Below are 55,919 nucleotides of genomic sequence, written 5' to 3'. Positions count from 1 at the left end.
AATGCAATTTATAAAAATATTTAATCAAATGAACTTGTTTCTTAACACAGCACCTTGATACAAGAAAAGTAACCGCAGCGGCGGCCGCAAAAGAAAATCAAGAATTCCTAAACTCGCTTCGCTCAAACAGTAGGAATTCGTTGTTCATCAATCATAAAAAAGCGGTAGGAAAATTAATTTCGACCGCTTTTTTGATTTAAAAAATTCCGGATGATTTATATTTTTCTTTCTATGATTTTGTTTAAAATCTCAAGATAAAATGTTGTTTAGGTTGATTTTTTCTGAAAAAAACTAAACCAATAAAGAATAAATCTATCGTTATCATTACGCTTGGATGTGCTTTAATATATTGCCAAGCTTCCTGCATTTCTTCCGACCAATGAATATCATCGAATATAAATAATGATGATTCGCTTGCTCTGCTTAAGCACATTTCAAAATACTTCACGGTTGGCTCATAACGATGGTTGGCATCAAAAAAAGCGAAGTCAATTGTTTCAGTTTTGGCAATTTGTGTTGCCAATGTTTCATCTAAATTTCCTACAACAATTTCTATATTATTGGCAGATAATTCGTCAAAATTTTCCTGAGCAATTTTTGCCGTTGTCGGGCAACCTTCAAAGGTAATCACTGTAGCATTTTGCAAAGCCTTCGCTTCGTACAATGTGGTAACTCCGAGAGAAGTCCCTAAGTCAAAAATTACTTTAGGTTCAAAATGTTGAATAAGTCTGAAAAGTAATTTGCCAAATTTTGAAGGCTTTTCGGCACTTTTAGCAATTTGTTTGATTTGCCTTGAATTGGATGAATGAATCTTTGAACCCGCTCCGAAATCTGTAATTTCTATTACTTTATCGTTTTTCTTTAGTCTTTTTCGCAAAGCTTCGATGCTTTTGAAATGTGGAGATTGAAAGCTTTTTGTAAGAATAATTTTGGTATAAAGTTGAAAAACAAAAGGCGAATGAATTGCGTGTTCGTTTTTGGAAGCAAGTAAATATTGAAAATATCTTTTAATCAAAACGTGATTTTTATTTTGTGAATGAGCAACAATAGCAAAGTAAGAAAAAACAATAAGAAATATTGAACTGAATATTTCTTGTGCGTAAGCAATTTTTCGAAATTCCGCTGTTTGAGCGAAGCGAGTTTCGGAATTTCTTGATTTTCTTTTGTTACTTTTCTTGTATCAAGACAAGAAAAGTAAGGTCTTTGGAAAATGAAGTATTATATTTTTAAATGTAAATCAAACTCCTAAATATTCATTTAATTCATCCTAAAAGGAGCAACCATCGTAAAATCTGGAATAACAACATTGAAAAACTTACCATCAAAAATACGTTCCATCTGATAAGTACCCGCCATTTTTCCAAGCGAAGTATTCAAATTACAACCGCTAGTATATTCATAAGTTTGTCCGGGTTCTAATGTTGGTTGTTGACCAACAACGCCTTCGCCTTCAACTTCACGCACTAAACCATTAGCATCATGGATATACCAATGACGACGCAATAATTTTACCGTATAATCGCTTCCATTATGAATTTTGATATGATATGAAAAAACAAAATTTCCTTGAAATGGATTAGAATATTCAGGTTGAAAGTGGGTCAAAACGCTTACCTTTACACCATTTGTGATAGCTGAGACCATTTTTTTAATTAGTTTTTTTACAATATATTTTAGCGAAAATTACATTACATTGTCTGAAAAATCAACGTAATTGATAAATTTATTAAAACCCATTGAAGAATGAACGTAAAAATTGAAGATTCTTGGAAAGAAAGATTGAGTCCAGAATTTGAAAAACCTTATTTTAAAACCTTAGTTGACTTTGTTAAAAACGAATATACTGCTGGAACGGTATATCCACCCGGAAAACTAATTTTTAATGCTTTCGATAAATGTCCTTTTAACGAAACTAAAGTAGTAATTCTTGGGCAAGATCCTTATCATGGAGCTGGGCAAGCGATGGGACTTTCCTTTTCGGTAAATGATGGAATCCCTGCACCACCTTCGTTAATCAATATTTTTAAAGAAATTAAAGATGATTTAGGAATCCCGATTCCAAAATCTGGCAATTTAGAACGCTGGGCAAACCAAGGCGTATTATTATTGAACGCCACTTTAACAGTTAGAGCTTCTGAGGCTGGTTCACACCAGAAAAAAGGTTGGGAAGCCTTCACTGATGCTGTAATTAAATGTATTTCAGAAGAAAAAGAAGGAGTAGTTTTTATGCTTTGGGGAAAGTATGCTCAGGACAAAGGAGCGGTAATTAATGCCTCAAAACACTTAGTTTTGAAATCTAAACATCCTTCGCCAATGGCTGCTAATTCAGGCGGTTGGTTTGGAAATCATCATTTTTCAAAAGCCAACGAATATTTAGTAAGTAAAGGACTTTCAGGTATTCAATGGTAAAAAAACTCAAAATCTTCTATGAAAAAATTACTTTTAATTGTAGCCCTTTTAGTTAGTCAGTTTTGTTTCGGACAGAAGCGATTTGAAAATGAAATCAAAGCTTTTGAAAAAAGTGATTCGCTTTCAATGCCAGCACCAAAACAAATTTTGTTGGTTGGAAGCTCATCATTTCGATTATGGACTACTTATAAAGAAGATTTAGCAGGATATTCTGTCATTAACAGAGGTTTTGGTGGTTCTGTTATGAGCGATGCCAATGAGTATTTTGAAAGAATTGTCTCTAAATATCAACCCAAATACATTTTAGTGTATGAAGGAGACAACGATATTGCCTCAGGAAAAAGCCCTGAAACTGTACTAGAAGATTTTAAAATATTTGTCGGTAAAGTAAAGAAACAAACACCAAAAGCTACAGTGGCTTATATTGCTATTCGTCCAAGTATTGCAAGGGTGAAAATCGTAGAGCAACAAAGAAAGGCGAATCAATTAATTGAAGCGTATTGTAAATCAGAAAAAAAACTTCATTTCATTGATATTCAAAAGCATTTTTATTTACCCAATGGAGAATTGATGCAAGATATTTTTGTGGCGGATAAATTACATTTGAATCAAAAAGGGTATCAGATTTGGACAGCAGCCATCAGAAAATATTTGGTAAAACACGTGAAGTAAACCTATGAAAAAAATCTTTTCAGTACTTCTTATTTTATGTTATTCTTTCGCTTTCGCTCAGGAAACAACTATTTCGGGCAAAGTAGAAAATATTGGAAAGGGTGATACACTGATTTTGGTGTATGACCCTTTGCTATTAGGAGTAAACCCCTTGATTCAGAAACTGGTTTTGAACTCTGAAAATCAATTTCAATGTAAATTGAATGTACAGAGTCAAGCAATTGTTGAACTCAAATTCAAAGAGCAAAGCATATTACTCTTTGTTGCGAAAGGAAATCATATTTCCTTAGCATTTGATGCTAAAGATTTCGAGAAAAGCTTGAAAATAAAAGGTGAGAATGCTTTAGAAAATGATTTTTTAGTAAAGTTTTATCAGACATTTAAAGTAGATTTTACTTCATCATTGATGCTGAAAAAAGTAAATAGTATGTCTATTGATGTACTTGAAATGGATTTGTTTGAAGCTAAAAAAGCACAATCAGATTATTACAAGTCATTTCCAGAACAAAGTAAATTTTCGGAAGTATTTAAAAAGTACATAGAAAATCAAATTCGTTGGAATTATTGGTCATATATTTTAGCTTATCCGATTATCAGAGGAAACGCTAATCAAGCCCAAACACAAGTAATATCTCTTCCTAATTCTGTTTTAGAAACCTTGGACGAAAAAAAGATTCAGGACGAATCCGCTTTACTTTCTTCGTCGTACCGCAATTTTCTGATTCATTACATTACTTATTTCAATTCAAAAGCGCATGGCTTTGTGAAATATGCGGATGTCAATAAGGCAATGGAAGATAAACATCTTTTTGCCAGAGAACATTTGCCAACCAAGGTGTATCAGTATTATTTAGCTTATTTGTTGGATAGTCAGTGCCAGTTTTGTTTGCCTTCTGTGGTCAGAAATACTTTTTCGGCTTTAAGTGCCACGCCAAATTCAGAAGCATATACCAATTTGGTTAAAGCAAAATGTGGTGAGATAATGAGTAAAAACGATGAAGCCATTAAAGCGAAAGAAGAGGATGGTAAATGGTTTAAAGCGATTACGCCAGATGGCAAAGAATTATCCTTAGCAAGTTTGAAAGGCAAAGTCGTTTATCTTGATTTTTGGGCTTCTTGGTGTGGACCATGTCGAAAAGAGTTTCCATTTTCTAAGCTTTTACAAGAAAAATTAAGCGATAAACAAAGAAAAGAAGTCGTGTTTTTATACATTTCTATTGATGAAGAAGAGGAGAATTGGCGAAAAGGAATGAAAGATTTGCAAATAGAAAACCAGAGAAATGTTCATTCAAAAGGCGGTTGGGAATCTGGCGCAGCTAAATTCTTCAAGTTAGAGTCTATTCCAAGATATATGTTGATGGACAAAAAAGGAAATATCGTTGACAGCGATGCCAAACGCCCAAGCGACCCTAAAATTTTGTCGGATATTTTGAAACTAATTGGAGAGTAAATTGAATGCTTCTTCTCAATAGGATTGGGTTTAAACCCAATCCTATTGAGAAGAAAAATGTATTTCTAGCATATTTTAAAATTCACTAATTTAAAGGAGTGTTTAGAGGAATACATTTTATCATTTATATTTGTAGAATTATTTGCCCACATCTATATATAAAGCATATTTAGATTTTTACATTTGTCGGATAGCAATAGGTAGTACACATTTTAATAAGTTAGCAGTATCTCTAACACCTACTTCTTTATCAGGCTCTTCTAATTCATATCCTAATATAGTAATGGAGTTTTACACTCTTCCAAAAATTCTTTTTACTTTATTTAGGCTTATAGGTTTACATTAAATTGTTACAGATTGTAACAATTCAACCATTAATTAGTAGCGCAACGACACACCACTAGTAATCATATTAAATCATATATACTTAGAATGAAAAAGTTTTTTACCTTAATTTTATTGTTGTCAGTATTCTCTACTCATGCACAGCGTATTTACAATACTGTTTTCGAACAACTTCCTGAAGATTACCAGCTTTATCCTCGAAATGAAAAAAATGAATCTTATGTCTCCATCAATGGATATGTAGATGTTCCAGGTTGGCGTGCTTTTTCTGTAGAAATTTTTCGGGAGGATGTGAAAATAGGTTATCAAAAATCTGAAATTACCTATGTTGATGCTAAGGGTAAATTCAAATTCAATCCAATAACAATTAAAGCTGAACTAGCAGAATACAGTTTTAGAATATTTGCTATTAGTACAAAAGGCGATTCTGGTGAAGTTGTACATCGTAAACATGTAGTTTCTGGAGATGCCTATGTTATTGGCGGGCAGTCTAACGCTGTGGCTTTATTTAATGATGGTGTTCAGCCTTATTATAACAGATTTGCTCGTACCTATGGTGCAAGTTATCCTTATGAAGAAACTATTAATTGGCGAGTATCTGAGTATGGAAATTATAGAGTAGGACAAATGGGAGGTGGCCTTCAGAAAAGAATTATTGAAAAATATAAAATTCCAGTATGTGTCATTAACCGTGCAGTAGGAGGTATCAATTTAGGTGCTAGTTTAATTAGAAATCCTTATAATGTTGGAGATTTATCTAATGTTTATGGTCAAACTTACTACATGGTAAAAAATGCTGGTTTATTAAATGGCGGAGTAAAAGCTTTTATCTGGAGACAAGGTGAAAATGAATCTTCTGGAGGGTCTCTTTATTGGGGAGAACTGTTTAATAAATTATATAACTATTGGCATGAAGACTTTCCTGATATTCATAAATATTATATTTTTCAAGTAGGTTTAATTGCTTGGCCTGAAAAACACGCTGGAGCATTAAGAGACTACCAAAGACGTGCAAAAACCATTTATAACGATGTTGATAATATCACTGTAATTGGAAATAGGGGCTATGATGGAATTCATTATGATACTTCCGGGCATACACAAACAGTAAATGAACTGTTTAGAATGATTGACCGTGACCTCTATGGAGGAAAATATAATGAGAATGTAAATTCTCCTAATATACAAAGAGCCTACTTTTCAAAACCAGATAGAAAAGAACTCGTCCTTGAATTTGAACAAGACCAACAGATGGTTTGGGTAGAAGATACCGTTTTGATTGATAAACAAGGAAATGCAGTAAAACAGTATATGAAAAATATGTTTTACTTTAACGAGAATAGTGAAAATACACTTGTTACTTCTGGTAAAGCTGTTAATAATAAGATTATTCTAAGCTTAAATGCCCCTGCACCGAAAGACAAGTTCAATTATCTCCCATCTTTTCATGATGACCAAATCTTTCAACAATTTGGAGGACCATTCTTAACAAATAGAATTGGGATGAGAGCTTTTTCATTTGACCAAGTGGCAATTGAAGAATATACTCCGCCACTATTAACCCCAGAAATTACAATTAATCCGCTTGCTTTTAATCAACTTAAGATTTCTTGGAAGAGTGTTCCCAAAACGCAAAAATATATATTAGAAGCTAAGAGGGCAGATGAGGATACCTTTAACGAAATAGCGATCTTAGAGGCTGGACAAACAGAGTTTTTGCATACTCAATTATCACAAAATACAACCTATGAATATCGTTTGAAGGCTTTAGGTGATAAAACAGAATCTGAATATGGTTTACAGGTAGCTTTAACACCTGCAATTTTAGCAACAGAAAGTGATATTCAACGTGAGGTAGTTATATTCCCAAATCCAAGTGTGAATAAAGAAGCAGTTATCAGATTTCAAAAACCAATGACTGGGAAAATAAGCATTTTAACTATAAACGGTTCACTGCTTTATGAAGAAGATATTAAAAATGTGTATGAATTAAGTCTTCCTGTTCGTAATTATCCACAAGGTACTTATTTGATTAATATCAAAAATGAACAAAAAACAACCGTTAGAAAATTAATGATTGAAAACTAAAGCTAGATTAGGCAATCTTATTAGTGATAGGATTCATTCTTGATTTTGGTAAAACTCTTTGTAATAAAACCTCCTTGTTTATTTTGTGAATCATACGAAACACAAAAACAGGAGGTTTTATTATTTCAAGAGGAGTCTCCAAGATTCTCCGATACACTGTCTATATTCTCGTAGCGGAAGCTCTAATACTAATTGCGGGAGCCTATATTCTCGTAGCGGAAGCTCTAATACTAAATGCGGGAGCCTATATTCTCTGAGCGGAAGCTCTAATACTAAATGCGAGTGCCTATATTCTCTGAGCGGAAGCTCTAATACTAAATGCGGAAACCTATATTCTCTGAGCGGAAGCTCTAATACTAAATGCGGGAGCCTATATTCTCTGAGCGGAAGCTCTAATACTCTAAATGCGAGTGCCTATATTCTCGTAGCGGATGCTCTAATACTAAATGCGGAAGCCTATATTCTCCTAGCGGGTGCTCTAATACTCTTCTATAAGTTTGCTATCAGCGAAGCTGTAATTATCCGAATAATATTATATCTTTAAAATAAGTTGGAAAGAGAGTAAATACAATATAAAATCAGATTTTGTATGCTAAAGAAACATTCAATTCTCATTGGAATCATTATTTCAATATCATTGCTAGTAATTGCTACATTGTATTATCCGGGTGGCTCACAATTTGATAAAAATGCTATTGGCTATGACTGGAAAAATAATTTTATCAGTAATCTTTTCGGAGAGAAGGCGGTGAATGGTGCAGATAATCCATCTCGCTTTTGGGCTGTTGGAGGAATGATTTTTCTTGCTGCAAGTTTTGCCACTTTCTTCGTTGGATTCTCAAAGAGGATACCAGCAAAAGGTGCAGCAAATGTTATAAAATACTTTGGGGCTATCGGTATGATATTTACTTTTTTAATAGCTACTCCCTTACATGATACCATGATTACCATCGCAAGTACAATGTTTCTGCTAAGTTTATTTTACATTACTGTCTTTGTATTCAAAACAAGGCTACATGTCTTCAAATTCCTTTGCACTGTATTCCTTCTTGATTTTTATGGTACTTTATTCCTTTTTGGCTCTGGTTATTTTTGGGAGTTTTTACCGATAATGCAGAAAATTTTGTTCGCTAATACCATAATTTTAATTTTAGGCTTAGAGTATTTTACCAAAAAAGAAGATTTCCAACACATAAAATAGGGTAAATGAAATTACTAATGTAGAGGTGAACTGCTAACCAAGAAGGTTTTTGCTCAATAATTAACCATTTCGATTGTATTAGTAAACCGACAAGGTTTGATTAAACTGAAAATAACCCAAAATGTTTAGGTCATTACCACCATATAAGGCAATGTTTAGGGCATATTCTTTTGTTTCGTGTCCCACTAAAAAGTCGGAGCAATACCAAAAATCTTTCTCAACGTATTGACAAGTAAGAGGATTGAAACTTTCGGGAACAATCGTTTTGACATCAGAAAAGAATTTTAGATTCAGCGATTTACTTGAAATAGCACTAGCAGTAAGTTGCGTGATTTGATAAAGAATAACTGGATTGTCATAGTTAGAGGTTTCAGAGAAGGTAAAGAAGTTTATTTCTACCGATGTATTTTTTGATTTAAGAATGTTGATATTCTTGCCTGAAAATCCCTTAATAGCCTCATCCTTTTGTCCAGATTTTACAAAATAGCTATAGGAGTTTGGTATCTTTGTTGGATTTAAAGGGTCTTTGCTGGGGTTGAGGAAATCCCTAATCAACTGTTCTGTGAATACTATAATAGTAATATTTACGACCGAATTCATGATTTTATGATTTAAAGGAATGGATATACACTAAATAGATTCTCTCGATAATTCGCTGATTTATAGGAGGTAAGATGGAAAGGAGGAAATTGCTATTGAAACAGCATGTCGAAGCAATCAATTATTTTCATTCATCAATTGCTTCGACAGTGTTAAGAAATTACAGCTTATTTAGCAGTAATTGCAGGATCCCAAGAGAAGTATCCAAAAATACTTAAATCAGAATTATACACTGCAAAGCGTAATCCATAATTTTCAGTACCTTTTTTGTTTACTGTGTTTTGTGCAAACCAAAAGTTTTGAGTTGGATTCGGGCTTTGCAATACCAATGGATTGAAACTTGATGGAGCAACGGTTTCTACACCTGGGAATTGTTGCAATTCAAAATTAGGGTTTGAAAAAACATCGTCACCGCCATATTTAAACAGGTTATACAAAATGACAGGACTGTCATAGTTGTTGTATTCAGAAACTGCGTAAAAACGTACTACATCACCCTGAGTTGCAGTAAAGCTAAGGTCGCCTGTGCCTTGTCCACTAATATCAGTTCCATCTGCTACTACCATATATTGATAAGTATGGTCGATACCCGTAGGGTTGTTTTGGTCTGTACTTGGACTAGTGAATGTTTTCATTAATCGAGTTGTGTCAATAATGATATTGACATTAATAATTTTGTTCTTTGACATGGTTATAAAAGTTTTGAGATTGTTCCTACTCGTATGGCTTTTCAGAATGCGCCCTCATAGTAAATGCTTCTATAAGTAAGCCCGTTTATTAAAGTGGTAGCTGAACTCCACTCATCAGAAATTTTTGATATACAAAGTTGGCTCTAAACACAGCGCAGTAAAAGATGATAAATAGCCCTTTTTGCAATCAGTTATTTATATCTGATTTGCTAAAAAGTACAGGTATAAATACCTGTTTTTAAGATATGATTGGTTGTTTTTAGTAGTTTCTATCTATGCTTTAATTATTATTGTGTCGCATTAAACATGATACTATTTAGCAGGCCTGCGAAATAAGAGATTGTTGGATTAAACCTTTAATAACAAAAAATAACCATGAAAAGTATAAGCTTAAAAATCGCTACAATTTTGTGTGCAATAACTATGATTGCCTGCAATAACTCAAATGATAATGCCTTGACTGAAGGTCGCCCAGCACCTGTACCACTAGATTCTTTACTTGTACCAAAAAGTCAAGCGATGGTGAATATTGCCTATTTTGATTCTATCTGTAGCAAGAAATTATCAGAAATTCCCATTAAGGCATATACCATTAGGTCGCAAGAATTATTAGTGGCAATGGGTTTAGATTCATCATTACTCAATAAAGTCATTTATAATAATGTTCGTGTTTATATAGCTTACCAACCCAATGGTGAAAAAGAAGGAACTCCGGGCTATAAATTATATCTTGTACCTGTAGTTGGAGCCAATTTGGATGCTTACCCACCGATTGGCGGAAAAGATGTGATGCTTGATAAGAATGGGAAAGGAATTAAACCAGAGCTTTTAGGTAACTATGCAGATGGAGACCAATATGTATTAGATTTAAACACACCATGCCCCAATACTTGTGCCATTAACGGTGACCTTTTAACGAAGAAAAAGTTGTAATTAAGAATGAATATAGCCAAGATAATATTACTGTTATCGGATTTACCGGTACTGTTAACACTAGTATATACCATTGTTTGCTTTAAAAAGTTGAATAAAGCATTAGGAGTATTTGCATACTTTATATTCTTTTCAAGCTTTATACAATTGCTTTCTTTGGTGTTTTGGCTATATCGCATGAACAACTTGCCTTTACTTCATTTATACGTGCCAATTGGCTTTATACTTTTAGCATGGTTTTATATAACAATCTTAGGTGATTTTATTAATAAGAGAATAATATGGTTTACGACCATATTATTCTCTCTTTTTAGTATCATTAATTCACTAACACTCCAAAATGTTTATACTTTCAACTCTAATGCTTTAACGGTTGAATCTATTCTGATTATCATCCTCGCACTTTTCTCTTTTATGGTTTTCTTGAATGATATTGTTAAGCAAAATGCTTATAATGATATCATCAGTCTCAACTGGATAAACTCTGGATTATTTATTTATCACACTTCCAATTTGTTGATATTCTATTTTGGTGCTACTATTGTAAGTAAGTTTTCAGTGGACACCAATCTTTATACATGGATACTGCATGCTTTTTTCTCTATTATCATGTATTGTTGCTTTTTTATTAGCTTATGGAAACGGTCACGCAGTTGAGTATTGTTGAAACCATATTACCTATGACTGTTATTGTATTTATAATAGCGATAGGTGTTGTGCTTTTGAATCAGCATTTTCATAAAAATTTATTTGAACAAAAACTTAAGCAAGAATCCTTAAAAATACTTTATCGAAACGAATTACTCCGTTCTAGCATACTTATTCAAGAAGAAGAACGCAAAAGGATTGCTCAAGATTTACATGATGAGTTAGGTGCAGTACTTTCTATAATGCGTATGCACTTGATAGTATTAGAAAAACAAATTGCAAAGGATAATACCAATATGCTGACAGGCGTTGAAAACGTTCGTCAACTTTCAGAATCTGCTCTCAGTAGTATTCGGAGTATTAGTCACCAGTTAATGCCACCACAATTAGAGAAATTTGGATTAATAAAAACCTTAGAGTCGGTTACCAATCAAATCAATAAAACAGGTAAAATACAGATTCACTTGACTACCTCTTGCGACGATACACCTATTCTTACTTGGGCAATCAGTTTAGGCTATTACAGAATAATAATGGAATTAATTAACAACACCATTAAACATGCTAATGCTACAGCGATTGATTTAAATATATTATGTAATACTTTTGACATAAAATGTACATACAGCGATAACGGTTGCGGTATTAACACAGAAAATAGCTCTGCTGGCTTAGGCCTCAAAAGTATTGAAGGTAGAGTAACAGCCCTAAACGGAACACTAAAATGGGGCAATAACGAAAAAGAAAATGGTTTTTACGCCTTTATTGAAATACCAATTGACAATACAACCCTTAATAACCCATAACAATTATTTTATCAATTTTCAGGAAAAAACATTATCTAAACAAATGTTATTATGGAAGAAAAAATAAGAGTTGGGTTAGTGGAAGATCAAGTACTTTTTAGAGAGGGAATGAAAGGGATTCTCAATCATGCCAGCAACAATAAATTTGAAGTAGTCTTTGAATGTGGAGATGGCTACTCAGTAATTGATAGGTTAAAAGATAGTCAATCCATTCCAGATGTCATGTTGGTGGATATTTCCTTACCAGCCAGACCCGACAAAAAAGAATTTAGCGGTTTGGATGTCACCAATGTCCTGTTAACGACTTTCCCCAATGTACGAATTTTGATACTGTCTGTTCATGAAGATGAAAACTTTATAACAGACCTAATCGAACATGGAGCCCACGGCTATTTGGTAAAAGATAGCGACCCTCAAGAAGTATTCGATGCTATCCAATCGGTTTATAGCAAAGGCTCTTACATTAACGAACGCACTTTGAAGGCAATTCAGAGTAGAATGGGCAAAAAAGTAAAGAGCAAGAAAATGAATATTGCCATCACCAAAAGAGAAGAAGAAATTTTACAACTTGTCTGTCAGCAATACACTGCCGAAGAAATTGCAGAAAAACTTTATATCAGCGTAAAAACTGTAAATGGACATAGAAATAATTTACTTCAAAAAACAGGTTCTAGAAATGTTACTGGTTTAGTATTATATGCCATTAAAAACAGTATTTTCTCTTTGATTTGAGATAAATAGCAGGCTCTATCTTGCGACTCTGATGAAATTTCATTTACGGTTTTTGTCGGTTTTATACGGGAAATTGCGTGAAAAAGATGAAAAAACCTATCTCTGAGATAGGATGACCTATCTTTTTCACGCAAAAAACCGCAAAAAAGACAGATTGAGCTATCTCTGAGATAGCTCAATCCATCTCGAAGATAGCCTATTCTATCTTCGAGATGGATTGATGGTTCTTTTAGATAGATTGGGCTGTCAGAAAGATGAATTGGCTTAGCAGGAAAATTACTATTGGTTTCTGAGAGCTAATACTGGTCGTAGATTATACTCAATGTCGTAAATTGCAGAAAGCTTACGACCAGTGTTAGACTCCAATATCGACCAACTATTTACTATGTTATAAAGCCCCGTTTTTTACTCTTATCAATTTACCATTCAATTCATCAGAAAGTATATACAATTTACCCATAGGGCTTTGTACCACTTTCCTTATTCTTAATCGGTCGTTTACAAATAGTTCCTCTGTACTTTTTATCGTTTCGTTTTCAATAGTTAACCGCCATAAACTACCTTTTGATAATCCGCCAACTAATAAATTATGGTTCCAAGCAGCAAATTCTTGACCCACATAAAAGTGCAGACCTGTGGGTGCTACTGTTTGTAACCATGACCAAACTGGCTCTGTGTAAGTATTCCCGAGAATGGGTTTTGGTGCAAATTCTGCAAAACGATATTTACCTGTTGTTTTCATTGGCCAACCATAATTGCCCCCTGCTTTTAGTACATTTATTTCATCTCCTTGGTGTGTACCATGCTCGCTAAACCATATTTTGCTAGTGTTGATTTCAAGTGTTAAGCCTTGTGCTGCTCTTATACCTATAGCGTATAATCCAGGAGTTGCTTTATCTCCAAAATAAGGATTATCGTTTGGTATTGTTCCATCAGAATTTATTCGATAGATTTTCCCTCTTTTATCTTCAATATTTTGAGCGATTGGTATACTAGGTTCATCTTTTTCGGTAAATAGTCGTTCGCCAATGGTAAAATATAGTTTACCATCATTCCCAAAAAGCATCCCACCACCATAATGTACCCGCTCATGGGTATGAGGTTCTGCCACAAAAAGCACCTTAATTTGTTGTAATGATTGATTTTCGAGTACTGCCCTTATAATTTTGGTAGTTCTTCCTTTTGTTGCAGCTTTGGCTGCATAAGACAGGTAAATAAATTTATTTGTCTTAAAATCAGGGTCGAGCAACACTTCAAATTTGCCAGTGTTATCACCAAAACCACCAAGACTGTCTTCTAAGTCTGTAGGAAAACCCTTAATTTTGGTCTTTTCTTTATTTAATAAATTTACTTTTACCAAATCACCTTCTTTTTCTGAAATCAAAACTTCATCTTCTGATATAAAAACAATGCTCCAAGGTCGTTTAAGTCCTTCTAAAATAGTTTCTTTTTCTAACCGAATAGCATTTACATCAAAGATTTTATGGGGTGTTCGGGTAGATACTTTATCGGCAATAAACCACCCCTCATTAGTTTTCATGAGGTTGAAATAGTCGGTGAACAAATCTTTTGCAGTGCTGATTTCAATTTTTGCACTACCCATATTATTCGTGATATCTATACTAACTATACGAGTGCTTAGGTTTGCTGGTCTTGCATGAGGTTTGAATAAACCGATATATTGATTTTTTGTAAATTCGATAAATTTTCCATTATTATAATTTTTCAGATGACACGAAGCGTGCATTGCTTTACTCACTTTAGTGCTATCTCCTGTTGCCCACCCATCAAAATAATTTTGTATCGTACTTTCTATCAATTGCCTTTCGGTGGGGCTGTTTTGGGGAAATGCTGAAAAAAAACTGGCAGTTAAACATATAATTAAGACTACTTTTTCCATTTTCTAAAAGTGTTTTTTGATTATCAAAATGAAACCTTTTCATTTCGGTGCTCAAAAATGCAATAGACTTTTAAAATGATGGTATAATAATCTAAATTCAGTAGTACGGTTTTATAAATCTGGAGTATTTGACTGTTGATAAGCACTGGGAGTCATGCCTTTAATTTTTTTGAAAGTAGCGAAAAAAGTTGATTTAGCGTTAAATCCTACCTCATCGCCAATAGCATCTATCGTTAAATTTGTATTTTCTGATAATATCTTACAGGCTTCGTTGATTCGGTATTCATTCACAAAAAGAGTGAAATTCTTCTCAACATTATCATTTAAAAGTTGGGATAATTGATGACCCGAAAGATTGATTTCCTTGGCAAGGTCATTAATTTTTAGATTTGGATTTTTAAAGAGTTCCTTCTCCGTCATCACTTTTCTTAGGTTGTGTATTATTAGCTGAGCATCCTCATCATTTAGCTTTTTATCAGCATATTTTTGTGAAGAGAAAGACGATAGGTCGTTTGTTTTTTTGCGATAAAGTAATGTAAATACTACAAAATAAATGATAATTGAAAAATACACAGCCCCATTGATATAACTGCCTTTGGTAATGTTTAAAATTGCCCAAACGTAAGATATAAAAAGTATTATTACCGCTGCACAAATGGTCAGTATCCATTTTTCAAAAGGTTTTAAACTTTCTTTTCGAGTGATTTTTTTCAGAAGTGGGATTAATAAAAAGACAGAAAAAGCAATGTAAATGCCCCATTGTAGATATATAATAGGAATAATGTAGCGTCCCCATAACTTAGGAAAACTCTGATATGGGTAAATAAGTCCTACTACTACAATTATGAAAAACCAAGCCATTAGTTGCCAAAGCCAAGATTTTGGTAAATTTTTAATGTGGCTGATTTCTGATTTTATGAAGAAGTATAAAAACGGACCTATAAAAAAACAGGCAGTCAATCCAAACTGTAGATATATTTTAGGTAAACTGTAATCAAAGAAATATGCAACCGATTTTCCTATCCTGATGCTCAATACCATTAACAAAGCACCCAAAAAATAATTAGACAGATATTTTTTGGATGAAAAAAATATATAATAAATACCTATAATGAGTCCGTTAAATGCCCCCAAGGTACTAAAAAAGAATAAAACTTTATCACCAAAACTCATTGTACGTTTTTTGTTTTATAAGGCAAAAATTATCTTTCAGGGTGGTTGATTTGCTTTAATAAAAGCTAAAAGCAAAGAGGTATTTTAGACATTTTCCTTCTTAATTGCTAATTCCCAAGCTTTTCAAGAACTCTGCTCTGTAATTTCCGCCAATGGGTATTTCTGTTTTATCAATAAATACTCTGTTTCCTTCAACATGGCTTATTCTTGCTTTATTTATTACAAATGACCGATGAAGTCTCAGGAAATTTTGATTGGGCAATAATGCTAAAAAATCACTAAAAGTCATGACAGGGAAAATCGTCTGGTTTTCGGAAACAATGAGTACATTATTTCCCTTGGCTTCGGCATAGAGTAAAGTGCCAAAATCCACTTTGTGTATTTTCCCATCAGCTTTTATAAAAGTAAAATCTTCTACGTTTTCTTCAATCGGTTTTATAGAAGGTTGTTTTAATACAGCTAGTTTTTCTTTGACTTTATCAACAGCAATAATAAATCTATCTAAAGAAAAAGGTTTTAGCAAATAATCTATTGCCGAAAGGTCAAAGGCATCAAGGGCGAATTCCTTGTATGCCGTGGTAAATATGACACAGGGTGGATTTTTGAGTGTTTTTAAAAATGCTATTCCATCCAAAACAGGCATATTAATGTCCAAAAAAAGTAAATCAACAGATTGACTTTCTAATACTTTCTTGGCTACAAAAACATTTTCGCAACTTGCTAGGAGCTCAATTTCAGGCAAATGGGAACAGTATTTTTCTATAATTTGTCTGGCTATAGGCTCGTCATCTACAATGAGACAGGTTATTTTATTTTCCATTTATCCTGAGTTTTACTTCGTAATTAGTTGTCGTCTCATTAATTTCCAAATCATACTCGCTTTTATATATCAAATCCAACCTTTTTCTTACATTGTCTAGCCCAAAACCACTATGTTTTTGCTTGTCATTGTACATATTATTATGAGAGTTTACTACCGAAAATAATATTGAATTTCCCCAAGTTTTAAGGCTAATTTCTATATTTATCACATTATCTAGACTGTTTTTGGAGTGTTTAAAAGCATTCTCTACAAAAACAATCAACAACATAGGAGCTATTTTGAAAGATTTTTGAGGGTTGCTCTCTTCAAAATCTGTTTTCAAGTTTAGACGTTCGCCTAAACGTATTTTTTCAAAATCAATGTAGTTTTTTATATAGTTAATCTCTTCTGGTAGCGGCACCAAAATATCTTTGGCATCGTACACCGAATACCTCAATAAATCTGATAGTTTCAGCAACAAATTTGGTATTTTTTGATGGTCAGTTAATGACAAACCGTATAGATTATTTAAGGTATTAAACAAAAAATGTGGACTTAATTGAGACTGTAGAAGCTGTAATTCGGATTGACTATGCAAAACTGTTGTATTGGCTACGTCTAATTTGTGTTCAGTACGCATGCGTGTGAGCTTTATGAGCAGACCAATCAACATACTGATAACAAAATAGATAATCAATGCTATAGCGACAACTAAGAATTCTTGATGAGTGATAAGTGTGTCTATAATGGGCATTAAAGATACTATCAGGGCGAAAGTCAATCCAATCAGCACAATAAATACCAAATTACTGATATGTTTTCTTTGCCATAAACTCGCCAAAAAACGACCTACAAATACACCTATCAACAACAAAATAGTTGACATTAAGGCTATCTCGTCGTCATTATTCTTGAAAAAAATATCTGCAAATGCCATAAAGACGGTAAACAGAAGTATTGCAGCTATGATACACAGCCCTAAATAATTGCCGATTTTAACGGCTTCTTTTCCAAATATTTTTTCTACAAAGCTCATTTTGTTTTTTTCTACAAAATTGAATACCCTTATGTATAATTAAAATTATTGACTTCAAACTCCATTATTTGACTGACGAAATCGCATTTAAACCTGTTAAAACCTTTGTCAGTCCTTTTCCCATGTTTATCACTTCAAAATTGATTTCTGTCAGACTTGTTTTCTGGGCTATCACAGGAAAACAAACTTTGTCAAAAAAATAATTATGAAAAAACTATTTCTGTTACTAATCCTATCAGGTCAAATATTGGCCCAAAACAAAAGTATTATCGGGAGTGTCAAAGATACTCAAAATGAATCGGTGATTGGTGCCACAGTCAAACTTATGAACAGTATCGACTCAAGTTTTGTGAAAGGAGAAATTACTGATATAAACGGGAATTTCCTTTTACAAAATTTATCTAGCGGCAGTTATTTTTTAGAAATCACTTCAATAGGGTTTTTGAAATATACAAGTGTAAAAAGGACATTGGATGAACAACAGACCAAGGTGGAGCTGCCCGTTATTATCCTTTTGCCTGCCAAGAGTACCACCTTAAACGAGGTAGTAGTTAGTGCTAAAAAACAGCTAATTGAGCAGGAAATAGACAAAACGGTTGTAAATGTTGGAACGATGATATCGGCAGCGTCCAGTAATACTCTTGAAGTTTTGGAAAAAACGCCCGGTATATCAGTGGATGCTCAAGGAAATATTAATCTGTATGGGAAAAGTGGCGCAATGGTTTTAATCGATGGTCGCAGTACTTACATGAGCGGGACCGATTTGGTAGCTTATCTTAAATCTTTACCAGGTGGTTTATTAGAAAAACTTGAACTGATGGATAATCCACCTGCAAAATATGATGCCGCTGGGTCTTCTATCATCAATATTATTTTAAAGAAGAACAAAGCAAGAGGTTTAACGGGTAACCTATCTTCGGGTATGTCGATGGGGCAAAAACGGAGAGTCAATAATAGTGTAAACTTTAATCTTAATCGTCAGAAAATCAATTGGTTTTGGGGAATAGACCAGAGTTTAGACCATGACTATACAGAAGAAACTTCTCAAAGGACAATTTTTAATGATGAAAAAATAAGTATTGCCAATATTCAATCGAAAAACTATAGCAATTATAAATCTAATAGTTTGAATGGAAGATTTGGCGCTGATTTTACTTTGAATGAAAAAACTATTTTAGGCGTGCAGTTTTTTTTACAAAATAGACCCCGTTCAGATGATGCAAATTACATCAATACTACAGCTACTCAAGATTTCAAAGGTAATAATAGTGGTAAAATTGATTGGAACTCAAAGTCAGCCAATTTAAACTTTAACCATAAATTCAATAGTAAAGGACATGAGTTATCAGGAGATTTGAACATATTAAACTATCAGTCTGGAGGCTTACGAAGCTTTAATAGAGTAACTGAAAATGTGCTTTTTGACAATAAATTATCAAGTAATATTAATATCTATAACTTCAAAACAGACTATTCATTGCCATTGGGCAAAGGAGCTAACTTGGAAAGTGGAATAAAAGCGAGTTTTGTAAAAAACGATAACGATGCACTTTTTAGGGATGAGTTCTCCGCAATCATTTACAACCGAAGTAATCACTTTATATATCATGAAAATATAAATGCAGGATATGTAAATTTTAGAAAATCAATCAATAAGAAGTTGAGTTTACAAATGGGTTTGAGAGCAGAAAACACCAATATTTTGGGAGAATTATTAGCAAACGAAAGTGTTGCATATCAGCGATTTAATCAAAATTTCACCAATCTTTTTCCTAGTGTATTTTTAAGTTATAACTTAGACAGTTTAAAAAATCACAACCTTAGTTTTAATTTTACAAGAAGAGTAAACAGACCTAATTATCAACATTTTAACCCATTCCTAAATTATGTCGATGCCTACAATTATACTCAAGGTAATCCAGATTTACAGCCCTTTTATTTGAATTTGGTGCGTTTTAAGTATCAATATAAATCTATTTATACACTAGGTTTTGGCTACGATGGTGCGGATGGAATTCTTGGTGAAATTACTATCAGAGAAGGTGAAACATTTATCCGAAAACCATTTAATACGGGCATTGGCAACAGAATATTTATTAATCACAATTTAACACTACAACCTACTAAATGGCTAAGCTCAACATTGTATTTTCAAGTGGCTCGATTCGATATTAAAAGTAACATAAACGGAGAAACCAATCATACCGTATTCTTTACGGCAAGATTATCTACCAATCAACAAATTAGTTTTGGGAAGGGCTGGTCAAGTGAACTTTCTGCTCAGTACAAAACCGAAGAAAGAATTTATCCTACAACAGTGTTAGCTCGGGGATCTGTTTACTATTCGATGCAAAAAAAGATTTTGAAAGACAAAGGAGCGATAAAATTGAATATCAACGATATTTTTCATTCAGATACTTATCGAGAACGGGTAGAAAACTTTCAGAATATTTATCAAAATAGGGTTAATATAAACGATACTCAGCGAATTGGTTTAGCATTCAGTTATAGATTTGGCAATGAAAAATATGCCCGAAAACGCCGAAATAGAGACAATTCTGCAAGCGAAGAGACAGAGAGAGTGCAATAAGCTGAATAGCAAAAGACACAAGAACAAAATCTTTATTCTTGTGTCTTTTGTCTCTACTACAAATTCTCTTCTAAAACCGCCGTCTTAACATTATCGTCAGAATGCCTATCAATCAATTTATTAATTGGATCGATTCCAGCTTTTTTAGGTTTTTCTTTGACGATGATTTTGAAGGTATTGTCTTTCTTAGCTACTTTGTATTTTTGGATATAAAGCAATTTATCTTTACCATCTCTTTCTTCGCCGTACACGCCCACATCAATCCAATCGTTTAATGAAATTGGTTTCTCATTGCCAGAACTATCCGCACGGAATTTCTCTGAAATAGCTTTGATACTTACCTCATAAGTTTTGTTTGGCAATACTTTGTAGCTTACTTTGTCTGTTTTATTTTCAAACAAAGTAATGGTTTCAAACATATCCTTGATGATATATTTCAAAGAATCTGGCGTTTCTGCTTTGAAGTATTTCAACAAATCCTGACTGGTTGGATAGCGTTTGTATTTTCCATCCGAACTTGGATATTTCCAATCTGCCAAGAAATCGTGCAAGGCTTTATTTACTTTATCTTCGCCGATATAATCTTGCAAAGCAAACATTACTAATGAACCTTTGTTATAATGAATATAGCCCTGACTTTCTACCAATGCCAATGGTTGTTCTTTTTTACTTTCTCTGGCACGACCAGTCAAGTATTTATCCAATTCGTACTTCAAGAATTTTTGCATTAATTCGGGTTTAATAGCATGTTTCATCACCATCAAAGCAGAGTATTGTGCTTGTGTTTCCGAAAGCATGGCATTACCTTTTACTCTGGCTTCCGCTACTTGGTGTCCCCACCATTGATGTCCCAATTCATGAGCTGTTACATAAAATGGCATGTCCAAATCTTTCTCTGGGTCGTTGATTTTCTGGATAAACCCTATTCCTTCTGAAAATGGAACGGTATTGGCAAACGACTGCGCAAAAGAAGCATAGCGTGGAAATTCCATGATTCTCATTTGGCGATATTGATAAGGAGCGAAGTTTTTATCAAAATAATCAAATGACGATTTCATGGAGGAAATCATCTTTTCGAGGTTATACTCATGTCCTTTATTATAGTAAATTTCCAAGTTTACATTCTTCCATTTATCACGTTTAATTTCGTATTTAGCCGAAATAATTGAATAGAAATTGACCATCGGAACATCCATTTTATAATGGAAATACTTACGATTTTGCTCCTCCCAAGTTTTCTGTAAATAACCTGGGGCGATAGCCGTTTGGTCTTTACTGGTACCAATTACCATCTCAAAACGAATATAATCTGAATCATCCCCAAACAAACTTTGTGAAAGTCCGATTGGATTATTCTGTTCCATCATTCTTTCTTTTTCTGGCAATTTGTACTTTTTACGAGTGTCGTCATCACCAATTTCAAAGTCTTCGCTATAACCTAAAGAAGGGAAATAATTATTATTAAAGAACGTACCATTATATACAACATTGGTATTTGAACCACTAGCTACAAAACCTTTGGTTTCAAATTTAGTTTTGAAACTCATCTTCACAGAATCGCCAACGGCTAAAGGTTTACTTAATTGATAAATCGTAAATCCGAATTTATCATAAGCTTTTTTTACTTTAGCACCACCTTCAAATTTCAGGTACTCAAGCTTCATATTATGCAAAATGTCATTCTGAATAAGAATGTCATTTAATACCTTTTTCGTTTTATTCTTTAACCAAAAATAACCTTCGGCAGTAAAATCACGCTCTTCAGGATATACTTCTACTTTCAGGTTTACATCAACAATTCTGGGTTGAGGAGCATTATCAAATTGCTTCTTCAAGGTTTTTTCGTAATCTACTTGTAGCTTTTCTTGGTCTTCTTTGGTAGTGTATTTATTCAGTTTATTTGTGTTATAATACACATAAAAACCCGTAGAAATAAAAACAACCAAAGTGCTGATAGCTAAAGTAAGAATTGGTTTACTCAAACGAAGTTGCCCAATTTTTAGACGAGTTTTCATTAAAGATTCTGTTCCTCTTACGCTCAATAAAACAGATGTAATAAAGAGAATGCCTACAAAAGCCAGCCAGTAGAGTTTCATCCAAGAGAATGACGATACAAAATGTCCGTATTTGTTCATGTCAGAATAACCACCTAAACTACCACTATTGAATGAAAATAGCGGATGTTCGATACCAGCGCTACTCATGAACATATTAATAATAAAGAAAACGAACATCAATGCAAAACCAACTAATTTGTTGTTGGCAATGGTCTGTATGAAAAATGAGAGTAATGTAAACGCTACTAAAAAGATAAGTTCGTCGGTAAAAAGTGTTTCAAAATAGAGTGGTAATTCAAAGTTGAAATAGCCATGTGCTACTTGAACGCATACACCAAAGAAAATTAATCCTAATAACAAAGCGATATAAATAAAGATTAACCCAATGAATTTGGAGAGTAATCCAACCCAATCTGGGACTGGCAAAGCATCAATGATAAGATTAATATTAACTGTTCTTTCTCGCCAAATTAATTCGCCAGAGTAAAAAACTACGATGATTAAAAAGAACAAGTCGAATTCCGACAAAAAGCCTAAAACGTTGGCTGTGATAGGATAGGAGCTTGTTCCATACATTTCTCCGAAATAGAAAGAATTAATGGTTAAATCTGCAAAGCCTACAAAAACGATGGCAATAAATGGAATTTCTTTAACGACCATTTTGGCATAAAAAACAGATTGCTGCCAAAGCTGAGTAAGATTTGCGGAGAAATTAGTGAATTGATGAACGAGTGGAATTACTACATTTTCTGGTTTGATAGTAGGAGCTACTTCTTTCACAACTTTCTTTTTCTTGTTCTTGAACCATGACGAAGTAACCACATTGAAACTAAAAGCATAATATGTAATGGCTAAAATAACAAAGCCGACACCACACCAAAGTACACGATTCCAGAGCATCATGCCTTCAAGCGGAATCAATAAATTGTTTTTCTGTGCTGGCGTCCAGTACTGAGTATAGATTTGGAAGGTTCTGATTGCGAAAGGGTCAACTAATGATGCGAGGTCTTTATTCTCTAAATCTTGTGTAATTGTCCCCGTTATTTCATACAAAACAAATAAAATAATCCCTTGTGTGTAAATCAATAAAGGTTTTCTACTGAGTGTTCCAGCCGCAAAGTAAATAGTGGCTTGGATAAAAAGATTGGTAATGCCATAAAAGATAAATGGCTGAAAATAATGCCAAGCATCAAAAGTGTGCATTGTTTTTTCTTTCCAAGATGGATCCCAAGGGAGGAATTTACCAAGCGAAAATCCTAGCATAAAAGCTATCCAAATAGAAGAGTAAATCAATACCATGACAAAAAAAGAACCCCAGAAACGTCCCATCAAATAATCGAATTTCGACATGGTGGTGGTAAACATCAAGGATTCTGTTTTATGTTCAAAGTCTCGCAAAACGGCTACGCCCATCACTGCTGAACTAATGAAAGTTACGGCAAAAGTCATGATGATAGTCATGAAAGAAAGCGAGTACGGAGAATTAGCTTGTAACTGTCCACCACCCGAACCGCCGATGGTAACGTATTTTGAGGTTGCTGCCGCAAAACAAAGGATAAATAAAATCAGAAAATATAGATAAGTAGCTGCTCTGTTCTTTCGATAGCTAAATTCAAAACGTAAAATTTCTAAAAACATAGTCGTGTTGGTTTAGGCATTAGCGAAAATTTTTGCAAAATAAACATCTTCTAAATCGCCATTGACGGCAGAAAAAGTACCATCAGGATTGCTATCTGCCAACACATGAATGACTGGCGAACCACCGATGAGTTTATCAGAAATCAGTGTGAAGTTTTTCTTATAATCTTCTAATTCTGCTTTATGAATACGTTTTCGCCAGATTTTTCCTTCAATTTCTTGAATAGCATCAAAAGGATTGCCTTTGTAAAGTACTTGTCCTTTATTAAAAACCGCCATGTCTTGACACAACTCTTTTACGTCTTCCACGATATGGGTAGAAAGTATCACAATGGTATTTTCGCCTAATTCCGACAATAAATTCAAAAAACGATTGCGTTCAGCAGGGTCTAAGCCAGCAGTAGGTTCGTCAACAATAATTAACTTAGGACTTGCTAAAAGCGCTTGAGCAATACCAAAACGTTGTTTCATTCCACCAGAGTAACCCCCCAAATTCTTTTTGCGAGCATCCCAAAGATTGGTTTTTTGAAGAAGTGATTCTACCAATTCTTTACGTTCTTTGGCATTGGTGATTCCTTTCAAAACTGCCAAATGATTCAATAAAGTAACCGCATCAACTTTTGGATACACACCAAATTCCTGTGGTAAATAGCCAAGGGTTTTACGTACTTCTTCTTTTTGAGTAAGCACATTAATATCGCCTAAAGTAATTGAACCAGTATCAGCTTCTTGGAGTGTTGCGATGGTACGCATTAAGGAAGATTTCCCTGCACCGTTTGGTCCTAATAAACCAAACATTCCTTGATTGATAGTTAGATTGACGTTCTGAAGTGCTTGAACGCCATTGGAATAGGTTTTGTTCAGGTTTGTAATAGTAAGTTGCATAAAGTTTGGAGTTTGAATTTTATACAAATTACAATTTAACCTTTATTAATTGTTCTGTTTATGATGAATATGTTGATAATTAGATAAATGGCAAAAAAACAGGCAAAGCACAGAACATAAATTCTGAATGCTTTGCCTATTTAACTTATGTTTTATAAAACTATTTTGAGAACTAAACACCAATAACCAATTTCTAATCACTTCTTAGGTTGGAAAAAATACATTCCCAGAAAAAGGATAAAAGCGAAAGTACAAATCCAAAGTCCGCAAGCTTCACGAGCTAATTCTTGATTAATGGTTTTCATGGATAAGCCACCACCTTCTGAGAAAAAACCTTCCCAAGAAGTCATCTGTAACCAAGTATTTAGTCCTGCGACAAAAGACATAATGGCAACAACCACTAATAATTCTGGATTACTTTTTTCTTGATAGGCTTTTATTGAACAATATGCCGCTACCAAATAAATCGGAATCCAAAGTACTGGGTCTGGGTCATTGTATTGCCAACCCGCAAAAAGTAAGAAAATCATGGTAAAAACTATTCCGAGGTATTTCATTTTTATGAGTTGTGAGTTAAGAATTGTGAGTGATGAGTTTTTTGAGTTTCGAGTGATGAGTTTTAAATATCATTACTTAGTATAGGTGTCCTAAACCTACAAGTAATTAAAGCTCACTACTCAAAGCTTATAGCTGATTCATTTGCAAAAAGAATCTATCGCCAATTTAGCATCAGGATAACCCAAACGATTTGCCATTTTGAAGTTTAAACAACTATCGTCCGACTGTCCTCTTTTTTGTTGAACAATCCCCAAACCGTAATATGCTTTAGCAAATTTGTTATCTGCTTTCACTGCCGCCGTAAAATCGGCCAAAGATTTATCAAAGTCACCAAATTGAAAGTAAATATTGCCACGATTATACAAAGCATTTACTTCTTTTGGGTTTAATTGAATTGCTTTGTCGAAATCTACAATTGCTTCCTCAGATTTTTGCAAAGCCGCTAAAATAATTCCTCTTTTTACATACAATTCAGCTGTGTCTGGCTGGATTGTAATGGCTTTAGAACAATCTTGAAAAGCACCTTCCCAATCCGATTTTTCCATTTTTACCGAAGCCCTGTTGAAGTATGGTTGGTAATTGTTGGGGTCTAATTTAATGGCTTGTTCATAATCTAATAAAGCCGTTGTGAAATCTTTTAATTCAAAATTGGCTGCACCACGCATATTGAAAGCTTTGGCATTATTCGGGTCTTTATCGATGGCTTGATTCAAGTATTCGATGGCTTCTCTAGCTTTTCCTTGTTTCAATTGTTCTTTCGCTTTTTCTAAAAAAGCATCAGACGAACCCGTGCAATTCACTAAAAGAATGGAAAAAGAGGCTAAATAAAGCGAAAATGAAATTTTTTTTAAAATATTTTTGAATGTCATAATAGTATGTTAATTAACTGTAAATCAAAAGGTCATCGTGTAAATCAGTCAAAATAGACTTGATTTTATTAGAAAACTTTCCTCAAAGTTGCGGTGAAGGTTTTGAAAAAACAACAAAACCTGCCATCTTTGTGACGGCAAATTACCAGCTCCCTCCGAATCCCCCAGGTCTTGACCGAAGCAAGGGTAGGCAGGTTGTAGCGGTGAATTTGCCTTTTTTTGTTTTATGACCATTCCATTACTTCATCAAGCTTCAAAAAATTAACTTAAATTTATTTTTAGATTAATAGGAAAAATAACTGTTCTATACTGTTATAATTTTTTGAAAAAATGTCTGCTTTCTCAAATGCTTTTCCTAATTTTGTAAACAGTATTTACAAAGAATCAATATCAAGCTTTATTCCTTGAATTTACTTTCGTTTTTAATTAGCGTTTAACTAATATATTTCTCAAAAAACAAATCATCATGAAATTTTTTATTGACACAGCCAATCTCAAAGAAATCCAAGAAGCACAGGATTTAGGTGTATTAGACGGTGTAACAACCAATCCATCGTTAATGGCTAAAGAAGGTATTAGCGGTAAAAACAACGTTCTTAAACATTACAAAGCAATTTGTGATATCGTTGAGGGAGATGTTTCTGCGGAAGTAATTGCTACTGATTTTGAAGGAATGATTCGTGAAGGAGAAGAATTAGCAGAATTAGATGAGAAAATTGTTGTTAAAATTCCGATGATTAAAGACGGAGTAAAAGCATTGAAGTATTTCTCTGAAAAAGGAATTAAAACTAACTGTACCTTGATTTTCTCTGCTGGTCAAGCTTTATTGGCGGCTAAAGCTGGAGCTTCTTACGTTTCTCCATTCATTGGTCGTTTAGATGATATTTCATTCGACGGTATCCAATTAATTGAGCAAATTCGTACTATTTATGATAATTATGGTTTTGATACTGAAATCTTAGCAGCATCAGTACGTAACCCAATTCATATTATTAGATGTGCTGAAATCGGTGCAGACGTTATGACTGGTCCACTTTCAGCAATGTTGGCATTATTGAACCATCCTTTGACGGATAGCGGTTTGGCTAAATTCTTAGCTGACCACGCTAAAACGAATGCTTAGTTAGCTATCGGCTATCAGCTTTCGGATGTCAGTCTTCGGCTATCAGAATTGCAAATAACCAAAAAAGCTCTTCATACCTTGATGTTTGAAGAGCTTTTTTATTGACTTTCGGATGTCTGCTTTCGGTCTTCGGACTTGTGAGCAAAATCTTTAAAATCTTAAAATCTAAACCAGAGCTCCAAAAGCCCAAGAACGATAACAACATCTGAATTCTTTCCGAATGCCGAAATCCGACGACCGAAATCCAAAAGCAGAAATCCGATGACCGACATCAGAAAGCTCATTGCTCAAAGCTCACAGCTAAAATCTAATTAATCGGTACAAGTACCTTCACACTGATATTTCTTCCCATGTTATAAACACCTTGTCTGCCCGTTGTCTGGTTCACATCCAAATACTTCAATCTACTTTGGTGACTTTGATAAGTATTATCTAATAAATTATTGACGTTCAGATAAACTGAAAATAAAGCTTTCTTTTTCAAATTAGTAATCGTAGCACCAGTTCCAACATTGACCAATGAATAAGCGGGTGTTTTTGTTTCTGTATTATAAGCTAAAAGTGCATTGTTTTGTTGTTGATTATGTTCTAATTCCACAGAAAAATAAGTGTTTCTCACATGCTTCCCCAAAGTGTTTTTTGTCAGTTTAATATTACTCAACCATCTTGGCGGAGGCATAAATGGCAAGTACTTCGCAGAATCATTTTTCGCAGAAAGATTTACTCCATTTACAGAAGAATAACTTTGTGTAAAACTAAACCAACGTGCCGAAGCAGGATTATAAGTAACTACAGCCTCTAAGCCCAAAAGTCTGGCATTGCCTTGTTGATAACGAAAAACAGGTACGCCATTAATGATAGAATCTTTTCCTGAAATATTCTGTACACGTTCTGAAAAAGTATAATGATTAATACGATTACTGAATAAATTTACATCAATATAGAGCGAACTATTTTCAAAAGTAAGACCTAAATCATTTTGTAGCGATACTTCAGATTGTTGATTAATATTCCCGATTTCGTAACGGAAAGTACCTGCATGTTCGCCATTGGATGAAATTTCTGGTACTGATGGCGCTCTAAAACCTCTGGCAACGTTTGTTTTTACAGAAAGTAAATCATTGATTTTATAGACTGCTCCAAAACTTCCTGTAGCATTTTGAAATGTTTTGTTGAAACCAGCGAAACGTTCGCTAGTGTTGGCTGATGGTTGGGTTTGGAATTTTCCTTCGGAATCAATGTATAATTTATGAATATCTAATTGACGAATGTCAAATCTTAATCCGCCACTCATGATTAACTTATTGAATTTCTTTTTTGAAAATACAAATACACCATTATCAAATAAATTAAAATTTGGATACAAGGTTTCATTACCACGATTATTCATCGTTTGTGCCATTCCGTTTGTTCCGATTGTAACTTCAAAATTATTTTTTTCTGGAAAGTTAAATCTTGCATCATAATAAAGTGTTTGCAAATAGAAGTATAAATCGGCTTCAAAAGGTTTTAAAACATTGCCGTATTCTCTTCTGTGATTTTGTGAATAAGCTAAATTCAAGCTCAAAGAACTTTTTCCCAACATTAAAAAGTTGTTCCATGATACTTTATAGTTACTTAGAGATTGTGAATTGGAAGGATTAATTGAAGGATTTTTTAATTCTTCTTCCGATACTCTAACATTTTCACTTTTTCCATTTATTACTACTTGTTTTGAAAAATATCCTTCTGCATTTCTAGTGCCATCTATGATGTTAATATCTTGTCCAAATTTTGAAAAGTAAATTCTTGAAAAGCCCCATTTTTTGTTTAAACCAATCATTCCAGAATAGTTAAGTTCTTGAAATTTAGAACCATTTACTAAACCATCGAAAGCATTTTGATAATTGCCAGCATTTTTATTACTGAATCTACTTGTCCAAACAAAACCATTTTTATTACCACCCAGATTTGCCGAAAATCCGTGTAAGCCATTGTTCGTCTGATAATTGTACAATATACTTCCATTGATTTTATCTGATTCTGTCGGTGTCGGAGAAATTACAGAAATTACGCCTCCCAAACCATCTGAGCCATACATTAATGAACCCGCACCACGAATAATTTCATAACGTTCAATAGAAAACTCATCAATATGCAAACTATGTTCTTCGCCCCATTGATTATCTTCTTGGCGAACGCCATCATGAACAGTAATTACTCTATTGAAGCCCAAGCCACGAATAATCGGTTTTGAAAGTGTAGGTCCAGTCATGATTTGTGAAACGCCGGGCAATTTTACAATCGCATCTACTAAATTAGTTGAAGTACTCTGTAACCATTGTGCTCTTGAAAGTGCAGCGATTGGCACTGGACTTTCTTTCACTAACGTTTTGATGCCTGCGCCAGTTATTACTACTTCTTCTAAAGAAGTAGCAGAATTTTCCATTTCAAAATCTTGCTTTGTTGCGTTTTTTACGCTTACTTTTTTGGTGATAGTTTTCAAAGAAACATAACTTACTTGTAGGGTAAATTCACCTTTTGGTAAGTTTTTGATTTGATAAAAACCATTCACATCTGTACTTGTTCCAGTTCGTAGCTCAGGAATATAAACGTTCGCTCCGATAATCACTTCATTGGTTTCATTCAGCAATACCTTACCTGAAATGACATTTTGCCCAAAGGATTCAGTCAAACTAAAGCAACAAATGATGAAATAAAGTATTGGTTTGAAAAAGTTTCTCATTTTGTGATTCTAATTAATAGTTTAGATTAGTCTAAAAATTATTCAAATGTAAGACATAAAAATTAATTAGCTATCATAAAATATAAGTTTTTTTTATTTTTTCTGATGAATGATAAGATGAATGGCTTTGTAAATCAGATGATTAATGAATTTGGAACTGCCTCAAGAAGAAAGTTGGTAAACATCTTGTTTAGATTAATATTGTTAGTAAAGTATTCTAAAATATTTTTCAAGAAAATTTTCTGCAGGAATTTAAACGATAATCTACCGTGTTCTTTAGGGGAAATTAGCGGACTAAACACAAAAAGTATTTATTGTTATCATTTTGTCAGTATATTTGAAAAAATAACATATCAAGCAAAAAATGTTTACATCAGAACCCGTAGTTGTCATTCAGAGTGCATTTATATATCAAAACGAGCGAATTGTTTTAAACGACGTTAACTTTAGTATTAACAAAGGAGAATTTGTTTTTTTAATAGGAAGAACAGGAAGTGGCAAAAGTTCGTTACTAAAAACATTATATGCTGATCTTTGGCTTCAACAAGGAAAAGCTAAAGTGGCGGGGTTTACCATCGAAACAATGAAGGCTGCTGAACGCCCTTTTCTTCGTCGAAAAATTGGTGTCGTTTTTCAGGACTTTCAGTTGTTTATGGATAGAAATGTTCAAGAAAATCTGATGTGGGTTTTGGAAGCAACAGGTTGGACTGATAGTGCCAGAATGAAAGCTAGAGTTGCAGAAGTACTCATGCAAGTAGGTATGTCAACTTCTCGTGATAAAATGCCCCACCAACTTTCGGGTGGTGAACAACAAAGAGTAGTAATTGCCAGAGCCTTATTAAACGAACCTCAAATACTCTTTGCCGATGAACCAACTGGAAATCTTGACCCAGAAGTATCAGGACAAATTATTGAGCTTTTTCATGAAATCAACAAAGCTGGAACGGCAATTTTAATGGCTACGCATGATTTTGATATGATTCGTAAATTCCCTGCTCGTATTCTGAAATGTGAAAATGGACATGTGAAAGAACAACCTCAAGTGTAAATTATTTAGAAGTATTTTGTCGGAAAAATATCGCAATTAATAATTTTAAACCTATGAAAAAAGTATTAACATTGATAACGTTTCTTTATTTTACGAGTAATACTTTCGCTCAATTTTCTAAAAACTCAGAGCCTTTTGCACATACATTTTCAATCGTCGCTCGTGATACCAAAACTGGAGAAATGGCTGTTGGAGTACAAAGCCACTGGTTTAGTGTTGGAACGGCGGTTTCATGGGGACAAGCTGGCGTTGGAGTAGTTGCTACACAAAGTTTTGTGAATAAATCATTCGGGATAAGAGGTTTGGCATTAATGAAAAATGGTAAAACTGCTCAAGAAACAATGGATATTTTATTGTCGAATGATGGAGGAAAGGATGTTCGTCAAGTTGGTATAATCGACGCTAAAGGAAACGTTGCAGTACATACTGGTAAGAATTGTGTAGATTTTGCAGGACATATTAAAGGCACAAATTATTCAGTACAGAGTAATATGATGTTGAATAATAAAGTACCTGCAGCTATGGCTAAGGCTTTTGAAGACAACTGGAAATTACCTTTAGCAGAAAGAGTATTGAAAGCCTTGGAAGCTGGACAAGCCGTGGGAGGCGATATCAGAGGAAAACAATCGGCGGCTTTATTAGTTGTAAAAGGTACTTCAAGCAACAAACCTTGGGATGAAGACCATTTGGTAGATTTGCGAGTTGACGACCACCAAACACCTTTGGTTGAATTAGCTAGATTATTGAAAATTAAAAGAGCTTACGACCACATGGATGCTGGTGATTTAGCGACTGAAACCAACAATATGAAAAAAGCCACGGATGAGTACAATGCAGCTATGAAACTATTTCCAAATAATTTAGAAATGCAATATTGGACAGCCATTACAATGGCAAATAATAAAAGTATTATCAAAGCTTCGGAGATACTTCACAAGATTTATTTGAAAGAACCCAATTGGCGAGAAATGACAAAACGCTTGCCGAAAGCAGGATTATTAAAAGTTTCGGACTTGGATTTTAAAGAATTGACGAGATAATATTTAACTAAAATTAACAAAAAATACAGCAATAAAACGCTGTATTTTCCATTTTAAGTGAACAGTACTGAAATCAGTACTTGAAAACAATCCATTTTATTATGCAATATTCAATTCTGTGGGCTGACGATGAAATCGATTTGCTTAAGCCATATATTATGTTTTTGACCCAAAAAGGATACGATGTTACACCTGTAAATTCTGGTGCGGATGCTTTAGAGGAAGTAGAAAAAAAGAAATTTGATGTAGTTTTTTTGGATGAAAATATGCCCGGTATGACGGGGCTAGAAGTACTTCCTAAAATCAAACAATTGAAGCCTAATTTACCAGTTGTGATGATTACCAAATCGGAAGAAGAGGATATTATGGAGGAGGCAATCGGTTCAAAAATTGCTGATTATTTAATTAAGCCGTTGAATCCCAATCAGATACTTCTTTCTGTAAAGAAAATATTAGATAAGAAAAGATTAGAAGAAGAAAAAACAAATCTTTCATATCAGCAAGAGTTCCGTCAATTAGCGATGCGCTATCAAGATAAGATGGATCATGCAGAATGGGCCGATGTGTATAAAAAATTACTTTTCTGGGAATTGGAAATCGATAGAACTGAAAACAAGTCGATGGCAGAAGTAATGAATATGCAGAAGTCTGAAGCAAATGCTAACTTCTCAAGATTTATCACTGAAAATTATGAGAATTGGTTGAACGAACCAAAAGGGAATAATCCAGTTTTATCGCATCAATTGATGAGAAAAAAAGTATTTCCTTTACTCAGAGAAGATTCTCCGCTTTTCTTTGTTTTGATTGATAACTTGCGCTTTGACCAATGGAAAGTTTTAGAAGGTTTGATTCAAGATTATTTTTCAGTTGAAGAAGAATCAACTTATTATTCTATTTTACCAACTACCACAGCTTATGCTAGAAATTCAATTTTCTCAGGTTTGATGCCTTCTGAAATTGAAAAACAATATCCAAAACATTGGGTGCAGGATATTGGTGATAGCGAAGACGAAGAAGGATTTAACCAACATGAAGAGTTTTTCTTTCAAGAACAAATTCGTAAAAGTAGAATGCCTTTTCCTGTAAAATCTTCTTACCATAAAGTTATTCATAATAATCAAGGGAAAAGTTTGGTAGAGAATTTCTCGAAATTGTCACAAAATCATCTTAATGTGGTGGTGTATAACTTTGTGGATATGCTTTCTCATGCTAGAACAGACATGGCAATGATTAAAGAATTAGCGCCAGATGAATCAGGTTATAGAAGCTTAACGGCTAGTTGGTTTACACACTCGCCTTTGTTTGATTTACTGAAAAAGATTTCAGATAAAAAAGGAAGATTAATTATCACAACCGACCACGGAATGATTCGTGTACAGAATCCAGTGAAAATTGTAGGCGACCGTTCAGTGAATACCAATTTGCGTTACAAACAAGGAAGGAATTTAAATTGGGACGAGGAAAACCATTTATTGGTTTGTAGAAAACCAGAACGTTTTTTCTTACCTAAAGTAAACGTTTCGACTACTTATGTTTTCACGAAAGAAGATTACTTCTTTGCGTATCCAAACAATTACAATCATTATGTCAGCCATTATAGAAATACTTTTCAGCATGGTGGGATTTCGTTAGAAGAATGTATTATTCCATTTGTGTATTTAACGGCGAAATAATTTATAAATATTGAGTAATTCCTGCATTTAGAAATCACAAAAGCGGTCGAAAATTAGTTTTTCGACCGCTTTTGTGATTTTAAAATGCTGGGTAACTCATATTTTAATTAAAAGTTGAGGAAACTACAAATCTGCAACTTTCCAGCCTTGACGATATTCACGACCAACGAATTGGTTTGCGTCATCAAAATTGGTGATTTTCATATCGCCACCATTCCAGATTAATTTATTTCTTCCGTAGAAATCAAAATTACCTCTTTCATTCTTTTTGCGAAGCATATAACTACGAATTGCCAAATTACCCATTAAAACAGTTTCGGTAAGTGGACCAGAATAATCGAAAGATGAAGTCAAGCCTTTATGTGCTTTACTGTCATAACCAGCTTTACAAGCTTCTGTCCAACTAATTTGATGACCGTATTCAGGTAAAGATTTTACCTCGTTTGCTGGTGCTTTTGGCATTTCAATTCTTTCACCTGAATTCAAGTAAATTTTAGGGTCATTTCCATACATACCAATAGTCATGATGCCTTTGGTTCCCGTCAAAATAATCCCATTTGCTCCGCCATCGTTACTGATTGCTTCATTGGCTGGAATTAAATCTGGGTGCATTGGTCTGATTCCACCATCCATCCAAATCATTTTCATGGGTGATTTATTCTTTTTAGTAGCAGGGAATTTAATCTCGACGTGTGATGATGGCGGACAACCTTCAGGAATATATTCAGGCGTCCAATCTTTGATAAATACTGCACCAACACTACATTCTACTTCCGTTGGATAACCTAAACCTAAAATTCTAAAAGCAGAGTCAATTGTATGGCAACCAATATCACCCAAAGCACCAGTACCAAAATTCCACCAACCACGCCATTTGAATGGGTGATAAAGCGGATGATAATCTACCCATTGAGCTGGCCCAACCCAAGTATCCCAATCTTTAGGAGCCATCGACTCTACCAAAGGTGGTTTATCTGTAGGAACAGGAATTCCCTGAGGCCAAACTGGGCGATTTGTCCAGATATTTACGGTATGCACATTTCCGATTTTTCCTTCTTCAAACCATTTAATCGCAACGTTTTGTGCAGGGTTTGAAGAACCCTGATTTCCCATTTGAGTAACAACTTTGTATTTTCTAGCCGCATTTGTTAGCAATCTTGCTTCAGCGATATTATGTGTCAATGGTTTTTGCACATATACATGTTTTCCCATTTGCATACATTGCATAGCTGCATAAGCATGGAAATGGTCGGGAGTAGAAATCGTTACGGCATCAATGTCCGAACGCATTTCATCTAACATTACTCTGAAATCACGGTATTTTTTGGCATTGGGGAATTTGTCAAAAGCAGTTTTAGCTCTTGCGAAATCTACATCGCAGAGAGCAACTACATTAGAAGCTCCATTATTATAAGCATTGATAATATCTGAAGTCCCTTTACCACCAGCACCAATGGCTGCGATATTGAGCTTATCGCTTGGAGCAATAAAACCTTTTCCGAGTACATGGCGAGGTACAATAAAAAAACTACCCAAAGCCAATGAACTCGTTTTGAGGAAATCCCGTCTTGAGTTTTGTTGTTTAGAATCTGACATAATTAAATTGGATTTTGTTTGAGAATAATGCCACAAATTAGCTTTATTATCCCAAACAATTATCCTGATTTAACGATAAAATAGTATTATTTACTCAGTTTTAAATGGTAAGAAATAACAGGAAGCAAATAGGGGGTATTATCAAAATCAGAAAAGCCAGTAGGAAGTATAACACTCAAATCAAAAGCATGTTTTTGCCTATCAAAACGTAATCCCCCCGAAAGTAAAAAACCATCTTCTACGCTTAATCCATTTCCAACAGCGAAGAAATTTTCAGTAAAAAAAGTAAGATTTGAAGATACTTTCTTCATGTAGCCAACAGAAAGCCCGAAGCCACCATTTACACCTTCTGTAAAAAATATAGGACTTACATTGAAAAAGTTTTCCTTTTTACCGAAGCTAAAAGATGGAATAATGATAGAAGTGCTTCCAATGTTTCTTCCGCCAATGTGATTCCCTGTAACAGAGAAGTTAAATTTTTCTTTAGCTATGATATTTAGTTTTGCTTTTAGCGAATAAAATTGTGTCGGAACAATAGTCAAAAAGCCAAATCCTATACTAAATCTATCGCCCATAGCTGCGGCGAACTCACTATAATAGAATAAAGTGTTATGATATTCAATCGCTTCTTTTTCCATGGCAAAACCAGTCGGAGCAACAATCAGTCGATTTACAAAACGGTTAGGATAATAAGGTTTATCGCTTGTAGGTTTGTTTTTGTCGTATAATTCAACACTTAGAATTTGAGTAACATCAACGGTTACTAAACCCAAATTTTCGGTTTGAATTTTACTTTGAACAGTATTTTGTTCGATAATTCTGCCTAATAATTGTGTGCCATCTTTCAAACGAATGATGTAAATGTTAGTCTTGTTTTTTGTGGAATCAGCTTTGTAATAATCTTGTGCACTTACAGTAAAACAGGCTGAAAGAAGGATCAATAAGAGTAAAAGTTTTTTCATCGTCGGTTGTAGTTAAATAGAAGAGATTTGAATTTTAAGCGTACTAACTATGAAATATCTTGTAGTAAACTTGGAAAGAAAACGTATTTTCCTCGATAACGTTTATCTACAGCATCATTCAAATCGTCTAAATAATCATTTTCAAAAACTTCGAACCCTTCGATACTGTCGAAAAAATATTGGAATGAATAAGTAACGCCACCGTTATCAATTTCCGTTAATAGCTTCAAAATTTTAAAGCTTTTCGGAAAACCAGTCATCATTACATTTGGAACGTGCGTATTTCGCATCCAATCCAAAAAATCCTCTTCTGAATTGACATCGATATTATATGTGATATTGTGAAATAACATAAAGTTGAATAATTGTGAATGAGTAATTTAGTGAGTTGTGGTTTTGTCCTTTTAGGATAATTATATCAAATAATTCACTCATAAAAGCTTATATCTTGAAATCCTGTAGTCCTCAAATCTTGACTCTAAAATCTTTCTTCTTGTGTCCTCAAATCCTAAAGTCTTCAAGTCCTAAAAAGGACTTATCTAATCGTCGATAATTTCAATTTAGTCCCCCAAAGTGCTAAGAAAATGACCGAAATAAAATAAATAACATTTCTGGAATCAATCAAACCTCTTCCAAGTGCATCATATTGATAATCTAAACCAAATTGAGCAAAAACATAGGCAAAGTCACCCAAGAAAGACAATTGTGCTAATTGCCCGATTCCATAGTAAAGAATCAAACAAATGGTAAATGCTAAAATAAAAGCTGTTACTTGGTTGTCTGTCAAAGAAGAAGTAAATATACCAATTGCTGCAAAAACACAAGCCAAAAAGAAAAGTCCTAAATATGAACTCAGTACTGCGGCAGAATCAATATTTCCTTGCGGATTTCCTAGTTGATAAACCGAATAATAATATAAAGTAGTGGGTAAAAGTGCTAGAAAAACCAGATAACAACTTGCAAAGTATTTTCCTAAAATGATTTGCCAAGTTGAAAGTGGTTTGGTGAAAAGTAATTCAATCGTACCAAATTTTACTTCTTCTGCAAAAGCCCGCATCGTAGTAGCAGGAATCAAAAACAAGAAAATAAAAGGAGCAATCTGAAAGAATGAAGATAAATCGGCAAAGCCATAATCAAGAATATTATCTTTAAAAAACCATACGAACAATCCTGTTGCGGTAAAAAAAACACCGATAACGATATAACCAACAATTGAACTTAGGAAAGTATTTACTTCTTTTTTGAAGATTTGATACATGGTAATTTTAAATTTGATAATGTATTGTACGCTCTGCTATCAATAACTCTACAGCTTAGGAAAGATTATTCAAAAATTGATTTTTCTTTTTTAAGAATGGCAGAAATCACCAAAGAAACGATTAAACCACCTATAAATCCAACTATAACATTAATAATAAATAAAAAACTAGGGTCAGTTAAATAAGCAATCATTTTTTCATTCAGTTCCATCTGTGCATCCGTAGCACCTTGTTCCTCCATTCTTTGTCTCATTACATTGGCTTGTTTTACCATATCTGAATTATCAATGTATTTCACATAAATAATATTGAAACCCCCAGATACAACACCCCAAATAGTACCAGAAAGTAAACCAATTCCTAAACCTTCACTGTAGCTCATATAGCCATTGTTTTGACTCTTGTAGTCGTTCATGGCTAATACTTGTATCAAACAAGTGAAAGCAAAAGAGATTAAAGATAAAAAGAAAACTATGGATGTGTTTTCACTGTTTTTAATGCCTAAAAGTTGTGTAGCGACAGATAAAATAATTGAGATAATTCCTGCAATAAGTCCCCATTTTAAGGCAATTCTGGTAGTTGTAGTTTGGCTTTCCATTGTTTAAGGTTTTTTTATGTATTGATATTGTCTTCTAAAATACAAAGAAATCATAATAGAAACTAAGACACCCAATGGAGTTTTTCCTTTTAAGCCAATTATTTCATCGATAGCGATGTCTTTTGGGGATAAGATTTTAAAAGCTTCAACAATTGTATTAAAAGATGCAATGCCCATTTCTTTAACGTAACCGTTTTTTACGGCTGGAACATTTAGCATATCAATTGTCTGCTTGATATAATCTGCCAAAATAGTATTTCCACTAGCACTTAACCAAAAGTATAAACCCAAAGCACTGACACAAGCTCCGAAAATATTGGTCAGATTGGCTACGGCAAATCCTTCCCAAAAATGAAGTGTTTCATCAGGATTACTCTTGCGGTAATTTTTTACAGCCAAAACCATCATCAAAATGCTGAAAAACATTGAAGGTGCTTTTTTGCCATCCAAAGGAATTTGCCCTAAATTATTAATCAACAGACAGTACGCCAAAGTAAGTAGCCCAGCAATAAAACCGTATATGATAATTGTTTTTGTAAACGATTTGTTAAACATTTTTGTGTTGGTAAAATGATGATTTAGCTTTGAGAAGTGAGCTATAAGCTTTTTTGTATGTCAAGAAAATCATTGCCAAACAAACTTGTTATAAAAGCCATTAACTTTTAATTGTATAAAAACTCAAAGCTTACAGCTCAAGGCTCATAGCTAAATAATTACTCTTATCGCTTTTCCTCTTAATGTTTTGCCGATAAAAGGAGAGTTTTTAGAAGCAGAAATGATTTTTTTCTCACGATAAACCCATTCTTCATCTTCAGAGAAAACTGTCAAATTAGCTTTTTCTCCAACTGCAATGCTTGGAATAGGAAGTTGGAGTATTTTGCGAGGATTCACGGTGATTTTTTCAATCAATTCTTCTAGCGAAATTTTTTCGTTATAAGTATTGATAGCTGCGAAAAGGGTTTCTAAACCAATTACACCAAATTCAGCCATGTCGAATTCTAATTTTTTAGATTCTTCGTCTTGCGGATTATGGTCAGAAGCGATGGCGTCAATTGTACCATCTTCTAAACCTTCCCAAAGTGCATCAAGGTCTTCTTGTGTACGGAAAGGGGGATTTACTTTGAAATTGGTATTGAAGTCAGCCAAATCATTTTCGGTAAAGCAAAGCTGATGGGCATAAACATCACAAGTAATTGGCAAGCCAATGTCTTTACCCATTCTGATTAAATTGACAGATTCAGCAGAAGATATTCCAGAGAAATGTAAAATACTTTTATCAACAGGCAATTCTGTAAAAGGCGTATTCAAAACATATTCCAATAGTTTTAAATCACGCATTAGCATAATTTCTTCTGCCATTTGTGGCATTCCTTTCATGCCTAAAAACGTACTCATAATACCATCGTGCATTTGTCCGAAATGAGTAAGATTACTGTCTTCGGGACGATTGATAAGTACTCCGCCAAATTGTGAAAGGTATTGTAATGTTTTTAAGAAAATATCTGGATTTTGGATTGGATGTTCACCATCTGTAAAAGCTACTGCACCCGCTTGGTGAAGGTCAATCATTTCAGTGAAATCTTTTCCTTCGCATTTTAACGTAACTGCCGCCATTGGGTGAAACTTAATTTTTTCACCAGCTCTTTTCAAATAATTGACACTCTCACGTGATTGAACAACAGGCTTGGTATTAGGCAATAAAGCAATTTCTGAAAAACCACCAGCTAAGGCTGCTGCTTCCATCGATTGAAAACTCTCTTTGTATTCGTTGCCAGGTTCTTTTGGATGAACTCGCAAATCGAACCAACCAATTGATACACAAATATTTTTACCTTCAATGATTTCATCAGCTTCTAAATTGATGTCATTTTCAATGTGAAGAATGTTACCATTTTCGACAAAAATATCTTTCACCTGACCGTTGAGGTCGCTGTTTTTACTAACTATTTTAACGGAACGAATAAGAGTTTTCATATTTATGTTTTACCACAGATTGAAAAAAAGAGATTGTTTTGATCTTGGGCTTTTTGTATCAAAAAAAAGCCCTGATTGTCAGGGCTTTATAAAGTATCTGTTTTGGATTAATGTCCAACGTGTTCTTTGTAAGTATCTGCATCCATCAAAGCTTCAACATCAGCGATGTTAGCAACCTTCATTTTAATCATCCAACCTTCACCAAAAGGGTCAGAATTTACTAATTCAGGCGCATTAACTAAAGCCTCGTTTACTTCTAAAATTTCACCAGCGATTGGTAAAAATAAATCAGAAACAGTTTTAACGGCTTCTACTGAACCAAAAATTTCGTCTTGTGCTAAGGTTTGTCCTGCTGTTTCAATTTCTACATATACAATATCACCTAATTCACTTTGTGCAAAATCTGTGATGCCTACGGTAGCAATATCACCTTCTAATTTTACCCATTCGTGTTCTTTTGTATAACGAAGCTCTGCTGGAAAATTCATCTCTGTCGGTTTTTTGTTGATTTTTGAATTGGGGCGCAAGTTAAATTAAAATTAGTAAAGTTCAAAAAGCTTCCGAATCAATCTTGTTGATGATTTATTCGGATAAACTGAATCTTACTTGGAAACCTGCCGCAATTGTTGAACGATAATAAGAGTTTGAAACAAACGGATTATTAAACATTTTATCAAAGTAAACATTCACACTCAGCCTTTTATTGACATTATAACTTGCTTGTGGACGGAACTGGAAATTCATAAATCCTTGAGTAACTACAGTTTCGGCATCTAGTTTTCTTTGGATGGTTCTTGTATCACGAATGGTTAAATTGGCACTAAATTTCAAATCGTTTGGCAGTCTTACTCTTCGTCCATTTACTCTGAAAGGTACAAGCATATTGGCTCTGGTAAAGCCCATTCCAACTGTTAAATCTTTATTTGAAAGTTCATTTACTTGTGAATTTGCCAAGTTTAACCCTACGTTTCTATCTTGATTATATTCAATTTTTAAAGAAATTTTACTTTTGGTGATGGCATTAAAACCAATGAATGGCGCAAAGCGCTCTTCAAATTTTATCGTACTCATCACAAAAACTGGAATCAAAGTGCCATCCGAATTTACTTTAGAGGAAAGCGGATACATCAAATTATTCAAGTTCAATTGGAATGGGTCGGTATATTCTAAAGACGACACAAAATTTCCCACACTATAGGTTGATGTATAAGCATGACTGATTGAAATGTTAGAGAACGTTCTTTTAAACCAACCAATATTGGCTAAACCATTGTAATCAACTCGCCAGTTTGGAAGAGGTAAATTCACAAAAGGGGAGAAGCTTACTTTGTTGGGAGAAACACCACTGTATGCAGCAAAAAATGCAGGAATCAACACATCTTGAGAATTAACATTGTATTCGCCAGAACCTGCTTTTTGTGCATTTAAACGGTTTAAAATAATTTGTCGGTAACTTCTAAAACGGTTGAAAATTACTGAATTATCATCTGGAGAATTACTGTCGAATGTTGTTAAGAATGATAAAAATGACATGCTGTAATTCCCTGAACGAACTGGACTTTGACTTTGATATTCACCACCAACGGTGGCTGGTCTGAAAAATTCCTGATAATTATCCGATCTACTCCATTTCCCTTCCAACTGAATTTTAAAATCTCTGAAAGGTTCTAAAGCACTTCTATAAGTTAAGTTTTGTGTTCTTGTTTGTAAAAAAGGTACATTTTGCACAGTACTTTTGGTAAGCCAACCATTTTCAGCCGCTCTGAAACGAATATCGCCATCTTGGCTACCCGTAATAAAACCAATACCCGGCGCAGAACTTTGATTGTTCATTCCTAATAATCCTGGATTTGGCATGAAACCAGCCAAAGTAGTTGATTCGTCGATGTTATAATTGATGTTAATACCACGAATCGTCATTAATAAACGAGTAATACTTTTTAGAATATTCGCTTGTGGTTTTACAATATCTTCATCATCACCGGGGCTTCTAGCAATATTTTTACGCTCAATTCTTGGCTGATTTGCTATGCGTAAAGCACGTACTCTGTTATAAAGTGCTACTAAATCTATCTTGCCAGTAATGCCTCTGTTTCTGGTATTTTTAATGATATTTCCAAAAGGTAAATCTAAAGAATCTTTGATGTTGTATGAATTGGCAGCATAAGTATAACCGAATTTATGGTTATAATCGGCAGTCATCCAATCTGTCAACGGCGATTTATTCAAAGGCAAACGCCAAACAGTATTCATCTGTTGGTCATAATTTTTTGTTCTACCGAATCGTCTTAAATTGGCTGCAACCGAATCTCTGTCTTTCTGTGTTTCCAAACCTCCATAAGGCTCATCAATAATAGCGTTGGCAGTAGCATTATAATTTACAGTAACATTTTTAGTTAAATTCCAGCCTAAATTATAGTAACGATTAAACAACCAATATTTTTCAAAAAGTGGCGCAACGCCATCAGTTGTCAATGTCGGAATTCCACTGCTTCCAGATTGTGTTACTTCGGCATTTCGTAATTGTGTTTTTACAAAACTTCTATCCATATCTGCTCTGAAAGTAATAGAATTTGGCAAAGGAGACAGGTTGAAATCTTTTACCCAGCGTAATAAAGGATGATTACTTTTCATGCCTTTAAAAGGTTCAATCGACTTTGGGTTTCCAGTAAAAGTATAAGTAAGTCCACCACGATGTGAGGTTTGTCTGTACTCATCAATCGTTGTATTACTTCTTTTTAATTCTGCAAAAGCATAAGTGAAAGTCAGGTTTTCAACATCCCAAGCATGAGATTTTGCCGTAGGATTTGTCTTGACTTTTCTGATATTGGTTAGGTTCAAGCCTTTTCGTTCAGAATTATCTTGCACCATTCTTTTGTATCTTTCACGTTCTACAGGGTCAGTAATGGTGGCGAGTGTGCTATCCAATAAAATATCTGGGTCGAGCGGATTGAAAGTTGGACTTACATTTCTTCTGTCATAACTCACATACAAAGGAATTTTCAAACCCCATTTTTCAGGCAAAAGTTTATCGACATTGATATTAGCTGCAATGCCATATTCAACCGTTGTTTCTCTGGCACGTTCAGAAATTTTAGATTGTACTCCGCCAAAACCATAATTTTTGAACGAACCATTCATGGTTACATTGGCGAAATCTGCCAATTTTAAACCTAATTTTCCGATAGCTGCTTGTCCAGAAGTTTGGTCGAAACCAGACGCTCTTAATTCATCTACCCAAATACAAAATGTTTTTGCTTGTTCATCTGCTGATTTTGGATTTCGCACGCCAATCATTGTGGTAAGAATGGCACTTTGATCTGGACGACCTACGACCGTCACAAAATAAGTATGTCCATTATTACCAATTACTTCTTTACGATATGGGCTATTCAAACTAATTCCTAATCTGTCTCTTTCAGTTTTTACACTTTTAATAATGGCGAATGGAATATCAATTTCGTTTTCTTCTCGCCAAACTTCTTCTGAAGTAACCGAACTTGCATAACGAGTTTGCTTTAAACCTTTGGTTTCAATTTCGTAATAATTGTCTGTTAAATCAGTACCAATTCTGATGAAGGCAGATACTTTATCTTCCACATCATTATTTGGACTGTCCATGTGAACAAACATTCTTAAGTTTTTGTAATTGATAAAATCAAACAAAGTATTTTTGAAACCTGCTCTTGAATCACCATCTCTTAAACCGTCAACGCATAAACTCAAAGACTGTTCATTCAATTGAGAATTACTAATAGTGGTAATATCTCTGTCACGAACAAAGCCCGGAGGAACTGCGTAAGGAACAGTATTTGCGCCTTTATTCGCTGGTCCGTTTTCTTCAATATTTACGGTTGTAATTCTAAAGTTAGCGTCATAAGGTTCTGGAACATCCTGTAAACCTCTTGGTGTAAGTTCGCCTGTATATTTACGATATTGGAAACCAGAAAGCTGGAAAGCGGCAAAACGGAACACAACGGGTTGTTCCCAACCTGTTAGGAAAGTACGGATAAATCTCATTGATTTAAAGCCATTTACATTTCCCACTTTTGAAGTATAATCTTTAATTGGAATTCTGAATAAAAACCAATCTACGCCATTTTCTGTGATTTTATCAACAATGTAATTCTGACCAACCACCATTTTTTCTTGCTTAATATCAAGTTCATATTGGTAATAAGCTTGGTTGTCGTTTACGGTATTATCGTTATTCAAATCCTCACGGTCTGGTTGCTGATTACTTGATTCTGTATAACCAGAATTGGTATTGGCAGTTGCGGCAGTGGTAGGAGAGTTGTTTTCAAGACCCATGTAATTTTTGTAACGCAAAATTACACTTGAAGTATTGTTATACTTTTCGTTCAAATAATGTACGAAGTCATCACCAGCAGGGTCAGTTTCAAATTCCAACAAAGCTGTTTGGTCAGTTACTTTGGTACGAACTTCGTTGAGATAAGTACTGAAAAAACGTTGTTCGTCAAATTCATCTGTTGAAGCAGAGGCTCTATTTGGTAAACCATCCAAACCAATATCTTGTAAACTTCTATCACTATTATTTGAAAATGCGTTCGTTACGAATTGCTGTTTTGGTGCTAAACCCCAAACGGTTCTTTCCACATTGGCAGAAGTACCAGTAATGATTTTCTCACCTGCTGGAATCCCATTTTCAAAGTTTGAGAAACCATCTGGAATCACATCTTCAGAAATATCTCCTAAGTTGAAAATCAACTTTCCTCCCGTTTGGTTACGTCTTTGGCTATTTTGGCGGTCAAGTTCTAAATCACCACTGGCTCTTACAACACCTGTTTCTCCATCGACTAATGGATTCATCATCCAGAATTCAAGCGTTTCGATATTGGCATTATCGAAATCTGTGTCGGAAGTAATGGCACGAGTAATGGCTCCAAAGTTTTGAGTTGGATTATTTAGAAAACCTCTGTCTGTCAGACTGGTCGAAAAGTTATAAATACCTCTTTCTGAAGGGAAATAGGCTACATCAAGTACGCCCAAAGGAATACCAGTAATGTTATTAGCTAACTGACGATTTGGAAATAAACTTGTAATCGAAACAGCTCTTTCATAGGCATATTTTCCCGACTCTTCTGCATTTAAGCCTGGTACGTTGATGTTTGAACCATTGTTCCCATACAAACTAAAATCTGCAATATAAGCTGAAATTTTTGCTCTTTTGAAACCACTTTCTAAACTATTGGGAGAACCTTGTGGGAACATCAAAGGAGTTGCACCGGGTTTCCAAGCAGTTGCTTGGTTGCTCAAGCTAAATACATTTCTGGCTACTTCAAAATCATCAATAAAAGCATTTCCTTGTACGTCATTATTAACAGATGGAATCAATTGAGCAAATTCGCCTTGAAAATCAATGCCAGAAATTTCTTTGGTTGAAATCAAAGGCAAAGCATCGACCAGTTTTGTCAAGAATTTTGAAGGACGTTGAATGGCAGCGTCAAAACCGAAAATGGTATTGTTTACAGGTTCATTTCCGATTTGTACTCTTGTTAAAAAGTTCGGCGGGCTTTCCTTCATGTGTTGGATAGTAGCACCTAAATGGAAGTTTTGTCCAACAGTATAATCCAAATGTGTTCCTAAAAGTGTTCTAATTTGATTATTGAACAAATCAGGTTTTTCGTAACAAATTTTAATTTCACGTCCTGAATTTGAAACACCAACATTTAAAATTCTTACTCTTCCAGATTGTGGCTCAACGATATAATCTGTTCCAGCTGCTAAAGGCACACCACCTGCTGATACTTGTACAGATTTTGCATCAACACCAATTGGCAAAGAAACATCGCCACCTCCAGAGGATTGATAACTTCCTTTCAAGAAAAATTTATCTTTACTTGTTAACTGTGCTGCATCTGTTTGAGTACTTCTATAAAGTTTATCAAATACGTATTTGTCAACTAATTGTACTTCATCAACATCAAATTGCTTTTGCAAGGTTGAACCGAAAGGCTCTAACACTGGAAAAATCACTTTGGCATTTTTACTATCAATTGTTACACCTTCTACAAAGTCAAAATTCCCATCAACTTGAGCATCGCCATTTTGGTTGAGTTTATCAAGTCCCAGTACTCTAATTAAGGGAATGTCTTTTAGTTTTCTACCTTCTTGTAAATTCGGATTATCAACACCTGTTTGGTCGTCTTTATAAACTACTCTTAATTGAAAAGCTTGTTTTGATAATTGTTGTGTATTAAGCGAATACACGTTTTTCATCATCAAGTCCCACATCGGATGCTCCAAATTATTACGAACTGTTGATGATTTCAACATTTTTAAAATCAATACTTTATCATCAGCTTGGTCTTGATAATCTTCGGTCAATTCACCAACTTGATGTCTTTGTCCATTTAAAGTATATTCATAAGAAACCGCCAAAATTTCATCATTACGCAATGGCGTAATTAATGAAATATATCCTAGTTCTGGACTGAATTTATACTCTCTATCCGACAAACGTTTTGCTCCACGAAGTAAATCAAAGTCAGTTCCTTTCGATAAACCAAATTCGTTTTGCAATCTGAATGTAGCTTGGTCGGCTTTTCTTACTTCAGCATCGGCTCTGGTGGCAGCATACAAACCGTTGTTAGCATTGTCAACTGGCGTTTGCGTACTTCCATTAAAAGGCTGAATGTATTTACTTGTTTTGTTATAAGGATTAGCTTCGCCTAAATCAGAAAAAGCTACTAAATTTCTCAGTGTTTCAGGGCTTTGCGTTCTGTTAGTAACATATACTTCTACACGAGTAATGGTGATACCCGAAGTAATAATTGGAAGATTTTTTAAAGAACGTTCGTAATTATTTCTGAAAAAAGTAGAAAGGAAGAAATGTCTGTTTTCATCATAAGCACTTGCTTTGATTTCAAAGTTTTTACCTTGGCTTCCACCTCTGAGTGTGATACAATCTTGTTTTGAACGTTGCTGAGCCAAAACGGTTGTCACATCCAAATTGCCAAAACGCATTAAAGTTTTTAAACCAAAAAGATTTTGTACTCCCGGAATAAGCTGACTATTTAATTGCCAAGAAGTATTTCCAACTTCTATATTTTGTAAAATGTCTTCTTCGTTAGTTCTCCAGTTTAATTTAAGTTGATTCTGAAAATTGAAACTTGCTTTGGTATCGAAATTGGTATTGATGTTTAATTTATCGCCAATTTTTCCTTGAAAATTTATCTGAGCTTGTTCTGTAAAATTAAGATTTCCGATATATCGTTGTTGAACTGGAATCGCTGGATTATCAATGAATTGCCCGATATAACCTATGTCAAGTAAAATATTTCCATTGGGCTTAAAATCAACTTGTGCGCCTCCGAAAATACGGTCGATAGCAGGAGGGAGTTCTATTTTTGGTAATAACCCTCGCCCTTTGGTATCGTCTTTGCCATCTTGTGCGGCAGCGTATTTCCGCCAATAATCTCGCATAAAACGATTTTCTTGTAGCGTAGAATAATCTTTAATGCTGATTTGTTCGGCTGGGCGATATTGAGTATTGTCTGAAAGTCCTCTGATTTTTTCGTAAACAGAAATTTTTCCAGATGAATCTAACCTAAATTCAGTATTTAATTCCTTAGAATCTTTGGGGCTAAAAGGAGAAGTTGCCGTTTTATTCGTGAAACGGTTAGCGTAACGGTCTTTTAATTTATAACGAGGACGCCTCCCAGATTTTTTTAGAGTATCCGCTAAGTAAGAAGAAAATATAGCTCTTGCGTTTTTATTTGTCAGTTGATAAGCGGTGCCTCGCATCGGTGAAACCCATGCAAGAGAAGCAAAAACAGACAATATTAACCCTCCAGAAAGTAAGTAAAACTTTTTTCGTTGCACAGTTAAGTAGCTTGATGTTCAAATACCTAAGTATTTTAATTGATGTGGTATTTTTTAAGAATAATTTGTCAATGAATAAACGAAATGTTTTTCGTTTAAATTTTTCTTAAAACAACATTAAATTTTTAATAGAGAAGTACAGCAATAGCATCTATTTTAGAGGAATAAAAGCTTCTTGCTGAACTTCAAACGAGAAATAGCCACTCAATATTTTTAAATAATATTATTTTTTGAAGTATTAAGTGTTTGCACACATGCTTAAAGTTATCGTAAAGCCATTTTAATTAATTGTTCTACGGTAATTTCAGTTCCTTCTTTCTTCAAAATTGCATCGATACTTTTCTCTGCCACATTTTTAGGAATACCTAAAGTAACCAAGGCGGCTAATGCTTCGTTTCTTACTTTGTTGTTTTGTGTTGGGAAAATTGAAGGTGAAGAAGAACCTAACATTTGCTCTTTTCTAAGCTTATCTTTCAATTCGATAATCGCTCTTTGTGCTGTTTTTGCACCAATACCTTTGATACTTTGTATGGTTTTTACGTCTTCATTCATTAAAGCATGACGAATTTCTGCCGAAGACATTGATGAAAGCATGACCAAAGCGGTATTCGGACCAATCCCAGAAACACTTACTAAATCTAAGAAAAGTAATTTTTCTTCTTGCTCTTTAAACCCATATAAAATATGAGCATCCTCTCGAATATTTAAGTAAGTGAAAAGTTTACAACGCTCGGTTCCGTCTTGTAAAGCAGCGTAAGTTTGCAGCGAAATCTTAATTTCATAACCAACACCATTTACATCAATAATAACGTAAGCAGGGTCTTTATAAGTTAATTTACCGTCAATGTAGGCGATCATTTAATGTGTTGAATTATTGGAAAAAGAGCTACAACAATCAATTTTGTTGTGCTTCAATTGCCTTTATGAATAGAATTGATAGCTTCAAAAATACGCAAAAGTCCGCATAACTCAAATGTCATGCGGACTTTTAAATATCTTGTCTCTTGGAATTATTATGAAACTCTTAGTTTCATCCCTGCTTTTACAACATTGTTTTTAATTCCATTTAATTTTTTCAATTTGTCGATTGAAATTCCTCCGTAACGTTGAGAAATATTCCATAGTGTATCGCCATCTTGAACATTATGAAAACGTACTTTGCCTTTGCTTACATTTTCTTTTTCTTTCTGGTTTGAGCGAGCATATTTTACTGTTGTCGAAACCGCAGATTCTTTGAAAATGATTAGTTTTTGACCCGGTTGGATTGTCGTATTAGCAAGATGATTCCAGTGTTTGATGTCGTACACATCTACATCAAAATGCTCAGCGATTTGATGTAAATTGTCTTTCTTCTTTACGACGTAAGTCGTTTTCTTAGGCTTTTTATTAATCACAACATCTTCCATATCATCTTCCACAATTTCTCTTGTGAAAACAGTTCTGGTTTCGTTAGGAATCGAAGCTAAAGTTTGTTGGAAAGTATTTGTGGTATCCTCGTTTTTGTTACTTGCCAAAACTACGCCCGGAGTCTGCATTACTTTCTCAATCAAAGTTGAAGGAATTTTGGTAGCAGAATCAAGTATTGACTGACGGTTTTCTCTAAAAAAAGCCATTTCACTTTTCGGCAATTTTAATTGAAAATTACGAGTACGAGCAGGCAAAATATGCGTTAAAATTTGCGGATTTAATTTTTGAATTTCTTCTAAATTAATGTTACTCAAGGTCGCAAATTTATCTAAATCAATATAAGTATTTAAAACAATTGTATCATGAGGAATTGCTGTTTCAATATTTTCAGCATAAATATCGTGCGAATCAGCGTGATGCATCATATAAAGAATCCCGATATATTGAGGTACATAAGCTCTGGTTTCACGGGGTAAACAATTGTAGATAGACCAAAAAGTTTGTCCGCCATTACATTTACGAATTGCTCTACGGACATTACCAGGTCCAGTATTATAAGCAGCTAACACCAAATGCCAATCACCAAAAATATTATATAATTGACGCATGTATTTACAAGCGGCTTCTGTTGCTTTTTCTGGATCAAAACGTTCATCAATGTACTCATCCATTTTCAAACCAAAGTCTAATTTGGCAGTTTTAGGCATAAATTGCCAAAGTCCGCCAGCACCAGCTCTTGAAATAACTTTTGGATTTAATCCTGATTCGATTAATGATAAATATTTTAATTCATCTGGAAGACCGTATTTTTTTAGGTATTTTTCATAAAGGGGGAAAAACACACCTTTGCGTTCAAGCATCGTTTTTGTGAACGATGGTTTGCGGTAAGCAAAGTATTCTACAAATTGATGAGTGACAGTATTATAAGTAAGAGGAATCTCTTTTTGTAAAGCTCCTAAACGTGGTTCAACCGTTTTTGGGTCAATTAGCCAAGTAGGTTCTGGCGTCACGACTTGTTGAATAGTTACCGTAGCGGTATCAGTGGTAGCAGTTTGCTGTTCCGAACCTGCTGTTATTTGGGCATTTGTAAATGTGCTTACTGAAAGTAAACAACCAATACAGAATGTTCTAAAAGTGGCGAGTGTCATACGGTAAGGATTAGTCTATCTTTAAAAAAGGGTTAACACAAAAAAATACAATTACAAAGCTAAATATTTTTAACTAAAAAAACGAATGATTTATTGTGTTTATGAAAGAATGTATTGTCTTATTGTAAGAAAGGAGCGATGTCCTTTTTTATAAAATAAATATTTATATCATCGACACAATCTATAACTTGTTCAAGATTATTCAAAAAAAAAGTATCGCTTATCCTTATTTATAAAGGTTTATAAGCGATACATTTTTATAATGATAAATAAATCAGCGGGTTAAGTTTTGAAGACAGATTTGCGTTAAGCAATTAATTTTGCAAAAGTTAACAATTCGGCTTCCTCAAAAGCCCCTGCCATGATTTGAAAACCGATTGGCATTCCATCATTATCTACGCCATTAGGAATAGAAATCGCAGGTAAACCCACCACATTTGCTTGAACAGTGAACAAATCGCCCAAGTACATTTGAATAGGGTCAGCTGTTTTTTCTCCTAATTTATAGGCAGTTGTTGGCGTGGTTGGACAAACCAAAAAGTCGTATTCAGTTAATAAATTATCAGTAAATTCTTTGATTAATCTTCTGATTTTTTGTGCTTTCGTATAATACGCATCGTAATAACTTGCACTTAAAACGAAAGTGCCAAGCATAATTCTTTTACGAGTTTCTTTCCCAAAACCTTCAAACCTAGATTTTTTATAAAGAGAAATTAAATCTGTCGCTTCAGCACTTCTATGTCCGTAACGAACGCCATCAAATCTTGATAAATTAGAGCTTGCTTCGGCTGTTGTAAGCGTATAATAAGTTGGCAAGAAGTACTTAATCAATGGAAAGTCCACCGCTTCAACTTCATGTCCTTGTGCTTTTAAATACGCTAATTTGGCTAAAGTTGCAGCTTTTACTTCTGGTTGTAAACCTTCACTTTCTACTGCCTCTTTTAAATAACCAATTTTATATGTTTTCTTTTCTGTTTGAAAAGCTGTGTATGAAGGTACATTTTCGTTGGAAACCGTACTATCTTGTTCATCTTTTCCAGCAATTATTTCTAACAAAATAGCAGCATCTTCAACTGATTTTGTGATTGGCCCGATGCAGTCGAACGAAGAAGCGTATGCAATCAAACCCCAACGAGAAACTCTTGTATAAGTAGGCTTTAAGCCAACCAAGCCACAAAAGCCCGCAGGCATTCTCACAGAACCACCAGTATCAGTACCAAGTGAAGCCAAACACATATCTGCTTGAACAGCTACGGCAGAACCTCCAGAAGAACCACCAGCTACACGGTTTTCACCTACAGCATTTAAACATGGTCCAAAAGCAGAGTTCTCATTAGTAGAACCCATTCCAAATTCATCACAATTTTGTCTGCCAATAATAATGGCATCTTCATCTATTACTCTTTGAACAGCGGTTGCTGTAAATTGAGATTCAAAACCATCTAAAATTCTACTTCCAGCTTGTGAAGTATGGTCTTTATAGCAAAGTAAATCTTTGATGCCCAAAACCATTCCTGCTAATTTCTTGGCTGTTCCTGCTTTGATTTTGGTATCAATTTCATCGGCTTTTTCCAAGGCTTCTTGGTCAAAAACAGATAAAAAGGCGTTTAATGTGTTGTTCTTCTCCTCAATATTTTTCAAATAGAACTCTACTAACTGGCGACAGGTAATGTTACCAGCATAAAGGTCTGCTTGGATATCTTTTAAGGTTGAATATACTTTCATGAATGATTTTAAATTTAGTGTAATTGCAATAGCTTATCTGAAAAGAACACTATCGAACTGTAATTTTTTGAGAAGTATTCAAAAAACTAATCTATTAACAAAACAAAAGCATAGTTGAGAGAAGAAAATTATCTCAACTATGCTTTTGCTAAAATACTTTAATACTATTTTGTATTTGTATCGTCTTCTAAGCCCTTAGTAATCTGTTCCGTAACGTCCTTTTGTGCTTCTTTGAATTCTTTGATGCCTTTGCCCAAGCCTTTCATTAATTCTGGTAATTTTTTACCACCGAAAAATAACAACACAGCTAAACCAACCAAAATTAATTCTGGACCGCCCATGTTGAAAATTAGATAAATTGAAGTCAGTATCATGTCCTTAGTTATTAAATATTTGCGTAAAGATAAGCAATGATTTTAGATTTTAGATTTTACGATTTAGTTTTTCTTTGTACATAAAAGCATACAGAGCCTTGCAAAGCATTATTCTGTAATTAATTCTCCTTTTTCCCAAGCAATAAAATTATCAATATCAGTTTTTAAGGAAGTAAATAACCACATTACTAAAGCCAAATCATCAGACAAACCCACTAAAGGTAAAAAATCAGGAATTAAATCAATTGGTGAAATAAAATAAATCAGTCCAGCAATTACTTTTAAGATGGTTGCCCAAGGAATAATTCTATATTGACCTGTTGCATAAGCTTTCACCATTCTACTTAACGTTGTAATTCTTTCTGCCAGTACTTGACCAATACCTTTATTTTCGTTTTTAGCAATATCTTTAGCTTTAATGAGTGCCTCTCTTAATAATTCAAGGACAGCCAAGCCAGTACCTGCATATTTTCCGGCCTTTTTGGTAGCAGTTTTAAAAAAAACAGATTTCAGAATTCTGCCAACTAAGTCTTCATTATTCATAATTTATGGGATTAATTTTAAAACTTCGATGAATGAACATATCCTTAAAACTTAGCAAATATACAATTTACCAAACTTTTACTAAGAATTCTACAAAAAATACTTGTAATAAACCGTTAGTGAATAAGCAAATGGTTTACATTTGCGTAAGATTTTGAACGTATTTACTAAAACAATTAATTTACAATCGATTATGTCAAAAATAACTGTAGTAGGTGCAGGAGCAGTGGGTGCAACCACAGCTGATAACATTGCCCGAAAAGAATTAGCCTCTGAAGTAGTATTACTTGACATCAAGGAAGGCTTTGCAGAAGGTAAAGCACTAGATATGTTTCAAACGGCTGCAATTTTAGGCTGGGATACTAAATTAACGGGGGTAACAAACGATTATTCAAAAACGGCTAATTCAGATGTCGTTGTGATTACTTCGGGTCTTCCACGTAAACCGGGGATGACACGTGAAGAACTAATAGGAGTAAATGCAGGAATTGTAAAATCGGTAGTTGATAATATTCTAAAATATTCTCCAGATGCTATTTTTGTAATTGTGTCTAATCCGATGGATACCATGACTTACTTGGCATTGAAAGCTTCTGGATTACCTAAAAACCGTATTATTGGTATGGGTGGTGCTTTAGATTCAGCTCGTTTTAAATGCTATTTATCTTTAGCGATGAATGTTTCTCCAAACGATTTACATGGCTCAGTAATTGGTGGACATGGTGATACAACGATGATTCCTTTAACTCGCTTAGCTACTTGGAACGGAACACCTGTTACTGATTATTTAGACGAAGCTACTTTAACGAAAGTTGCTGCCGATACAATGGTTGGTGGTGCTACTTTAACGGGCTTATTAGGTACTTCGGCTTGGTATGCACCAGGTGCAGCAAGTTTATCAGTTGTTGAGTCAATCATTCGTGATGAAAAACGTGTAATTCCTTGTTCTGTTTTCCTAGAAGGAGAGTATGGACAATCAGATATTTGTTTGGGTGTTCCAGTAGTATTAGGAAAAACTGGATGGGAAAAAATCATTGATTATAAATTAAATGATGCTGAACAGGCTTTATTTGCTAAATCAGCAGATGCTGTTCGTAACATGAACAATGTATTATCAACATTGAATCTGTAATCAATAATTATAGCTCAATAAAATAGAGAATAGCCTCAAAACTATTCTCTATTTTATTTTAGAGGAGCTTCTTCTACCTCAGTAACAAAATACTCAGTATCGCCCATCCAAGAAAATTTCATGTAACGTTGTTCATAATGTACTTTGATACGTCTTCCTGTTAACATCGCATCTTCTAATTTTTGAATCACAGCTGGGTCGTCGGAATCTACTGTAAAAGCCCAAAGTCGATTCACCATATTTCCCATTTGTCCTTGAGCACCTTCATTCAATTCTCCTTCATAAGTTTTAAACAGCACTCCTTTTTTAGAGAATTTAGAAATTACTCCAGCCCTATCTCCAACAGAATAAGCCACTTTTGTCATTAAAAAACTAAACATTAACACAAGAACTCCAAGTGTTATCACACCAATGAATAATCGTCTGATAAAAATCATTGTTACTTGTTTTGCTGAATTTATTTGGTCGTTGAAAGCCATAATGAAATTGTTTAGATGTACAAAAAAAAGAATTGAATATATACAAAGATATTCAATTCTTTCATTTTTGATATATGTTATTGTTACTTTGAACGAATAGCTGTTACAGGGTCTAGTCTTGCAGCCACCCAAGCAGGAACAATGCCTGATAATACGCCAATAAATGTTGCAGTAAGCAAGCCAAACATCACATTACCAACAGTAAGTACTAATTTGAGAGAACCAAAGTCAATAAAAGACATCATCCAGACTAAAAATATTCCAACTGCACCACCTATTAAACTTAGGAAAACGGCTTCAAACAAAAACTGGAATAATATAAAGTAATTTTTTGCCCCTAATGATTTTTGAATGCCAATAATATTTGTTCGTTCTTTTACAGAAACAAACATGATATTTGCAATTCCAAAACCACCTACTAATAAAGAGAAAAGTGCAATAATTCCGCCACCAACATTCATACTTGCGAAGATTGATTCAAAGAATTTTACAGCACCATCAAGTCGATTGATTGAAAAATTATTGTCTTGTGTAGGTTTCAAACCTCTTCTACTTCTCATCAATCCTGTTACTTCGCCTTCCAAAGTTTCTTGTCCTTTATCCCAATCATAAGCTTTTACAGCGATGTCAGGTTCAGGCTGGTCTTTTTGAAACAAACTAGCATAAGTAGTGTAAGGAATAAATGCTTGATCATCTGGTGAGCCTCCCAAACTAATCAAATCTTCTCCTTTTTTCTTCATCATGGCAATTACTTTGAATTTGATGCCATTTATTTTAATCGTTTCACCAATGACATCACCTCGGTTTGGAAAAAGAGCTTCTTTGACAGAAGCTCCTAAAATTACCACGAAGGCCGAATTGTCGGTTTCATTACTTAAGAAATATCTTCCGCTTTCTACGAGTACATCTGAAATTTTGTTATAATCTTGACTTACACCCATAAGCCTAGTTTCCATACTATTATTCTCGTTTTTTAGAGTAGTTTGTCTGCCATCAATGATAGAAATTGCTTGAGAATTTTCAAGATTGTCAGATAAATACTTGAATTCATTGTACTTCATAGTTGGTCGATTGATGTATTTCCACCAAGGATAATTATTGCTCATTACCCAAGGCCATTTGCCCACATAAACAACTCCTTTACCAAATGAGTCGATTTGTTCACGAATTCCCATGTTCATCGAATC

The 55,919-nt window shown here is 34.2% G+C and carries 43 protein-coding genes (1 of these 43 cut by a window edge); 14 read left to right on the top strand and 29 right to left on the bottom strand.

The window, feature by feature from the left end:
- Positions 1-241: 241 nt before the first annotated feature.
- Together VB798_RS19545 and apaG are read right to left on the bottom strand one after the other, a co-directional pair.
- Positions 242-1,015, bottom strand: coding sequence for an O-methyltransferase (locus VB798_RS19545; protein WP_323688919.1), 774 nt, complete (start codon positions 1,013-1,015; stop codon positions 242-244).
- A gap of 242 nt (positions 1,016-1,257) precedes the next feature.
- Complete coding sequence (gene apaG / locus VB798_RS19540) at positions 1,258-1,644, bottom strand: Co2+/Mg2+ efflux protein ApaG (RefSeq protein ID WP_184133494.1); 387 nt, start codon at positions 1,642-1,644, stop codon at positions 1,258-1,260.
- A 99-nt stretch (positions 1,645-1,743) separates the two neighbouring features.
- On the opposite strand from apaG, the gene ung reads away from it, so the two are divergent.
- The 5 genes from ung to VB798_RS19515 all read left to right on the top strand — a co-directional run bounded on the left by ung (position 1,744) and on the right by VB798_RS19515 (position 8,165).
- Positions 1,744-2,409 carry a uracil-DNA glycosylase gene (gene ung, locus VB798_RS19535; protein WP_323688918.1) on the top strand — a complete coding sequence of 222 codons (666 nt, stop codon included), beginning with the start codon at positions 1,744-1,746 and terminating at the stop codon, positions 2,407-2,409.
- Positions 2,410-2,427: 18 nt separating this feature from the next.
- Positions 2,428-3,081: a GDSL-type esterase/lipase family protein gene (locus tag VB798_RS19530; RefSeq protein ID WP_323688917.1), complete on the top strand. Its 654-nt coding sequence runs from the start codon at positions 2,428-2,430 to the stop codon at positions 3,079-3,081.
- Between the two features lie 4 nt (positions 3,082-3,085).
- Positions 3,086-4,531: a TlpA family protein disulfide reductase gene (locus VB798_RS19525; protein WP_323688916.1), complete on the top strand. Its 1,446-nt coding sequence runs from the start codon at positions 3,086-3,088 to the stop codon at positions 4,529-4,531.
- 432 nt (positions 4,532-4,963) lie between these two features.
- The gene (locus tag VB798_RS19520) at positions 4,964-6,964 is read left to right on the top strand and encodes a T9SS type A sorting domain-containing protein (protein ID WP_323688915.1); all 2,001 of its coding nucleotides are present in this window, start codon (positions 4,964-4,966) and stop codon (positions 6,962-6,964) included.
- Between the two features lie 589 nt (positions 6,965-7,553).
- A complete protein-coding gene (locus tag VB798_RS19515; RefSeq protein WP_323688914.1) occupies positions 7,554-8,165 on the top strand; it encodes a hypothetical protein in 612 nt (203 codons plus the stop codon).
- A gap of 78 nt (positions 8,166-8,243) precedes the next feature.
- Here the strand turns inward: VB798_RS19515 and VB798_RS19510 are convergent, their stop codons facing one another.
- Entirely contained in the window at positions 8,244-8,765 is a 522-nt protein-coding gene (locus VB798_RS19510; RefSeq protein WP_323688913.1) for an AidA/PixA family protein, read from the bottom strand.
- Between the two features lie 167 nt (positions 8,766-8,932).
- Positions 8,933-9,454, bottom strand: coding sequence for an AidA/PixA family protein (locus VB798_RS19505; protein WP_323688912.1), 522 nt, complete (start codon positions 9,452-9,454; stop codon positions 8,933-8,935).
- A 375-nt stretch (positions 9,455-9,829) separates the two neighbouring features.
- Between VB798_RS19505 and VB798_RS19500 the strand changes: the two genes are divergently transcribed.
- The 3 genes from VB798_RS19500 (at position 9,830) to VB798_RS19490 (ending at position 12,573) form a co-directional block, all read left to right on the top strand.
- The gene (locus VB798_RS19500; RefSeq protein ID WP_323688911.1) at positions 9,830-10,387 is read left to right on the top strand and encodes a hypothetical protein; all 558 of its coding nucleotides are present in this window, start codon (positions 9,830-9,832) and stop codon (positions 10,385-10,387) included.
- Between the two features lie 635 nt (positions 10,388-11,022).
- Positions 11,023-11,841, top strand: a complete 819-nt coding sequence (locus tag VB798_RS19495) for a sensor histidine kinase (protein ID WP_323688910.1) — start codon at positions 11,023-11,025, stop codon at positions 11,839-11,841.
- A gap of 51 nt (positions 11,842-11,892) precedes the next feature.
- Positions 11,893-12,573, top strand: a complete 681-nt coding sequence (locus tag VB798_RS19490; RefSeq protein ID WP_323688909.1) for a response regulator transcription factor — start codon at positions 11,893-11,895, stop codon at positions 12,571-12,573.
- 388 nt (positions 12,574-12,961) lie between these two features.
- On the opposite strand, the gene VB798_RS19485 is transcribed toward VB798_RS19490, so the two are convergent.
- The 4 genes from VB798_RS19485 to VB798_RS19470 all read right to left on the bottom strand — a co-directional run bounded on the left by VB798_RS19485 (position 12,962) and on the right by VB798_RS19470 (position 17,484).
- A complete protein-coding gene (locus tag VB798_RS19485; RefSeq protein ID WP_323688908.1) occupies positions 12,962-14,473 on the bottom strand; it encodes a PQQ-dependent sugar dehydrogenase in 1,512 nt (503 codons plus the stop codon).
- A gap of 111 nt (positions 14,474-14,584) precedes the next feature.
- Positions 14,585-15,646, bottom strand: a complete 1,062-nt coding sequence (locus tag VB798_RS19480) for a helix-turn-helix domain-containing protein (RefSeq protein WP_323688907.1) — start codon at positions 15,644-15,646, stop codon at positions 14,585-14,587.
- 100 nt (positions 15,647-15,746) lie between these two features.
- Positions 15,747-16,466 (bottom strand): LytR/AlgR family response regulator transcription factor, encoded by a 720-nt coding sequence (locus VB798_RS19475; RefSeq protein WP_323688906.1) that lies wholly within the window; start codon positions 16,464-16,466, stop codon positions 15,747-15,749.
- Positions 16,456-17,484, bottom strand: a complete 1,029-nt coding sequence (locus VB798_RS19470) for a sensor histidine kinase (RefSeq protein ID WP_323688905.1) — start codon at positions 17,482-17,484, stop codon at positions 16,456-16,458. The genes VB798_RS19475 and VB798_RS19470 overlap by 11 nt, the downstream gene beginning before the upstream one ends.
- A 205-nt stretch (positions 17,485-17,689) precedes the next feature.
- On the opposite strand from VB798_RS19470, the gene VB798_RS19465 reads away from it, so the two are divergent.
- Positions 17,690-20,074, top strand: coding sequence for an outer membrane beta-barrel family protein (locus VB798_RS19465; RefSeq protein WP_323688904.1), 2,385 nt, complete (start codon positions 17,690-17,692; stop codon positions 20,072-20,074).
- 56 nt (positions 20,075-20,130) lie between these two features.
- On the opposite strand, the gene VB798_RS19460 is transcribed toward VB798_RS19465, so the two are convergent.
- The 4 genes from VB798_RS19460 to VB798_RS19445 form a co-directional block, all read right to left on the bottom strand.
- Entirely contained in the window at positions 20,131-23,769 is a 3,639-nt protein-coding gene (locus VB798_RS19460) for a M1 family aminopeptidase (protein WP_323688903.1), read from the bottom strand.
- Between the two features lie 12 nt (positions 23,770-23,781).
- Positions 23,782-24,654 (bottom strand): ABC transporter ATP-binding protein, encoded by an 873-nt coding sequence (locus VB798_RS19455; RefSeq protein ID WP_323688902.1) that lies wholly within the window; start codon positions 24,652-24,654, stop codon positions 23,782-23,784.
- 197 nt (positions 24,655-24,851) lie between these two features.
- Positions 24,852-25,211 carry a transmembrane 220 family protein gene (locus tag VB798_RS19450; RefSeq protein WP_323688901.1) on the bottom strand — a complete coding sequence of 120 codons (360 nt, stop codon included), beginning with the start codon at positions 25,209-25,211 and terminating at the stop codon, positions 24,852-24,854.
- Between the two features lie 138 nt (positions 25,212-25,349).
- Complete coding sequence (locus VB798_RS19445) at positions 25,350-26,081, bottom strand: tetratricopeptide repeat protein (protein WP_323688900.1); 732 nt, start codon at positions 26,079-26,081, stop codon at positions 25,350-25,352.
- Positions 26,082-26,547: 466 nt separating this feature from the next.
- On the opposite strand from VB798_RS19445, the gene fsa reads away from it, so the two are divergent.
- The gene (fsa, locus tag VB798_RS19440; RefSeq protein WP_323295119.1) at positions 26,548-27,204 is read left to right on the top strand and encodes a fructose-6-phosphate aldolase; all 657 of its coding nucleotides are present in this window, start codon (positions 26,548-26,550) and stop codon (positions 27,202-27,204) included.
- 307 nt (positions 27,205-27,511) lie between these two features.
- On the opposite strand, the gene VB798_RS19435 is transcribed toward fsa, so the two are convergent.
- Entirely contained in the window at positions 27,512-29,929 is a 2,418-nt protein-coding gene (locus VB798_RS19435) for a TonB-dependent receptor (RefSeq protein ID WP_323688899.1), read from the bottom strand.
- A gap of 364 nt (positions 29,930-30,293) precedes the next feature.
- Between VB798_RS19435 and VB798_RS19430 the strand changes: the two genes are divergently transcribed.
- The 3 genes from VB798_RS19430 (at position 30,294) to porX (ending at position 33,690) form a co-directional block, all read left to right on the top strand.
- Positions 30,294-30,977, top strand: a complete 684-nt coding sequence (locus tag VB798_RS19430; RefSeq protein WP_323688898.1) for a cell division ATP-binding protein FtsE — start codon at positions 30,294-30,296, stop codon at positions 30,975-30,977.
- Between the two features lie 53 nt (positions 30,978-31,030).
- Positions 31,031-32,017, top strand: coding sequence for a DUF1028 domain-containing protein (locus VB798_RS19425; protein ID WP_323688897.1), 987 nt, complete (start codon positions 31,031-31,033; stop codon positions 32,015-32,017).
- Between the two features lie 101 nt (positions 32,018-32,118).
- On the top strand, positions 32,119-33,690 hold the full coding sequence (gene porX / locus VB798_RS19420; protein ID WP_323688896.1) for a T9SS response regulator signal transducer PorX: 1,572 nt from the start codon (positions 32,119-32,121) through the stop codon (positions 33,688-33,690).
- Between the two features lie 123 nt (positions 33,691-33,813).
- Here the strand turns inward: porX and VB798_RS19415 are convergent, their stop codons facing one another.
- The 14 genes from VB798_RS19415 to VB798_RS19350 form a co-directional block, all read right to left on the bottom strand.
- Positions 33,814-35,286, bottom strand: coding sequence for a Gfo/Idh/MocA family protein (locus tag VB798_RS19415; protein WP_323688895.1), 1,473 nt, complete (start codon positions 35,284-35,286; stop codon positions 33,814-33,816).
- An 86-nt stretch (positions 35,287-35,372) separates the two neighbouring features.
- Entirely contained in the window at positions 35,373-36,248 is an 876-nt protein-coding gene (locus VB798_RS19410) for a hypothetical protein (RefSeq protein ID WP_323688894.1), read from the bottom strand.
- A 47-nt stretch (positions 36,249-36,295) separates the two neighbouring features.
- Complete coding sequence (locus tag VB798_RS19405; RefSeq protein ID WP_323688893.1) at positions 36,296-36,601, bottom strand: DUF4286 family protein; 306 nt, start codon at positions 36,599-36,601, stop codon at positions 36,296-36,298.
- 182 nt (positions 36,602-36,783) lie between these two features.
- Positions 36,784-37,506, bottom strand: a complete 723-nt coding sequence (gene gldF, locus VB798_RS19400) for a gliding motility-associated ABC transporter permease subunit GldF (protein WP_323688892.1) — start codon at positions 37,504-37,506, stop codon at positions 36,784-36,786.
- Between the two features lie 65 nt (positions 37,507-37,571).
- Complete coding sequence (locus VB798_RS19395; RefSeq protein ID WP_323688891.1) at positions 37,572-38,105, bottom strand: DUF4199 domain-containing protein; 534 nt, start codon at positions 38,103-38,105, stop codon at positions 37,572-37,574.
- Positions 38,106-38,108: 3 nt separating this feature from the next.
- Positions 38,109-38,660, bottom strand: a complete 552-nt coding sequence (locus VB798_RS19390; protein WP_323688890.1) for a DUF4199 domain-containing protein — start codon at positions 38,658-38,660, stop codon at positions 38,109-38,111.
- Positions 38,661-38,810: 150 nt separating this feature from the next.
- Positions 38,811-40,079, bottom strand: coding sequence for a dihydroorotase (locus tag VB798_RS19385; RefSeq protein ID WP_323688889.1), 1,269 nt, complete (start codon positions 40,077-40,079; stop codon positions 38,811-38,813).
- 107 nt (positions 40,080-40,186) lie between these two features.
- A complete protein-coding gene (gene gcvH, locus VB798_RS19380; RefSeq protein ID WP_323688888.1) occupies positions 40,187-40,567 on the bottom strand; it encodes a glycine cleavage system protein GcvH in 381 nt (126 codons plus the stop codon).
- A 94-nt stretch (positions 40,568-40,661) separates the two neighbouring features.
- Positions 40,662-47,924: a T9SS outer membrane translocon Sov/SprA gene (gene sov, locus VB798_RS19375; RefSeq protein ID WP_323688887.1), complete on the bottom strand. Its 7,263-nt coding sequence runs from the start codon at positions 47,922-47,924 to the stop codon at positions 40,662-40,664.
- Between the two features lie 264 nt (positions 47,925-48,188).
- A complete protein-coding gene (gene ruvA / locus VB798_RS19370; RefSeq protein WP_323688886.1) occupies positions 48,189-48,782 on the bottom strand; it encodes a Holliday junction branch migration protein RuvA in 594 nt (197 codons plus the stop codon).
- Between the two features lie 155 nt (positions 48,783-48,937).
- Complete coding sequence (locus VB798_RS19365) at positions 48,938-50,479, bottom strand: lytic transglycosylase domain-containing protein (protein ID WP_323688885.1); 1,542 nt, start codon at positions 50,477-50,479, stop codon at positions 48,938-48,940.
- Positions 50,480-50,785: 306 nt separating this feature from the next.
- Complete coding sequence (gatA, locus tag VB798_RS19360) at positions 50,786-52,204, bottom strand: Asp-tRNA(Asn)/Glu-tRNA(Gln) amidotransferase subunit GatA (RefSeq protein ID WP_323688884.1); 1,419 nt, start codon at positions 52,202-52,204, stop codon at positions 50,786-50,788.
- A 164-nt stretch (positions 52,205-52,368) separates the two neighbouring features.
- Positions 52,369-52,578, bottom strand: coding sequence for a Sec-independent protein translocase subunit TatA/TatB (locus VB798_RS19355; RefSeq protein ID WP_323688883.1), 210 nt, complete (start codon positions 52,576-52,578; stop codon positions 52,369-52,371).
- A gap of 108 nt (positions 52,579-52,686) precedes the next feature.
- Positions 52,687-53,121, bottom strand: a complete 435-nt coding sequence (locus tag VB798_RS19350; RefSeq protein ID WP_323688882.1) for a YkvA family protein — start codon at positions 53,119-53,121, stop codon at positions 52,687-52,689.
- Positions 53,122-53,314: 193 nt separating this feature from the next.
- Between VB798_RS19350 and mdh the strand changes: the two genes are divergently transcribed.
- Positions 53,315-54,253, top strand: coding sequence for a malate dehydrogenase (gene mdh / locus VB798_RS19345; protein WP_323688881.1), 939 nt, complete (start codon positions 53,315-53,317; stop codon positions 54,251-54,253).
- A 53-nt stretch (positions 54,254-54,306) separates the two neighbouring features.
- On the opposite strand, the gene VB798_RS19340 is transcribed toward mdh, so the two are convergent.
- Together VB798_RS19340 and VB798_RS19335 are read right to left on the bottom strand one after the other, a co-directional pair.
- Complete coding sequence (locus VB798_RS19340; RefSeq protein ID WP_323688880.1) at positions 54,307-54,732, bottom strand: hypothetical protein; 426 nt, start codon at positions 54,730-54,732, stop codon at positions 54,307-54,309.
- 83 nt (positions 54,733-54,815) lie between these two features.
- A protein-coding gene (locus tag VB798_RS19335) for an ABC transporter permease (protein ID WP_323688879.1) crosses the window boundary here: on the bottom strand, positions 54,816-55,919 show its 3' portion. Its footprint extends 138 nt past the window's final position; the window shows 1,104 of its 1,242 coding nt (coding positions 139-1,242); its start codon lies beyond the right edge, outside the window; it ends in the stop codon at positions 54,816-54,818.

It is taken from the genome of Arcicella lustrica, from assembly GCF_034930985.1.
GTDB classification, from domain to species: domain Bacteria; phylum Bacteroidota; class Bacteroidia; order Cytophagales; family Spirosomataceae; genus Arcicella; species Arcicella lustrica.
Note: the sequence above shows the minus strand (reverse complement) of the source record. Positions and strands in the feature narration are given on the sequence as shown.

Coding starts and splice junctions, on each gene's coding strand:
- VB798_RS19500 (WP_323688911.1), top strand. CDS start 9,830: ATGAAAAGTATAAGCTTAAAAATCGCTACAATTTTGTGTGCAATAACT.
- VB798_RS19390 (WP_323688890.1), bottom strand. CDS start 38,660: ATGTTTAACAAATCGTTTACAAAAACAATTATCATATACGGTTTTATT.
- VB798_RS19510 (WP_323688913.1), bottom strand. CDS start 8,765: ATGAATTCGGTCGTAAATATTACTATTATAGTATTCACAGAACAGTTG.
- apaG (WP_184133494.1), bottom strand. CDS start 1,644: ATGGTCTCAGCTATCACAAATGGTGTAAAGGTAAGCGTTTTGACCCAC.
- VB798_RS19425 (WP_323688897.1), top strand. CDS start 31,031: ATGAAAAAAGTATTAACATTGATAACGTTTCTTTATTTTACGAGTAAT.
- VB798_RS19520 (WP_323688915.1), top strand. CDS start 4,964: ATGAAAAAGTTTTTTACCTTAATTTTATTGTTGTCAGTATTCTCTACT.
- gldF (WP_323688892.1), bottom strand. CDS start 37,506: ATGTATCAAATCTTCAAAAAAGAAGTAAATACTTTCCTAAGTTCAATT.
- VB798_RS19450 (WP_323688901.1), bottom strand. CDS start 25,211: ATGAAATACCTCGGAATAGTTTTTACCATGATTTTCTTACTTTTTGCG.
- VB798_RS19430 (WP_323688898.1), top strand. CDS start 30,294: ATGTTTACATCAGAACCCGTAGTTGTCATTCAGAGTGCATTTATATAT.
- VB798_RS19350 (WP_323688882.1), bottom strand. CDS start 53,121: ATGAATAATGAAGACTTAGTTGGCAGAATTCTGAAATCTGTTTTTTTT.
- VB798_RS19495 (WP_323688910.1), top strand. CDS start 11,023: ATGGAAACGGTCACGCAGTTGAGTATTGTTGAAACCATATTACCTATG.
- VB798_RS19385 (WP_323688889.1), bottom strand. CDS start 40,079: ATGAAAACTCTTATTCGTTCCGTTAAAATAGTTAGTAAAAACAGCGAC.
- VB798_RS19475 (WP_323688906.1), bottom strand. CDS start 16,466: ATGGAAAATAAAATAACCTGTCTCATTGTAGATGACGAGCCTATAGCC.
- gatA (WP_323688884.1), bottom strand. CDS start 52,204: ATGAAAGTATATTCAACCTTAAAAGATATCCAAGCAGACCTTTATGCT.
- VB798_RS19530 (WP_323688917.1), top strand. CDS start 2,428: ATGAAAAAATTACTTTTAATTGTAGCCCTTTTAGTTAGTCAGTTTTGT.
- VB798_RS19490 (WP_323688909.1), top strand. CDS start 11,893: ATGGAAGAAAAAATAAGAGTTGGGTTAGTGGAAGATCAAGTACTTTTT.
- gcvH (WP_323688888.1), bottom strand. CDS start 40,567: ATGAATTTTCCAGCAGAGCTTCGTTATACAAAAGAACACGAATGGGTA.
- VB798_RS19355 (WP_323688883.1), bottom strand. CDS start 52,578: ATGATACTGACTTCAATTTATCTAATTTTCAACATGGGCGGTCCAGAA.
- VB798_RS19445 (WP_323688900.1), bottom strand. CDS start 26,081: ATGACATTCAAAAATATTTTAAAAAAAATTTCATTTTCGCTTTATTTA.
- VB798_RS19340 (WP_323688880.1), bottom strand. CDS start 54,732: ATGGCTTTCAACGACCAAATAAATTCAGCAAAACAAGTAACAATGATT.
- VB798_RS19395 (WP_323688891.1), bottom strand. CDS start 38,105: ATGGAAAGCCAAACTACAACTACCAGAATTGCCTTAAAATGGGGACTT.
- VB798_RS19435 (WP_323688899.1), bottom strand. CDS start 29,929: ATGAGAAACTTTTTCAAACCAATACTTTATTTCATCATTTGTTGCTTT.
- ruvA (WP_323688886.1), bottom strand. CDS start 48,782: ATGATCGCCTACATTGACGGTAAATTAACTTATAAAGACCCTGCTTAC.
- mdh (WP_323688881.1), top strand. CDS start 53,315: ATGTCAAAAATAACTGTAGTAGGTGCAGGAGCAGTGGGTGCAACCACA.
- VB798_RS19470 (WP_323688905.1), bottom strand. CDS start 17,484: ATGAGCTTTGTAGAAAAAATATTTGGAAAAGAAGCCGTTAAAATCGGC.
- VB798_RS19405 (WP_323688893.1), bottom strand. CDS start 36,601: ATGTTATTTCACAATATCACATATAATATCGATGTCAATTCAGAAGAG.
- VB798_RS19365 (WP_323688885.1), bottom strand. CDS start 50,479: ATGACACTCGCCACTTTTAGAACATTCTGTATTGGTTGTTTACTTTCA.
- VB798_RS19410 (WP_323688894.1), bottom strand. CDS start 36,248: ATGAAAAAACTTTTACTCTTATTGATCCTTCTTTCAGCCTGTTTTACT.
- porX (WP_323688896.1), top strand. CDS start 32,119: ATGCAATATTCAATTCTGTGGGCTGACGATGAAATCGATTTGCTTAAG.
- VB798_RS19485 (WP_323688908.1), bottom strand. CDS start 14,473: ATGGAAAAAGTAGTCTTAATTATATGTTTAACTGCCAGTTTTTTTTCA.
- fsa (WP_323295119.1), top strand. CDS start 26,548: ATGAAATTTTTTATTGACACAGCCAATCTCAAAGAAATCCAAGAAGCA.
- VB798_RS19415 (WP_323688895.1), bottom strand. CDS start 35,286: ATGTCAGATTCTAAACAACAAAACTCAAGACGGGATTTCCTCAAAACG.
- ung (WP_323688918.1), top strand. CDS start 1,744: ATGAACGTAAAAATTGAAGATTCTTGGAAAGAAAGATTGAGTCCAGAA.
- VB798_RS19525 (WP_323688916.1), top strand. CDS start 3,086: ATGAAAAAAATCTTTTCAGTACTTCTTATTTTATGTTATTCTTTCGCT.
- VB798_RS19465 (WP_323688904.1), top strand. CDS start 17,690: ATGAAAAAACTATTTCTGTTACTAATCCTATCAGGTCAAATATTGGCC.
- VB798_RS19505 (WP_323688912.1), bottom strand. CDS start 9,454: ATGTCAAAGAACAAAATTATTAATGTCAATATCATTATTGACACAACT.
- VB798_RS19480 (WP_323688907.1), bottom strand. CDS start 15,646: ATGAGTTTTGGTGATAAAGTTTTATTCTTTTTTAGTACCTTGGGGGCA.
- VB798_RS19455 (WP_323688902.1), bottom strand. CDS start 24,654: ATGCAACTTACTATTACAAACCTGAACAAAACCTATTCCAATGGCGTT.
- VB798_RS19515 (WP_323688914.1), top strand. CDS start 7,554: ATGCTAAAGAAACATTCAATTCTCATTGGAATCATTATTTCAATATCA.
- VB798_RS19460 (WP_323688903.1), bottom strand. CDS start 23,769: ATGTTTTTAGAAATTTTACGTTTTGAATTTAGCTATCGAAAGAACAGA.